At 45.5% G+C, this 51,554-nt stretch carries 51 protein-coding genes, 3 tRNA genes and 1 pseudogene; 32 read left to right on the top strand and 23 right to left on the bottom strand.

Annotated features, from left to right (window positions below; all coding sequences use genetic code 11):
- Positions 1-146: 146 nt before the first annotated feature.
- Entirely contained in the window at positions 147-1,127 is a 981-nt protein-coding gene (locus BFC18_RS03165) for an IS5 family transposase (RefSeq protein ID WP_070123743.1), read from the bottom strand.
- A 179-nt stretch (positions 1,128-1,306) separates the two neighbouring features.
- Here BFC18_RS03165 and BFC18_RS03160 point away from each other — a divergent pair.
- The 3 genes and pseudogenes from BFC18_RS03160 to BFC18_RS03150 all read left to right on the top strand — a co-directional run.
- Positions 1,307-1,774 (top strand): annotated as a pseudogene (locus tag BFC18_RS03160) (recombinase family protein); the annotation flags it as partial.
- 147 nt (positions 1,775-1,921) lie between these two features.
- Positions 1,922-2,710: a 3-keto-disaccharide hydrolase gene (locus tag BFC18_RS03155; RefSeq protein WP_070123742.1), complete on the top strand. Its 789-nt coding sequence runs from the start codon at positions 1,922-1,924 to the stop codon at positions 2,708-2,710.
- Positions 2,711-2,853: 143 nt separating this feature from the next.
- Positions 2,854-3,744: a LysR family transcriptional regulator gene (locus BFC18_RS03150; RefSeq protein ID WP_070123741.1), complete on the top strand. Its 891-nt coding sequence runs from the start codon at positions 2,854-2,856 to the stop codon at positions 3,742-3,744.
- Between the two features lie 11 nt (positions 3,745-3,755).
- Here BFC18_RS03150 and BFC18_RS03145 read toward each other — a convergent pair whose 3' ends face one another.
- Positions 3,756-4,673, bottom strand: coding sequence for an AraC family transcriptional regulator (locus BFC18_RS03145; RefSeq protein ID WP_070123740.1), 918 nt, complete (start codon positions 4,671-4,673; stop codon positions 3,756-3,758).
- 380 nt (positions 4,674-5,053) lie between these two features.
- Between BFC18_RS03145 and BFC18_RS03140 the strand changes: the two genes are divergently transcribed.
- From BFC18_RS03140 to BFC18_RS03130, 3 genes are all read left to right on the top strand, one after another.
- Positions 5,054-5,506 carry a nuclear transport factor 2 family protein gene (locus tag BFC18_RS03140; protein ID WP_070123739.1) on the top strand — a complete coding sequence of 151 codons (453 nt, stop codon included), beginning with the start codon at positions 5,054-5,056 and terminating at the stop codon, positions 5,504-5,506.
- Positions 5,507-5,525: 19 nt separating this feature from the next.
- Positions 5,526-6,377, top strand: coding sequence for an aldo/keto reductase (locus BFC18_RS03135; protein WP_070123738.1), 852 nt, complete (start codon positions 5,526-5,528; stop codon positions 6,375-6,377).
- 361 nt (positions 6,378-6,738) lie between these two features.
- Positions 6,739-7,707: an aldo/keto reductase gene (locus BFC18_RS03130; protein WP_070123737.1), complete on the top strand. Its 969-nt coding sequence runs from the start codon at positions 6,739-6,741 to the stop codon at positions 7,705-7,707.
- Between the two features lie 12 nt (positions 7,708-7,719).
- On the opposite strand, the gene BFC18_RS03125 is transcribed toward BFC18_RS03130, so the two are convergent.
- Together BFC18_RS03125 and BFC18_RS03120 are read right to left on the bottom strand one after the other, a co-directional pair.
- The gene (locus BFC18_RS03125; RefSeq protein ID WP_070123736.1) at positions 7,720-9,105 is read right to left on the bottom strand and encodes a heavy metal sensor histidine kinase; all 1,386 of its coding nucleotides are present in this window, start codon (positions 9,103-9,105) and stop codon (positions 7,720-7,722) included.
- Positions 9,098-9,787, bottom strand: a complete 690-nt coding sequence (locus BFC18_RS03120; protein ID WP_070123748.1) for a heavy metal response regulator transcription factor — start codon at positions 9,785-9,787, stop codon at positions 9,098-9,100. The genes BFC18_RS03125 and BFC18_RS03120 overlap by 8 nt, the downstream gene beginning before the upstream one ends.
- Positions 9,788-10,097: 310 nt before the next feature.
- Between BFC18_RS03120 and BFC18_RS03115 the strand changes: the two genes are divergently transcribed.
- From BFC18_RS03115 to BFC18_RS03100, 4 genes are all read left to right on the top strand, one after another.
- Positions 10,098-10,430 (top strand): alpha/beta hydrolase family protein, encoded by a 333-nt coding sequence (locus tag BFC18_RS03115; RefSeq protein WP_070123735.1) that lies wholly within the window; start codon positions 10,098-10,100, stop codon positions 10,428-10,430.
- A gap of 28 nt (positions 10,431-10,458) precedes the next feature.
- Positions 10,459-11,568, top strand: coding sequence for a carboxymuconolactone decarboxylase family protein (locus BFC18_RS03110; RefSeq protein ID WP_070123734.1), 1,110 nt, complete (start codon positions 10,459-10,461; stop codon positions 11,566-11,568).
- A 74-nt stretch (positions 11,569-11,642) separates the two neighbouring features.
- Complete coding sequence (locus BFC18_RS03105) at positions 11,643-13,238, top strand: carboxylesterase/lipase family protein (protein ID WP_070123733.1); 1,596 nt, start codon at positions 11,643-11,645, stop codon at positions 13,236-13,238.
- Between the two features lie 127 nt (positions 13,239-13,365).
- Positions 13,366-14,418 (top strand): alpha/beta hydrolase, encoded by a 1,053-nt coding sequence (locus BFC18_RS03100; protein ID WP_139138935.1) that lies wholly within the window; start codon positions 13,366-13,368, stop codon positions 14,416-14,418.
- Positions 14,419-14,551: 133 nt separating this feature from the next.
- On the opposite strand, the gene BFC18_RS03095 is transcribed toward BFC18_RS03100, so the two are convergent.
- Both BFC18_RS03095 and BFC18_RS03090 read right to left on the bottom strand, forming a co-directional pair.
- The gene (locus tag BFC18_RS03095) at positions 14,552-15,745 is read right to left on the bottom strand and encodes an MFS transporter (RefSeq protein ID WP_070123732.1); all 1,194 of its coding nucleotides are present in this window, start codon (positions 15,743-15,745) and stop codon (positions 14,552-14,554) included.
- Positions 15,746-17,045: 1,300 nt separating this feature from the next.
- Positions 17,046-18,038 carry an alpha/beta hydrolase gene (locus BFC18_RS03090; protein WP_070123731.1) on the bottom strand — a complete coding sequence of 331 codons (993 nt, stop codon included), beginning with the start codon at positions 18,036-18,038 and terminating at the stop codon, positions 17,046-17,048.
- A gap of 372 nt (positions 18,039-18,410) precedes the next feature.
- Between BFC18_RS03090 and BFC18_RS03085 the strand changes: the two genes are divergently transcribed.
- The 6 genes from BFC18_RS03085 to BFC18_RS03060 all read left to right on the top strand — a co-directional run bounded on the left by BFC18_RS03085 (position 18,411) and on the right by BFC18_RS03060 (position 23,849).
- Positions 18,411-19,541 carry a ThuA domain-containing protein gene (locus tag BFC18_RS03085; protein WP_083272890.1) on the top strand — a complete coding sequence of 377 codons (1,131 nt, stop codon included), beginning with the start codon at positions 18,411-18,413 and terminating at the stop codon, positions 19,539-19,541.
- Positions 19,542-19,789: 248 nt separating this feature from the next.
- Positions 19,790-20,854: a tyrosine-type recombinase/integrase gene (locus BFC18_RS03080; protein WP_070123730.1), complete on the top strand. Its 1,065-nt coding sequence runs from the start codon at positions 19,790-19,792 to the stop codon at positions 20,852-20,854.
- Between the two features lie 74 nt (positions 20,855-20,928).
- Complete coding sequence (locus tag BFC18_RS03075; RefSeq protein ID WP_070123729.1) at positions 20,929-21,552, top strand: flavin reductase family protein; 624 nt, start codon at positions 20,929-20,931, stop codon at positions 21,550-21,552.
- Positions 21,553-21,638: 86 nt separating this feature from the next.
- Positions 21,639-21,992, top strand: a complete 354-nt coding sequence (locus BFC18_RS03070) for a hypothetical protein (protein WP_070123728.1) — start codon at positions 21,639-21,641, stop codon at positions 21,990-21,992.
- Between the two features lie 91 nt (positions 21,993-22,083).
- Positions 22,084-23,337 (top strand): DUF945 family protein, encoded by a 1,254-nt coding sequence (locus BFC18_RS03065; protein ID WP_070123727.1) that lies wholly within the window; start codon positions 22,084-22,086, stop codon positions 23,335-23,337.
- 155 nt (positions 23,338-23,492) lie between these two features.
- A complete protein-coding gene (locus tag BFC18_RS03060) occupies positions 23,493-23,849 on the top strand; it encodes a hypothetical protein (protein ID WP_070123726.1) in 357 nt (118 codons plus the stop codon).
- Between the two features lie 32 nt (positions 23,850-23,881).
- On the opposite strand, the gene BFC18_RS03055 is transcribed toward BFC18_RS03060, so the two are convergent.
- The gene (locus BFC18_RS03055; protein ID WP_070123725.1) at positions 23,882-24,304 is read right to left on the bottom strand and encodes a universal stress protein; all 423 of its coding nucleotides are present in this window, start codon (positions 24,302-24,304) and stop codon (positions 23,882-23,884) included.
- Positions 24,305-24,373: 69 nt separating this feature from the next.
- On the bottom strand, positions 24,374-26,002 hold the full coding sequence (locus tag BFC18_RS03050; RefSeq protein WP_070123724.1) for an FMN-binding glutamate synthase family protein: 1,629 nt from the start codon (positions 26,000-26,002) through the stop codon (positions 24,374-24,376).
- A 164-nt stretch (positions 26,003-26,166) separates the two neighbouring features.
- Here BFC18_RS03050 and BFC18_RS03045 point away from each other — a divergent pair, with 164 nt between their 5' ends.
- From BFC18_RS03045 to bfr (BFC18_RS03030), 4 genes are all read left to right on the top strand, one after another.
- Complete coding sequence (locus tag BFC18_RS03045) at positions 26,167-27,150, top strand: alpha/beta fold hydrolase (protein WP_070123723.1); 984 nt, start codon at positions 26,167-26,169, stop codon at positions 27,148-27,150.
- A gap of 91 nt (positions 27,151-27,241) precedes the next feature.
- Positions 27,242-28,822: a cation:proton antiporter family protein gene (locus BFC18_RS03040; protein ID WP_070123722.1), complete on the top strand. Its 1,581-nt coding sequence runs from the start codon at positions 27,242-27,244 to the stop codon at positions 28,820-28,822.
- A 125-nt stretch (positions 28,823-28,947) separates the two neighbouring features.
- Positions 28,948-29,424 carry a bacterioferritin gene (gene bfr, locus BFC18_RS03035; protein ID WP_070123721.1) on the top strand — a complete coding sequence of 159 codons (477 nt, stop codon included), beginning with the start codon at positions 28,948-28,950 and terminating at the stop codon, positions 29,422-29,424.
- Positions 29,424-29,891 carry a bacterioferritin gene (gene bfr / locus BFC18_RS03030; RefSeq protein WP_070123720.1) on the top strand — a complete coding sequence of 156 codons (468 nt, stop codon included), beginning with the start codon at positions 29,424-29,426 and terminating at the stop codon, positions 29,889-29,891. The genes bfr (BFC18_RS03035) and bfr (BFC18_RS03030) overlap by 1 nt, the downstream gene beginning before the upstream one ends.
- 45 nt (positions 29,892-29,936) lie before the next feature.
- Here the strand turns inward: bfr (BFC18_RS03030) and BFC18_RS21570 are convergent, their stop codons facing one another.
- Positions 29,937-30,230: a hypothetical protein gene (locus BFC18_RS21570; RefSeq protein ID WP_139138934.1), complete on the bottom strand. Its 294-nt coding sequence runs from the start codon at positions 30,228-30,230 to the stop codon at positions 29,937-29,939.
- Between the two features lie 390 nt (positions 30,231-30,620).
- Here BFC18_RS21570 and ccoN point away from each other — a divergent pair, with 390 nt between their 5' ends.
- The 12 genes from ccoN (at position 30,621) to rssA (ending at position 41,435) form a co-directional block, all read left to right on the top strand.
- The gene (gene ccoN, locus BFC18_RS03020) at positions 30,621-32,054 is read left to right on the top strand and encodes a cytochrome-c oxidase, cbb3-type subunit I (RefSeq protein ID WP_070123718.1); all 1,434 of its coding nucleotides are present in this window, start codon (positions 30,621-30,623) and stop codon (positions 32,052-32,054) included.
- Between the two features lie 12 nt (positions 32,055-32,066).
- Positions 32,067-32,672 carry a cytochrome-c oxidase, cbb3-type subunit II gene (gene ccoO, locus BFC18_RS03015; protein ID WP_070123717.1) on the top strand — a complete coding sequence of 202 codons (606 nt, stop codon included), beginning with the start codon at positions 32,067-32,069 and terminating at the stop codon, positions 32,670-32,672.
- A 2-nt stretch (positions 32,673-32,674) separates the two neighbouring features.
- Positions 32,675-32,848: a CcoQ/FixQ family Cbb3-type cytochrome c oxidase assembly chaperone gene (locus tag BFC18_RS03010; RefSeq protein WP_070123716.1), complete on the top strand. Its 174-nt coding sequence runs from the start codon at positions 32,675-32,677 to the stop codon at positions 32,846-32,848.
- A 4-nt stretch (positions 32,849-32,852) separates the two neighbouring features.
- Entirely contained in the window at positions 32,853-33,812 is a 960-nt protein-coding gene (ccoP, locus tag BFC18_RS03005; RefSeq protein WP_070123715.1) for a cytochrome-c oxidase, cbb3-type subunit III, read from the top strand.
- A 145-nt stretch (positions 33,813-33,957) separates the two neighbouring features.
- Entirely contained in the window at positions 33,958-34,437 is a 480-nt protein-coding gene (locus BFC18_RS03000; RefSeq protein WP_070123714.1) for a FixH family protein, read from the top strand.
- Positions 34,434-36,806 carry a heavy metal translocating P-type ATPase gene (locus BFC18_RS02995; RefSeq protein WP_070123713.1) on the top strand — a complete coding sequence of 791 codons (2,373 nt, stop codon included), beginning with the start codon at positions 34,434-34,436 and terminating at the stop codon, positions 36,804-36,806. The genes BFC18_RS03000 and BFC18_RS02995 overlap by 4 nt, the downstream gene beginning before the upstream one ends.
- 5 nt (positions 36,807-36,811) lie before the next feature.
- Positions 36,812-37,003, top strand: a complete 192-nt coding sequence (ccoS, locus tag BFC18_RS02990; protein WP_070123712.1) for a cbb3-type cytochrome oxidase assembly protein CcoS — start codon at positions 36,812-36,814, stop codon at positions 37,001-37,003.
- The gene (locus BFC18_RS02985) at positions 36,996-37,661 is read left to right on the top strand and encodes a sulfite exporter TauE/SafE family protein (RefSeq protein WP_070123711.1); all 666 of its coding nucleotides are present in this window, start codon (positions 36,996-36,998) and stop codon (positions 37,659-37,661) included. Before ccoS ends, BFC18_RS02985 begins: the two co-directional genes overlap by 8 nt.
- A 29-nt stretch (positions 37,662-37,690) precedes the next feature.
- Positions 37,691-38,428 carry a fumarate/nitrate reduction transcriptional regulator Fnr gene (fnr, locus tag BFC18_RS02980; protein WP_070123710.1) on the top strand — a complete coding sequence of 246 codons (738 nt, stop codon included), beginning with the start codon at positions 37,691-37,693 and terminating at the stop codon, positions 38,426-38,428.
- A gap of 101 nt (positions 38,429-38,529) precedes the next feature.
- Positions 38,530-39,450 carry a universal stress protein UspE gene (gene uspE, locus BFC18_RS02975; RefSeq protein WP_070123709.1) on the top strand — a complete coding sequence of 307 codons (921 nt, stop codon included), beginning with the start codon at positions 38,530-38,532 and terminating at the stop codon, positions 39,448-39,450.
- Between the two features lie 95 nt (positions 39,451-39,545).
- The gene (ttcA, locus tag BFC18_RS02970) at positions 39,546-40,484 is read left to right on the top strand and encodes a tRNA 2-thiocytidine(32) synthetase TtcA (protein WP_070123708.1); all 939 of its coding nucleotides are present in this window, start codon (positions 39,546-39,548) and stop codon (positions 40,482-40,484) included.
- Positions 40,485-40,487: 3 nt separating this feature from the next.
- On the top strand, positions 40,488-41,435 hold the full coding sequence (gene rssA / locus BFC18_RS02965) for a patatin-like phospholipase RssA (protein ID WP_070123707.1): 948 nt from the start codon (positions 40,488-40,490) through the stop codon (positions 41,433-41,435).
- 22 nt (positions 41,436-41,457) lie between these two features.
- Here rssA and BFC18_RS02960 read toward each other — a convergent pair whose 3' ends face one another.
- The 14 genes from BFC18_RS02960 to BFC18_RS02895 form a co-directional block, all read right to left on the bottom strand.
- A complete protein-coding gene (locus BFC18_RS02960; protein ID WP_083272892.1) occupies positions 41,458-42,084 on the bottom strand; it encodes a DUF2987 domain-containing protein in 627 nt (208 codons plus the stop codon).
- Positions 42,085-42,092: 8 nt separating this feature from the next.
- Positions 42,093-42,878: a glucosaminidase domain-containing protein gene (locus tag BFC18_RS02955; protein ID WP_070123706.1), complete on the bottom strand. Its 786-nt coding sequence runs from the start codon at positions 42,876-42,878 to the stop codon at positions 42,093-42,095.
- A complete protein-coding gene (locus BFC18_RS02950; RefSeq protein WP_070123705.1) occupies positions 42,871-43,620 on the bottom strand; it encodes a DUF2189 domain-containing protein in 750 nt (249 codons plus the stop codon). The genes BFC18_RS02955 and BFC18_RS02950 overlap by 8 nt, the downstream gene beginning before the upstream one ends.
- A 57-nt stretch (positions 43,621-43,677) precedes the next feature.
- On the bottom strand, positions 43,678-44,316 hold the full coding sequence (locus BFC18_RS02945) for a LysE family translocator (protein WP_070123704.1): 639 nt from the start codon (positions 44,314-44,316) through the stop codon (positions 43,678-43,680).
- A gap of 3 nt (positions 44,317-44,319) precedes the next feature.
- Positions 44,320-45,051: a Sir2 family NAD+-dependent deacetylase gene (cobB, locus tag BFC18_RS02940; protein WP_070123703.1), complete on the bottom strand. Its 732-nt coding sequence runs from the start codon at positions 45,049-45,051 to the stop codon at positions 44,320-44,322.
- Between the two features lie 2 nt (positions 45,052-45,053).
- Positions 45,054-45,887: a sulfurtransferase gene (locus BFC18_RS02935; protein WP_070123702.1), complete on the bottom strand. Its 834-nt coding sequence runs from the start codon at positions 45,885-45,887 to the stop codon at positions 45,054-45,056.
- A gap of 208 nt (positions 45,888-46,095) precedes the next feature.
- Positions 46,096-46,182, bottom strand: a tRNA-Leu gene (locus BFC18_RS02930).
- 60 nt (positions 46,183-46,242) lie between these two features.
- Positions 46,243-46,316 (bottom strand) — tRNA-Cys (locus BFC18_RS02925).
- 4 nt (positions 46,317-46,320) lie between these two features.
- A tRNA-Gly gene (locus BFC18_RS02920) sits at positions 46,321-46,396 on the bottom strand.
- A 189-nt stretch (positions 46,397-46,585) separates the two neighbouring features.
- A complete protein-coding gene (pgsA, locus tag BFC18_RS02915) occupies positions 46,586-47,155 on the bottom strand; it encodes a CDP-diacylglycerol--glycerol-3-phosphate 3-phosphatidyltransferase (RefSeq protein WP_070123701.1) in 570 nt (189 codons plus the stop codon).
- A 74-nt stretch (positions 47,156-47,229) separates the two neighbouring features.
- The gene (gene uvrC / locus BFC18_RS02910) at positions 47,230-49,047 is read right to left on the bottom strand and encodes an excinuclease ABC subunit UvrC (protein ID WP_070123700.1); all 1,818 of its coding nucleotides are present in this window, start codon (positions 49,045-49,047) and stop codon (positions 47,230-47,232) included.
- Positions 49,048-49,055: 8 nt separating this feature from the next.
- On the bottom strand, positions 49,056-49,700 hold the full coding sequence (gene uvrY, locus BFC18_RS02905) for a UvrY/SirA/GacA family response regulator transcription factor (protein WP_070123744.1): 645 nt from the start codon (positions 49,698-49,700) through the stop codon (positions 49,056-49,058).
- A 113-nt stretch (positions 49,701-49,813) separates the two neighbouring features.
- Entirely contained in the window at positions 49,814-50,506 is a 693-nt protein-coding gene (locus tag BFC18_RS02900) for a pirin family protein (RefSeq protein WP_070123699.1), read from the bottom strand.
- 241 nt (positions 50,507-50,747) lie between these two features.
- Positions 50,748-51,554 (bottom strand): reverse transcriptase domain-containing protein (locus tag BFC18_RS02895; RefSeq protein WP_245680317.1); only part of this gene is annotated, 807 nt, incomplete at its 5' end.

The following is a 51,554-nucleotide window of genomic DNA, read 5'->3' as shown; positions in this document are numbered from 1 at the left end:
GGAAACTGCGAATAAGTCCCGCAGTTTAACGCTGAGTTAAGCCGCAGCATCAGCTGCCTAATTTTTAAACTCTAATTTTGCAGTTTAGGCCAATATACTGCCGTTTTAGGCCGGATTTCGACCTACTTCCGGGCCATTTCCGGATTTCAGACAGATCTTGGCTGTCTTCGTAACATCTGGTCTACTTTAAACAGGTTCGCCAAGGTGAATAGCATGGCTAACTGTGAGTCATTTTCCATCAGCCCTTTATAGCGTGCTTTTATAAAACCAAACTGACATTTGATGATCCGAAACGGGTGTTCTACTTTCGCCCGAATGCTGGCTTTTAAATATTCGATGTTGATGGCGGTTTTATTCTTGCGGGGATGCTTCTTCAGCGCCCGAACTTTGCCGGGACGCTCTGCTATCAGCCATTCCACGTTAGTGTCTTTCAGCTCTTCGCGTTTTTCTGCACCTCGATAACCAGCATCGCCAGAGATGAACTCCTCGTCGCCATGCAACAGGTTTTTCAACTGATTCAGGTCATGCTCATTGGCGGCGGTGGTCACCAGCGTATGAGTCAGGCCGCTCTTTGCATCCACGCCAATATGGGCTTTCATACCGAAGTGCCATTCATTGCCTTTCTTGGCCTGATGCATGTCCGGGTCGCGTTCATTCTTTTTGTTCTTAGTGGAACTTGGCGCTTCAATAATCGTTGCATCCACTAACGTGCCTTGTGTCATCATCACACCGCAATCCGACAGCCATTGATTGACCGTTTTCAATAATTGGCGAGTCAACTTGTGCTTTTCCAGCAAGTGCCGGAAGTTCATAATGGTGGTGCGGTCTGGAATCGCTTTATCCAGTGACAGTTGAGCAAACTGACGCATCGAAGCAATTTCATATAATGCATCTTCCATTGCTTCATCACCAAGGCTATACCATTGCTGCATACAATGAATGCGAAACATCGTTTCCAGCGGATATGGACGACGACCATTGCCTGTTTTAGGATAAAAGGGTTCAATCACTTTCAGCAGTTGGGGCCACGGCAACAAGTTGTCCATCCGGGATAAGAAAATCTCTTTACGGGTTTGACGGCGCTTACTGGAGAACTCACTATCGGCGAAGGTAAACTGTTGGTTCATGGGGTTAGTGGCTATGATTTGCTGTGCTGCTATGATCTCACATTAGAGACTTATTCGCATCTTCCCTAGTAATCTTGCCCATGGGCTTCTCCTAATTTGAAACTGGTAACTCATCATCACCATATTGACCAAAAAAAGGTCTTCGATTCAAGTTGAGGGGGAGTACATCCCATTGCTTACGTTTAATAGATGATTCTCATCAAAATGATATTTTGCTTATCGAAAAGGTTGATAGGTTATCAAGATTGCCATATGAACAATGGAAGCTGCTCAAACATCAATTAGTTGATGCGGGACTTCATATTGTTGTTCTTGACCAGCCAATGACTCATGCAGCCCTCAGTGGTAACCCCGAAAGTTCTATGATTTCAAAAGTGCTCACTGAGTTTATGATTGATTTCGCTGCGGCAATGGGTAGGGATGATTATGAGACTCGACGTAAAAGACAGGCACAGGGAATACAGAAAGCAAAAGCCTTGGGTAAATACCAAGGAAGAAAACCAGATCTCAAGCTGAGAGAAAACGTAGCACTTTTACTTAGTGAGGGGAAAAGTTGGTCTCAGATTCAACATCTTTTAGGCTGTAGTCGATCAACTATTGCAAAGGTCAAAAAGCAAGGTAACTCTGATAAAGACTCCACTTTGTAAGAAGGAATAAATCTAAGCAAATTTTTCCCTTAGAAATATAAGGTTATGCTCTTAGCGTACAATATTTTCCGAATCGTCGTGTGACCCCTGGTAGCGCAGTACGCAAAGTGGTACACAAAGCATTCACTTACAGATTGTGGAACGAAGATGAGCAAAAGCAAAACGGTTTGTTGTGCGTTATCACTGGCAATATTATTGCTACAAGGGTGTACAGAAGCGACACAAAATAACAACGCGCAACGTATATTTAATGGTGAAAATCTCGACGGTTGGGTAGTGAAAATTCATCATCATGAGACGGGAGAAGATCCCCTTAACACGTTCCGTGTAGAAGACGGCATGCTTTCAGTAGGCTATGAGCAATACGATGAATTCAACGAACAGTTTGCTCATCTTTTTTATGATAAGCCGCTAAAGAATTTCCGCCTTACCTTTGATTATCGGTTTAAAGGCGAATTTCTGGATTCAGCCCCTTCATATGCCTTTGCCAACAGCGGCGTGATGTTCTTAAGCCAGCCGCCTAATACCATCAATAAAGAACAAAACTGGCCAATTTCTATTGAATTTCAATTGCTGGCAGAAAAGGAGCCGGGTAAATCCAGACCAACTGGCAATATGTGTTCGCCAGGTACCGAAATCTATTATCAGGATTCACTTTATCCTGAACATTGCCTCAACTCTGCATCAAAAACCTACCCAAAAGATGTTTGGGTGAACGCTGAATTGATTGTTAACAACGGCGAAGTTATTCAAAAAATTAATGGCGAAACTGTCCTGGAATATAAGGTCGCTTTTGCTCAACCCGATGGCCTAGTGACTGGCGAATCTGCTGGTATTTGGGAGCAAGTAAAAAGTTTGCAGGAAGGCTATATTGCTTTTCAAAGTGAAGGGCAGCCAATTGATTTCAAAAATATCGTATTAGAGGAGTTGAAATAACTTTAAGCAATGTGTGCCAATAGTCGCTTCTATTTATTAACTGAACTAATTGATAAGCTTTCACCTATTAGATTGAATCAGAAATTCTGATAGGCTAAATGCTTTTAAATATTTAGAGTCAATCAGTACAGGCGGAAATGTATATGCGTGAAAATTATAGCGACATATTGGCATTCATTGCGGTAGCCCGGGAGAAAAGTTTTACGCGTGCTGCAGCGAAATTGGGCGTGTCTCAATCCGCACTGAGTCACAGTATGCGCGCGTTGGAATCTCGTTTGGGTATTCGTTTACTCACAAGAACAACACGTAATGTCTCTACTACCGAAGCCGGTGAGCGAATTTTAAATCGCATTGCCCCGCGATTTGAAGACATTGATACTGAACTTGAATGTTTATCTGAACTACGGGACAAGCCGGCCGGTCTTGTGCGTATTAATTGCAGCGACCATGCAGCGAAAACCATCATATGGCCCAAACTCGCCCCCATGCTTGATAAATTCCCTGATATTCGTCTGGAAGTCAGTATGGATAACGGTTTTACCAATATTGTGTCTGGTCGCTTTGATGCCGGAGTGAGACTAGGGGAAGCGGTAGAAAAAGACATGATTGCGGTAAAAATTGGCCCTGAGTGGCGTATGGCCGTTGTTGCAACCCCCGAGTACCTCGATAAATTTGGTCGTCCTGAAACGCCAGAAGATTTGCTAAAGCATAAATGCATAGGCATGCGCATGATAAGCGCTGGCGGCGTTTACGAGTGGGAACTCGATAACGGCGACAGAGAAATCACCGTTAAACCCCGGGGGCAGGTTATTTTCAATAACCCGTATTTGATTCATCAAGCTGCCCTGGATGGTTTTGGCCTCGCTTTTCTTCCTGAGGATATCTTTCTAGCCGACTTTGAAAGCGGCAAACTAGAGCAGGTATTGACGGATTGGTGCTTACCGTTTCCTGGCTACCACCTGTACTACCCGAATCGCAATAATCATTCCCCCGCATTCAGTACCGTGGTTGATGCGCTAAGGCATTATTCATAATGCGTGGGATTTTAAGACACGGCGAATCTCTCTCGCAGTTGCTCTACATCCTTAATAGGAGAATTACCGAACATTCGTTTATATTCCCGGCCAAACTGAGACGGACTTTCATAGCCTACATTAAATGCCGCAGTGGCTGAATCCAGGTGCTCGGTGAGCATCATCCTTCGCGCTTCCTGTAGCCGTAATGCTTTCATGTACTGCAGTGGCGTCATGGCGGTGATGTTGCGGAAATGATGATGAAACGTCGATACGCTCATATTGGCCAAATCTGCGAGTGTTTCTACTCGAATGTTGTCAAATAAATTTGCTTTCAACCAGGTAATCGCTTTTGTCATCTGATTGGAAGGGGTGCCCAGGGAAGCCAGATTTCTGAGGGTTTCGCCTTGCTCTGCAACGAGCAAACGATAAAAGATCTCACGCCGGATCATGGGGGCTAACGTAGGAATATGCGCTTCTTCTTCGCTATTCAGGTCAATCATTCTCTGGAAGGCACTTATCATTTGACTGGTCAGTTTTCCGGTTTGCATACCTCTGTTTGATTGTTTAGTTTGTGGTGCTGGGATCTGATTTTCCAGCATCAATTGGGTTATTTCCTGGTAGTCAAACGTGAGTTTTAGCCCAAGATAAGGTTTATCTTCTGTGGCATTTACGACGCGAGCAAAAACGGGCAGGTGCAAACCTGAAAACAGATAATGCTCAGTATCATACATAAAGGTTTCTTCATTTAGTTGAACCTGTTTTTCTCCTTGTGCAATCAGGCACACACTAGGTTCATATAATCCTGAGAGCGGTTCGGAGGTCTCCGATATCCGAAATACCGTGAGTCCCGGAATAGCGGTTTTCACAAATGGGGTGTGCTGCGTTAACTTTGCAATGCCTTCTGCAAGTAGGGCCATCTGTTGTGTTAGCTCAGCATTCATCGTCATTAATCAATCCGGTCTGTTTCATGTCATTGTAATCAGTATAACGTCAGTCTCGCTGACGGATCTCACAGAATTTCTGTGGCTCAGAGGATCAGGCTATCTTCAGGCAGAATCGAGATATAGCAAAGCGCCAAACATCTCTTAGTCTGTATTTAGTGAATTGACGCAAAGACAACGTTCATCCACTCATCACATTCATACACATGAAAAGGTTAAAGATGCTAGACAGAAGGGGTTTTCTTATTGCCGGTGTCGGCATTACCGCAACAGGATTTATGCACGCGGCAAACGCTGGTAGTGCAGGGCAGCCTGCAACGATGGCCGTTTAACTAGGCGATACTTGAGTTTGACGCCGACAACCTTTCATAAATAGAGGAAAGAAAATGACGAAAATTAAATTACTTATAATTTTTTTGGTTTCATATAGCTTTACCCAGTTAGCATTTGCAGATGACACTGCAGAACAACTGGAAGCCTTATCAGACAGTAAGTGGGAATGGATGGCAGCAAAAGAAATTGCCCCACTGCAACAACTCTTTCACCCCAACGCCAAGTTCGTCCATATGAGTGGTTCCTGGAAGACGGATCGTGAGCTGGAAATCATTAAAAGCGGTTCTATCTGGTACAAAAAGGCCGCAATTCACGACCGTGCCACAGAAGTTGTGGGTGATACAGGCGTTGTCTGGAGTCGCATTACACTAACTGCACATGTTCGTGGTAATGATGTAGAGAATGAATTTACCGTAACTGAAGTATTCAGCAAGGTTGATGGTGACTGGAAAATTCTTGGGCTCACCTTCAGCAAAGTGCGTGACACGCATGAGATAGAACATTAAAACAGAGAGAACTTTCTCAATGAAAACAGTTAAATTGAATAACGGTGTAGAAATGCCAATTCTAGGTTATGGCGTTTTTCAGATTACCGACCCAGCCCAATGTGAAAAAGTGATTATCGAGGCCATCGAAACCGGTTATCGACACATCGATACGGCGGCGTCTTATGGCAATGAGGAGCAAGTTGGTAATGCGATTAAACGCTGTGGCGTTAAACGCGAAGACCTCTTCGTTACCACTAAACTCTGGTTACAAGGTGCATCTTACGACGGAGCGCTGGCACAATTTGAGCGCTCGATAAACCGGCTTCAGATGGACTACGTTGATTTGTACTTAATTCATCAGCCTTTCGGTGACGTACACGGAGCCTGGCGCGCCATGGAAAAACTGGTTTCAGATGGCAAAGTGCGGGCTATAGGGGTCAGTAATTTTTCGCCAGACAGAGTGGCAGACCTCATTGCATTTAATGATATCGTACCGGCCGTGAATCAAATTGAAGTTAACCCCTTCAATCAGCAACTACAAGCTGCGCCCTGGCTTTCATCTCGAAGTATTCAGGTAGAGGCCTGGGCTCCCTTTGCTGAAGGGCGAAACAACCTTTTCCATCACCCTGTGCTTCAGCAAATAGCAGATGAATACAATAAGTCCATCGGGCAGGTAATACTCCGCTGGCTGGTTCAACGTCAAATTGTCGCGTTGGCGAAAACGGTGAGTGTTGAGCGAATGAAAGAAAACCTGGCGGTATTTGATTTTGCCTTGTCCGAGGAAGACATGACAATGATCACGGCATTAGATACTGCGACCAGTGCGTTTTTCTCTCATCGTGACCCCGCCATGGTTGAGTGGCTCACATCCTGCAAACTTGACGTGTAAAGGGCTATAGCGTTGCTGGATTCTTACCGGCATTAACAACTGTTTTTTCTTTCACATTTTATGGACCGGCTTTTTGCCGGTCCTTTGTTTTTGGAGATTAACAATGAAAAGAAAGCATGTTTTTCAAGTCGTCGCCCAGAGCTATTTCTTCATTGCAGTGCCGTTGTTGATACTGATATCGATAGCCTGCTGCACATCCGGTGCGAGTTACCCACATGTATTGGTAAAACCTCAGGCCGACCATAAGCAATACAATACGTTTCATTAGAAAAATTGCTAACCGTAAGCTCGTTTATCTGATTATCCAATAAATTGATTATTGATACGCTGTACACTCAATTCAACCAATGAGACATCGACTTTGAAAAAACGAATTTTGGGTAAAAGTGGCCTGGAAGTAACCGCTATGGGTCTTGGTTGTATGCGAATGAGCTTCGCAGACAAACCCGCAGATAAAAGCGAAATGATAAAGTTACTGCATCAAGCTGTTGATGCAGGTGTGACATTTTTTGATACTGCTGAGGTATATGGTCCGTTTACTAATGAAACTTTGCTCGGAGAAGCCTTTGCTGACGTTAACAAAGATAACCTGGTTATTGCCACCAAGTTTGGCTTTAAACATCAGGAAGGTGTTGGGCCTTTACCTTCACACGGCTTTGATAGCCGGCCAGAGCAAATCAGACAAGTAGCAGAAGCCTCGCTGAAAAGATTGAATGTAGAAGCCATCGATCTCTTTTACCAGCACAGAGTTGATCCCAATGTGCCCATTGAGGATGTTGCCGGGGCGGTGCAGGATTTAATCAAAGAAGGTAAGGTAAAACACTTTGGCTTATCAGAGGCAAATGCTGAGACAATACGTCGGGCTCACAATGTACAGAACGTGACTGCCTTGCAAAGCGAGTATTCCATCTGGTGGCGTGATATAGAGGCTGAAATTTTACCAACTTGCGAAGAATTGGGGATTGGTATTGTGCCATACAGCCCGTTAGGTCGGGGGTTCTTAACCGGAACAATTACTAAAAATACCACCTATGATGCAAGCGACCTTCGCAGCAACAATCCCCGTTTCACCGCGCAAGCAATTGATGCAAATCAGGCAGTTGTGGACCTGTTAATCGACATTGGTAAACAACACGACGCGACCCCAGCTCAAATTGCGCTTGCCTGGTTATTAGCGCAGAAACCTTACATTGTGCCAATCCCGGGCTGTCGTTCGCTATCCCGGTTAAATGAAAATATGGCGGCTGCCGATATCACGCTTTCTGCACCGGATTTATCACAAATCGAGAATGCAATGGCGGACATAGAGGTAGTAGGCGACAGATACTGACGTCTACTGCCATCAGCAATTTACAAAAAAGCCGAAGGTGTTCTGCTGTTCACTCGTAGACACGAAAGCATTTCCCCCGTGTAAAGTCGCTATCGCTTTTACGATAGATAAGCCTAATCCGTGCCTTGCTGAACTACCGTTGCGGCTGGGATCTGCACGAAAAAAGCGGTCAAACAGGTTGGCTTTCACCGTGTCTTCTATGGCCTCGCCGGTATTGGTAACGGAAATAGATGCCTGACCAGCATTGACTTCTACGTGTATTAAAATGGTGGTGTCGGGCTCGGCGTATTGAATTGCATTTTCAATAAGATTGCCAAGGGCACGGTGGAACAGGCCTCTGTCAACCTGTGCCTTTCCACTCCCTGTGCAACTTACGCGCAATGCCTTCTCGTGAAAATTCGGCTCTAAATATTCGATGATTTTGTTTGCTTCGACAGCAAGGTCAACAGGCTCTTTCAGAAGTGGGGTTTGTCCAGACTGTGAACGGGATAAGAACAACATGTCATTGACAATACGAGTTAGTCTGTCTAATTCTTCAAGGTTTGAGTAAAGCAGTTCTTCCAGCTCTTCCCGACATCTTCTTTTGGAAATAGCCAACTGTGTTTGCCCAATCAGATTGGTAAGCGGGGTTTTAAGCTCATGAGCCACGTTCGCGTTAAAGCTTTCAAGTTGCTGCCAGGCCACTTCCTGGCGCTCAAGCACACCGTTAAAACTTGCGCCAAGTGGTTGTAACTCTAGAGGTAGCACCTGGGTATCCAAACGCTGGCCATTCACACCGGGTTCTATCTTACCTGACTGAATGCTCAATGCATTGACAGGTTTCATGCCTGCCCGCGATATGACATAGCCCAGTAATGCGACTAAACATGCACCGAATAGAGTAAGGAAGAACATCTTCTGGTTGAATGAATCAAATGTTCCCATGTAAGGGGTTGAATCAATCGCCACCAGAAGTGCTAACCTGCTATTGCCCGACGACAGGGTAAGTTCGGTATTCAATAAATACAGTGAGCAAATTTCTTCACTCACAGAAACTTTTGAATATCCTATGGGCAGATTTTCCCAAACGACATTGTCTGGCAGTTCAGGCGCTTCACTAAACGTCTGTATGGCGGGCTTTACCCAGTATTGAACACGGTGACCTTCGATGGCGGATATCCGCTCGAGTTCATCGTTTAAAGCATCCCAACGGCCTTCATCTGCATAGTTCTGAATGGTCGGTAACACCAGTTTTTCTCTGAAGGTCAACTCCTGATGCATTTGAGTTCGGATAGCATCGTGAAGGGTATATCGCAGCGTGAGCGCGTACATGGAGACAATCAATATGGCTGCGGAAGCGAAAATGACGGCCTGACGAGCAGAGATAGAGTAATGATTGCTTTTCCACCACTTAAACATCTTGATTGCCTCGTTCTTCAAGTACATAACCCATGCCTCTCACTGTATGCAGTAATTTAGTCGCAAACGGGGTATCTATCTTGGCTCGCAAACGTTTCACTGCGACTTCAACCACATTGGCATCACTGTCAAAATTCATATCCCAAACCTGCTCTGCAATCATCAGTTTAGATAATATCTCGCCCTCGTGACGGGCAAGCAAGCTTAGCAGGCTATATTCTTTTGCTGTAAGTTCAATTCGGTGATGACTTCTGAATACTTTGCGGGACAGCAGGTTAATGTTCAGATCAGCAATGTTCAATTCACTGATATCACGGGTATCGTTATGGCGTCGCCTTACCAATGCCTGAATTCGGGCGATTAGTTCAACCAGGCTGAATGGTTTAGGCAGATAATCATCGGCGCCTTTCTGAAGCCCTTTGACCCGTTCTTCGACATTACCTCTGGCTGAAAGCATTAACACCGGCGTCTGCTTTCTCTTTCTTAACCGCTCTAAAACCTGATAACCATCAATGCCCGGCAACATCACGTCAAGAATAATGGCTTCGTAATCTTGTTCTAACGCCATATGAAGGCCGTCGATGCCATCATCAACACCATCAATAACAAAACCGTTTTCTTCCAGGGCTTTCGTGAGGTATCTCAGCGTTTTCTGTTCATCTTCTACAATGAGTATTTTCATAAATGATTTTAAGGGGCGATAGGCAGTTTTATCAGCGGCTAATGCTGTTTTGTAACCAACACTGTAATTGCACTGGCTTTGAAAATCCATTTTTTATATTTTGCTCATAATTCATTGGATTACGCTTATTTTTCGAATTTCAGCCGATTTTATTCCTGCCTGAAAACTGACAAAAATGTCAGCTTGAGGACATCATGGAGACAAGTTAAATACACATACTGTTTACATTGTTGTTTCTTGAGCACCGACGCTTCTTTGAAATAGAGCTGGTGGGCAAAATTCGTGCGATGAACTAAAACGGAGAGGTTGGTTGAAAGCTGATAAATTAAGTAATGTTGCAAACGAATATGTTCCAGTTACCGATGAGCAAAACTTGTTCAACATTTTTCGTGTAGGAAAATGGCCTGAATATTTTCCCGATGTGCAATTCCCGTCAGATCGCGCGTCCCTGAATCAATATTTACGACAAATGACACCGAATATAGGCCCTATCGATATCAATGTGAATGAGGCCACGGTTATTCACCTACCGTCCGTGGGCATTTATGGGAACACCCTTTTTACGTTCTCCGATTTGAATAACCGTGAAATCGCCGAACGCATGTCTACGTGGCTAGACAGTAAATCACTGAATATTCGTTAAACAAGTCACTAATTTGGGAGAATTTCTAATGTTCAAATATCTAATCAGAAAAGCAGGAATACCGGTACTCATTTTCGGTTTTCTGTCTGCTACCGTTTTCGCTGATGACACAGATACATTAAGTGCACGGCAACAGGCGATCATTCCGATTGCAGCGCATACTGCATCTGGCGATATCGCTGCGTTAAATACAGCGCTCGCAGATGGCCTTGATGCCGGACTCACGGTAAATGAAATAAAAGAGATATTCATTCACGCATACGCCTATGTTGGTTTTCCGCGCGCACTGAATGGCATTAATGCATTTAATCGTGTTGTGGATAACAGAAAAAGCAACGGCATCAACGATAAACTTGGGAAAAGCGCGACGCCTGTTCCTGAAAACTTCGACAGAAACGCCTTTGGTCATGAAGTTCGGAATGGCTTAGTGGGACGTGATATTTCTAATCGCACAACCGGTTATGCGGCTTTTGTCCCCACCATCGATGTGTTTCTGGTCGAGCACCTGTTTGCCGATATCTTTTATCGGGATGTACTTTCAACAGCAGACCGTGAACTTGTCACCATTAGCATGCTGGCAGCTTTAACCGGTACCGATGCTCAACTTACCGGCCATATGAATATTTCCATGCGCGTGGGCTATAGCGCAAAGCAACTTCTGGCATTTACACAGGTGCTGGCGAATAACGTCGACGTAGCAGCCGCCAGCCGTGCGTTTAACATTCTTACGACAATATCTGATATCGATGCAAGTGAACAACCTACCAAGGTTACTGTCGATTCAGGCAAATCAACCATTACCGGTGCTGCAGATAAATTCTCTGGCAAAGCCATTGTAAGCTCTATATTTAAGGCGCCTGCATCGTCTCATTATCGTGGTGGCATCGTGAGCTTTGAAAAAGGGGCGAAAACGGCATGGCATACTCACCCTAATGGTCAGACACTGATCGTCATTTCCGGCAAAGGCTATGTTCAGCAAAAAGGTGAAGAAAAGTTGCTTATGGAAGAAGGCAGTGTAGTGACTATTCCACCTGACACCCTGCACTGGCACGGTGCTACTGATGAATCGCCTATGGCCCACGTAGCAATATCTACCCCGGAAGCAGGTTCAACAGTGAGCTGGCAGGGTTTTGATTAAGCTCCGCTGATTGACAAAATCACTCACAGCAACATTGCGCTTAGAACACACTAAATTTAAACGGAAAAAATAAAATGAGAGCGGTGTCATTACTGGCACTATCACTCGCACTTTTGTGCGCGGGTAGTGCTTTTTCAGCAACAAACGTAAAAGTAAAAACGCCATTAGGTACAGTAGTAGGAGTGCAACAAGGCGATGTGGATGTATTTAAAGGGCTTCCCTATGCCAAACCTCCGGTAGGTGAGCTTAGATGGCGGGAAACTGTCCCAGTAAAATCGTGGGAATCGGGTGGAGCTCGCATCGCCGATGCCTTTTCAGATATTTGCCCACAGGTGAGATTTGGCGATCCTGAAAGCTGGAAAGAGGGGATGTCGGAAGATTGCCTGTATCTCAATATATGGCGCCCTCATAAGGCGGAAACGAAAGCCAAATTACCGGTAATGGTATGGATCCACGGCGGTGCTTTTGTTTTCGGTTCGGGCTCGGTTGATGAAAGTGTGGGTACCAGCTTTGCCGAAAGGGGCGTAATTTTAGTTACCATAAATTACAGGCTTGGACGTCTTGGGCATTTCGCTTTTCCGGCGCTAACTAAAATGCATGCTAATGAAAGCAAAGGCAGCTATGCCTATATGGATCAAATCGAAGCGCTGAGGTGGCTTAAGGCGAATATTGAATCATTCGGTGGCGATCAAAAGAATGTGACCATTTTTGGTGAATCCGCTGGTGGCGTGTCTGTGCATTCTCTATTGAGTATCTCAGATGCCGAAGGCTTGTTTCATAAGGCTATAGTGCAATCGGGTGGCGGCCGTGACGGAGTGTTAACAGCCCGTCCGTTATCAGAAAACAACGTAGATCCTCATTATCCTGAGTCAGCCGAACAAATAGGTATTAACTTTGCCGAATTTGCTGGCGTAAAAGGGACGGATGAAAAAGCCCTGGCACAACTCATGGCATTACCTTTTGAGGCAATCGTGGCAGGTGGTGCAGAAAGCGATCCTGACACGAGTAAGCCGATTTATTCCGGCCCTATTAAAGACGGTAAATTAGTTCAACAAACAGCTGAAACCGCCTATAAACAAAATATGTTCAACAAAGTACCATTGATGATCGGATCTAACACGGCAGAAGTGCCTGCGGGGTTTGTTAATGCGCCTTCGAAACAAGCGCTTTGGTCTACCTTCGGTGAGTTCGAAACAGACGCAGCAAACGCTTACGACCCGGTAGATGATCGAGAGCTGGATGAAGTGCTAACCTATGTGAACACTGACAAAGTGTGGGCAGAACCGGCACGCTTTACTGCGAGGATCTTTGCAGAGCATGATTTACCTGTCTACGTTTATCGATTTGGCTATGTACCCGAAGCACTCACAGGCAGTCTCCGCTATGGCGCGCCACATGCCTCAGAAATTCCGTACGTATTCAATAATCTCGATGCTCGTCGCGGTAACTTACCCATTACCGAAGCCGATAAGAAAGTAGCCAGTATGCTGAATGCCTATTGGGTCAACTTTGCCAAATCTGGTGATCCAAATAGCGAAACGTTGCCAGAATGGTCCCGTTTTACGGGTAAGTCATCAATGCTTCTGAAAGTGAATAAAGCCGGACACACCCGCTCTCTTCCTGATCCGACGACTGAACGACTCGACGCAGTTGAAAAGACGGTAGAGTAAAAAAAGCTCTAGAAAGCTAAAAATATTACCCATGGATAAAAGCTGACAAATCTGTCAGCTTTTCGTCACTAATACGACGGCGCATGACAGCAATAATAGGTTTTTAACGTTGATAAGGAACCTTATTTTGCTGATCAAATACCTCTCTGTTTTATTATTCAGTTCAACACTAGCCTTTTCTCAGACAGCATTTTCCGCATCTGCAGACGAAAACCCGTTTACGCTAGTTTATAAAGGCGCCATCACGGAAAACTTGCCAGACGAAGTCAACATACACCCGGTAACTTATGATTTACATGGGATTAAAATCGCAGCGAATATTTATACTCCGCCGGGTTATGACGTGAAAAAGCGCTACCCAACCGTGGTAGTTGCGCACCCTAATGGTGGTGTAAAGGAACAGGTAGCAGGGCTTTACGCACAGCGTTTAGCGAAGCAGGGTTTCATTACCATCGCCGCTGATGCAGCATATCAAGGAGGCTCCGGTGGTAAACCTCGCTATGTAGATATACCCGCGAACCGCATAAGTGATATTCACGGTATGGCCGATTTTATCAGTACTTTCAACGGTGTTGATGCAGGCAAAATAGGTGTACTAGGAATTTGTGGCGGTGGTGGTTATTCACTGGCCGCGGCACAAACGGATATACGTTTTCAGTCTGTTGCAACGTTATCCATGTTTAATTCTGGTCGAGTGCGTCGCAATGGCTACATTGACTCTCAAATCGACACCATCCAAAGCCGTTTAGCTGATGCCTCTGAGGCTAAAAAGCATGAAGTTGAAGACGGAACTGTCGAATACGTGGGTGGACAGAGCCTTACGAGAGAGCAAATCGCTAAGTTACCTTTTGAGCTCTACCGGGAAGGACTCGAATACTATGGTTTTACCCACAAACACCCAAACTCACAAAGTAAATACACCAAATCAAGCCTGCTTGAGTTAATGCGCTGGGATGCAACCGATCATATCGATTTAATCAATCAGCCATTACTAATGATCGCAGGCAGTGAAGCAGACTCACTTTATATGAGTGAGAACGCCTTTAATCTTGCTGTGAATGCAAAAGATAAAGATCTGTATTTGCTAAAAGGTGCCACCCACATAGACACATATTGGAAGACAGAATACGTCGATGATGCTGTGAGTAAATTGGATGCCTTCTTTAAAGATACTCTCTAAGTTAATGATGTTGTGAGCAAAGATGAAACGGCGACGATGATTGGCATCTAGTTGATTCGATAACTAAACGCCCCAATCTGCTAGGAATCGCCGTTTCCTCTTTTAGAAAAATATCGGTCGTCTGTTCACAACATTATCTTGAAAGCCGCGCGGTCCACCAGGTAAATGATGCCGCAATCAGTAGAACTATCGCACTAAAAATATAGGTTGTGACGTAACCCTCAAAATCATACAACACGCCACCTAGTGTAGAGCCAAGCCCAATGCACAGCTGCACGACGGCTACCATCAAACCACCACCGGCTTCGGCATCGTCAGGGAAGTTTTGTGGTATCCACGCCCACCAACCAACAGGTGCAGCAGTGGCGATAAAGCCCCACAGTCCAAGTAGAAATACAACAATCCACATAGAATGACCCAATACAGTTAAACTAACCGCGATAGCCGCAAGCATGAGAGGAATAGAAATTAGGGTAGGGTAGAAGGCATGCTTCAATGGTAAATTAATTAATGATGTGCCAATAAAACCCGTCACGCCTATTAGCATAAGAATTAGGGACAGCGTGCCTACATCTACCTTAGTAACATTTTCTAAAAACGGACGAATATAGGTGTAAAGACTAAACTGTCCAAGAAAGAACAAGCCGACAGCAAGCATACCGATGACAACCAATTTTCTTTTTAACAAGGCGAATACGGCAAAAATTCCAGCTGTTCCATTATCTTTAACTACTGGCGGCATCGAGGGCAAGCTGAGCCACTGCCATACGAAGGTGATTATCGAAACCGGTATCAGGCTAAGGAATGCGCCACGCCAACCAATCAGCGCGCCCAGATAGGCACCTAGAGGCGCAGCAATAACAATGGCCAATGCGTTTCCACTATTAAAAATCGCCAATGCTTTCGAAACCTGATCTTCCGGTACCAGCCGCATGGCAATGGCAGCAGACATAGACCAGAAACCACCAACAACAATACCAATCATGGCACGTCCAATCATGTAAACAATATAGTTATTGGCTAGACCAACAACCGCACCAGACAGACCCATGAGCACCGTTAGAAATAAAAGCAGCGTTTTACGATTCACGTTAGACGCAACCGATGAAATAAACAGGCTTGTTACTACTGCAAACGCGCCTGAAATGGCAATACCTTGACCAGCCATGCCGTTAGTCACATTAAGTGCATCGGCGATAGGTGTAAGCAAACTTACGGGCATAAATTCAGAGGCAACCAGAGTAAAAACGCAAACGGTCATGGCAAAAACGCCACTCCAATAAGCTTGTGGCTCGTCGTTAACGATAGTGTTTTGTTGAATTGTCATGAATGGTTTTCTACAGCAATAGTTGGTAACAAACAGTGCGCTGAAAGTTCTGCACGGTTGTCTGAGATAAAATAAGGAGGGTGCTATATTCTTACACAGGGTGATTTTTGAATTAACATGGAAAGCATAAATACACTTATGAATGGTATTCATTGAAGAGCCTGGAAAAATAATAATCGATGTAGTGCAACAACAAGGCTGTAGAAAGGATTTCGCAAGGGATTGATAACCAATGAGATTTTAATACTTAATTTAACATAATATACATTATGCGCAATTAAGTATTAATGTGGATTGTGGAGTTGTAGTGCCTGTTTCCACTTAGGTTGAGATTTCACATCCGTTGATATCTACATTGTTGTGACTGTGAACCTGAGTTTTGTATCCAGCGACAACATTCTTCTGAAGCAACTTGCTCACGACATTATCAAATGATCGGAAACTCTGACCCGGTGCTAGTCTTTCCACACGCAGCGAGATTAGCTGGTACTGCAATGATGTTAATACCGTTAATGACCAAAACGTCATTTACCTCGCACCGCAATTCGCGACCGCTCGATACACCCAGAACTTCAACTACACTTAATCCTGCCATTTCCTTTCAAGTTGAGCTTGGCAGTTAGAGCCAACTAGGAATTTTCAGTAACTAACGATTGTCCGGTTCCTCATCGATCAACAACTTCTGGTGCTTTGGTTGCCGAAAATTGTCAAAACTGCATCGTGCGCTACGTAAAATCTGCTGTGTGACACCTCGCAAAATTACTCAGATTTCACGTAGCGCGCGGATAGATTTTCGGAATTCTGAGTGCAATTTGCCATGCGCGTTCAGACAGACAATCAAGATTTAGCTTCTAACCAGAGCATCTATTTATTAGAGTCAGATATGTAGAAACGCCAGACATGCATTTCACAGTTTCGAAATGAAATAAGTGTATGAATATTCAAAGCTAGGCTGATAAGACTTTCTGATGTAAATCTTGGTGTAAGACCTGATATAAAACCCGAAGCCAAATTCGATAGAAAGGCTGATGCTAAACCCGTTGTAATATAACGACGTTCGCTCTAATGCATTCACCAGAACACGGGCACTACATCAAGAGAATTCTGATATCTGCCGTGCCCAGAACATTCACAATACGAAAAGCTAGAAATCAAATAAACTGTATTTACATACAGTTTCCACCAGTATCCGTGATGTGCAACTTAACTAGATATAAACCCAGATCCATCACGCATGATAATTCCAGTTATCATGCGTGATTATCTACATTTTGAACAATTATCAATGACTTAAGAAATGCTAACTCTCAATAAAAGTTATGACGTGATGTTTTTCATTTGGTGTTACTCTTCCTCCGTCCATTGCCGAAAGCATATGGAGAAGCGCCGGGCTAGTGAAATCTCCTTTATTTAAAAAGTATGAATGCCCTTTAGGACTATCGAATCTATTGTTGAAATCTGCACAATCAACTTCATAAATATTTTTCGGTACTTTATTGATGTCTTCTACGCCCGTCATGCCCAATCGTCTTGATAACGTGCGGTTTTTTACATTTGCTACCTTACTGGCTGGCATTGCCAGATCATCGCCAGCGTAATATACAACCAGGTTTCGTGTTGTTGAAGGCAATAACGCAGCGCTCCTACCTGGTTCAAAGCAATGGTTTACAACATCAGCGGCAAGCATAAATACATTACGGAATAACAGTGGCACCATTCCGTAATGATCATTTCTTCCCCAATAGCTAATTGCGTTTCTTAAAACGCGATTTCCCATTGAGTGCGCGAGTATGTTGATACGACGGGTGCACGGGTTCTCAGATTTTGCCTCTTCAATACGCCATGCATCAAACTTGGCCAGCATTCTCGAAAAGGCAGCACCACTGAAGTCTGCGGCTTTCTGATCATCCCAGTAATCATCGAGAAATCGACTTGCTCTATCATCATCGCACGGCCACATTAATGGAACCACTAAAGCAAAGTTCTCACCTCTTTCTTTATTGATTAATTTCTGTAAGTCCTCTGCTCTACCAAATACGTCTGGCTCCGGATTGTTATTAAATCCATGTATATAAAGTAGAATTTGTGTATTGTCTTCTAGTTCTTTGAGTGCTTTAAAAAAATTCCGCCCGCCTATTTCGGTATAGTCACCAGGACCTTTTCTTTTGCAAAAATACATCTCGTTAGCCGGCTTAGTATTTTGATTATCAAATTGGATCTTGCGGTCGACTTTGGAAATGGGCGAAATAGTGCTGGATTTCTTGGTGGGGGTTCTGTTTGTTGCGAATAGCATTAGACGTTCCTTCGTGTAGTTAATGAAAAGGTACGTCGTGATATTACAATTCTCAATCACATCCTTGTTTTTTTAAATTACTCTTTAAAAAAATCTAATGCAACTATGTTCTTCTGAAGAATTTAAGCTCCCCGGTAGCCTTTCAGTATCATATTTTAATCGTTTGGCCGAGTTTTGGAGTCAATGGGGATTTTGATAACTTACTAATGACATCGATGACATAAATACATTATAGTGTTACCAAATTTACTTTTTGTTAACCACATTGGTTACAAATATCTTTGTTCGCGTTAAGGTAAATTTTATCGTCGCCCTGCTCTATCACGAGCTTTAAGGCCCCTTAACCGAATGTGGTCGCTGTAAGGAATAAAAATGATAAATAAGAATATGCTTAATACGATCATCGCAGGCAGCCTGGCGTTAGGCACAATGGTGAGTACAAGCAGTGCTTTCGCCGCAGAAGAATTAACCGATTGTTCATTACGTGATGTGCCATTTTCAAGCTCGATGCCAGCTTACGATGTTGTGATGCGTCCAAAAGCCAGAGCCATCGTTGAGAAGTACTATCCTGGTGTATTAGAAAAAGTGCCGGCTTGGATCTTAAGTGAATCCATGCCCTCTTTCAGTACACTGATTACTCTGGATCAACTACTGACCCGCATGGAGATAAAAGACGACGCTAACGCGCAAGCTATGCGTAAGGAACTTGCAGCGCTGCCTGTTACGCGTGAAGACAAAATTTCTCGTTGTGCCCGATTCGATGCAGAACCAGTAAACTTCGATTTAGGTGATGAGCCGGTTCAGGTTTTGATTTATCAGAAAATCAATGGTTACGACCATGGTGAGTCTGTGACTGCTGCCACAGAAAACCTGACTAAACTTGCCACAGAAATGGGATATGGCGTGTCGGTTAGTGCTAAAGGAAGTGCGTTTACGCCTGAAAACCTCGCTGTATTCGATGTGGTAATCTGGAACAATGTCAGTGGGGATACCCTCACTTTGTCGCAGCGCAAAGCATTTGAAGACTACATGAATAATGGTGGTGGTTTCCTCGGCATTCATGCTTCAGCTGGTGACTCAGTCTATTTTTGGGACTGGTATCGTGATGTATTGATTGGTGCCCAGTTTATTGGTCATCCAGGTGATGATAATTGGTTCCAGGATGCCTATTTAGACGTTACTCATCATGACTCTGGCGTTGCTGAAGGCATTCCTACTCGTTGGGAACTTAATGATGAGTGGTATTCATTCTCAGACAGCGTGTCGTCGAAAGGTTACGACATCGTTATGGCTATTGATGAAGCGACTTATGAGCCAGGTAAAGAGTTGGAAATGGGTGAAGACCATCCACTTGTTTGGACACACTGCATAGGTGAAGGTCGTGCGATGTACAGTGCCATTGGGCACCGAAAAGAAGTGTACAACGCTGAATACAATATAAAATTGCTGAAAAATGGTATGAAATGGACAGCAGGCCAAGGAAACGACACCTGTAAAAACTAAGCCTACCAAAAGAACTTAATCATGAAGCCCGGTCAGTCCGGGCTTTTTTATGCTCACAGTTTTAAACCGTAACTAATACGACCACAGTGCCATTCTCTGTCTGCGTTATCTTGTAGTCATTCACGATTACTGTATACATATACATATTTATTCGTATGTGTATAATGCAATTAGACTCAATGTGGTTACGCATAACCCTCCTTCCCCGTTTGAACGCACATACTTTACACAAGCAATCAGAGGCTTAAATGAAACTTCCCGCAGCACAGCAACTACAGTTTACTGAATGCTACCGCGATGCGGTAAATCAGTATTTCAATGATATTTTCTCTCGGCTTCCTAAAAATACGCAGCGGGCCTATATCAGTGATTTCAACGAGTTTGCTATTTTTTGCCAGCAAGCTGCGCTGCCTGGATTCAATTCTTCTTTCGAGAACAATGAGCAGTGTGTGAAGGAATATGTAGAAATGCTGTGTCAGTCACCACTGGCATATCGAACGATTAAACGCAGATTAAGTGCATTGAGTAAATTTCTGGGTATTGCAAAATTACCGAACCCCATTGTGCAATCGGTGTATTTGAAAGACTTTATTCGCCTTGCTCTGGCCGAGAATGAAAAGTACCAGTTTAGTCAGCATCAAGCTGTGCCACTAACCGTGGATTTATTAGAGCTTATCAACGAGCGCGTCATACCTGATTCTTTGTTAGAATTGCGCGACCTGGCGCTAATCAACCTCATGTTTGACGGGCTGTTACGGGCTGATGAAGTTATCAGGGTATGTTGTGAGCATATTGATAGACGAAGTAATGCCCTACTCGTTCTCACCTCCAAAAGTGATCAGGCAGGTAAAGGGCAATATCGCTATGTATCGCCGAGTACGCTGGATATGCTTGATGAATATATGGCGGAAGCGAATTTCGATCCCAGCCATCAATGCGAACGGGACAGCGCTGATCCCAGGCGAATTAATAAAGGTATTGTATTTCGTCGCGTATCTAACAGAGGCCATGCACTGCTTCCTTATGATGAATCAGCAAGCCTGAAGCAGTCATTGAAACTTGAGTATTCAAGCATTTATCGGATCTGGAAACGCATTGCTAAACTGGCGGGTATAAAAGAGAATATAACACCACACAGTGGCCGAGTTGGTGCGGCAGTTTCGCTTGCCGAAGATGGTGCGACACTACCAGAAATGCAACTAGCGGGAGGCTGGCGTTCTCCAGAGATGCCTGGACATTATGGCCAGCAAGCCGCGGTAAGAAAAGGTGGGATGGCAAAGCTTGCGAAAAGAAAGGGCCGTTCAGGCACTTAAGTGTGTTTGGTAACGGAAATTCATCTCGGCAACCCATTCAGATTCATTCTTTTTTCCAATAATTTTGAGGTGTTATGACAGCACGTTTTCACTCTTACTCGGTTTCTGCAGGTCACGGACTTCCCCACGACCCGTTTAAAGCCATTATTGCCCCGCGTCCTATAGGCTGGATTGCCTCGCAGAGTAAACAAGGCACAACTAATCTGGCGCCATACAGTTTTTTCAATGCGTTTAGTAACGCGCCGCCATTGATTGGATTTGCCAGTATTGGGTTCAAAGACAGCGTGCGTAATATTCAGGAAACTGGGGAATTTTGCTGGAGTCTCGCGACCTATGAACTTGCTTCTGCTATGAATAAAACCAGTGCATCGGTAGACAGCAATATTGATGAATTTGAATTGGCAGGCCTAAAAAAACGTCAATCCGATATTATCGATGTGCCTCACGTTGAAGCCAGTCCCGCCTCGATGGAATGTAAATTAACGCAGCTTATTCCTTTAACCGATCTCGACGGTAAAGAAACCGACGCCTGGCTTGTGATTGGTCAAGTGGTTGCTGTACATATCAATGAAGCCTATCTCACCGAAACAGGTTTGTTCGACACGGTAAAGGCCGATTCAATAACCCGAGCCGGTGGCCCTGCTGATTATTTTCGCGTTATAGAAGCAGCAAAATTCCAGTTAAAGCGACCAAGATAACTTTTACGAGGGAGAATCGCGGATAACATTGACTCAGTTACCTGTAACTCGAATAATACGCCTCCCACCAGCAATGAGCTAAAAACATGAAAAAACACCTGATACCTGCTGTCGCTTTGCTGCTTACTGCTTGCCAGCCAGAGAACAACATGGCAGGACTAGATCGCGTTTATGTGAAGCCGGTCACCACACAGTGCCTCACTGATGTGATCACCGCACAACCCTTTGTTGCAGACTTCTCTACCGATAAAGATGTGTTTCATTTCACACTAGACGGGTATGAAACGCGTATGTTGAATAAAAAACTCGATGGTAAAATTTCAGGGTATGCAATGACCATCGATGGCATGCGCCGGGGTGACGATCCAAACGCTTTCTATAAGAAAGTTCGTGAAATGGAAACCACCATCTTTACCACCATTACTGAAACTTGCTACTAACCCTGAAAAACGCACTTCTCTGGGGTATTGCACTTGTATTCAACGCTTTATCCTGTAGGGTTAGGCGCTTTGTAGTGTAAAGGATGAATGAATGAAAACAGGTATTGTCCTTGGTGCTAGCGTTGTAATTGGCGTAAGCCTTGCCGGTATCTCAATGACCAAAAGTGGTTACGAAACGTTTATTAACGAGCAGTCACAGCGACTGTTGGCCGACGTTGCACCGGGTACAACGATCTCGCGCACCATTTTAAATGATGGTTTTTTCACCGTTGAAGACGAGTTCGTCTTTGCATTCGACCCCACCGAAACAGGGTTAAGCAGTGATGCGAAAATGCAATTAACGGTGCAAAACAGCTGCACAATATTCCCATTTTATCTTTCTTGTAACGATACTTTTAGCTATAAGGCTTCCGCTGAGCTTGAAGCATTGAAACAACAATTCCTGGACTACAATTATGAAGCAGGCTGGAATGCTAGCCCCTTAACCCAGAATATTACTGGCTGGCTTAAAGGTGAATCGTATACATCGAGTTCAGAAAGTGCCCTAACCTTAGGCAAGCTTAATCTTACATTAGACACTGACTTTGCTTTCTCTGCGGTTGGCGTCGACTTTACGCTGGATACAGTCAGCATGAATGCTGATAGCGCAAACCTGCGCTTATCCGATGTGGTGATGACGGCAGATCTTACCGACATTCAGCAAAACTCCTGGATTGGTACGAATACCCTTACCTTTGAGGGCTTCACTGCAAATTCCGGGGATGGTAGCGAAATATCACTCGAGGATGTGTTAGTAAGCAGCATCACCACTGAATATGAAGAAGGTAAATACGACCTCAATTACATCGTGCGTGCGCAAAGTCTTTCAGTTAATCAACCGGGTTTAGCGTCGCAAGCGGATGACATCAATTTTGACATTAGGATGTATGGCATTTCTGCCGAAGCGTTGGATTTAATACAAGAGTTTGAACAAGCGAATTTAACGGATGCAGCCATTCAGAAACAGCTTATTGATCAGCTTGGAAAGAGCGAACCTGGCCTGACGCTAAACACTTTATCGCTGACGCTAAACGAAGCGCCCATTAATGCGACTGGCGAATTAAGCTTTGAGCCGTTTACGTTCCAGGACTATGAAAATATGGCTGTCGCGGGTAAAGCTCACGGCAAGGTGCATGCCATGTTCAGCGGCGATCTCGAAACTGCGGCGCCAGCACTATTACCGGTTCTCCAACAAAGTGTACAAACCGGTATGCTAACCCAAGATGAAAACGGTGATTTTGTCACCGATATCCTTCTCGAAGGTGGTGCAATTACTGTCAATGGCACTGTTATCGGCCAGTTCTAACACTTCATTTGGGAGATTGCTATCTATTAGCATCTCCCTAATTTCAATGAGTTAACTGCCCACCCAAGTTACGCATAACCCTGCAGGCTCATTGGCAGCAAACCAATTCATCATTGTTGTCGTAAAGAACCTCATAAACAATGAGGAGCAAATTTATGAGTTCAACAATCGATGCTAAACATGCAAAACTGCTCGCGGAAGTTATCGATCAGTCAACAAAATGGCAACTGCAGCCTGAGAAAAAAACACCTTTTAAATCTACCGATGAAGCATTTGCTTATATCGAAGCGCATAACGAACCGCTGTACATTCTTGTTCCAGTGAATGACTCAGAGGAAGAAGTGATGGTAAAAGCGTCTACCGAAGGTGACGACGTTTTACTGCAAACGGTGTCGATGCAAAATATGCAAGAAGCAAAAGTACACCATTCACATTTGAAACTGGTGGAAAGTACTGTTACCGAACTGGTTAATGCTCAGTTGTCTGATGGGAAAAAAGCAGCGTCTTTTTAACAGGCTTATTTGCGTTTACTGGCAGTGCGGGTCTACACCTTCACTGCCAGCACATCAACCTGAACCCCATGTAAAACGGCATTGGCGGTAGACCCCAACAATAAGCGCATACCACTGCGACCATGGGTACCAATAACAATTAAGTCACTGCCCAGTTTTTTTGCTGCCTCGTGTATTTCATCGGCCGCTCCACCAACCACGACGTGAGTGTGCGAAATAGGAATGTTATGACGATGCGCAATACCTTCAAGCTTGTCTTTTGCCTGCTGGCAAATCTCGTCTGAGAAATCACTTTCAAGAAATAAACCGTAGGGCTCAATGCTTGTCTGCGGATACACCACATAGAGCAGATTTAATTTTACATTATTTCCCGCCAGCTGCATTGCCCGATGGACCACAGCTTCATAGTCAGAATAAATATCAATTGCGACAAGAATGGATTCATAAGCGGCCATGTCAAACTCCTACTTGGTTTTATATCACTATAGTTGAAAAGCGCGCTGTCGGGTTGACGAGAATCAAGCTTAAACCGCTTTTGTGTCTTCTTCTATCTTTGCAAGGTGACTCGTTGGCATAAAGCTGCGGGCACTGCCTTCTTTCACATGTAATTTAAACGCGTCAGCAATGTTGTCAGTGAGAAAGCTGCCACGTTTCACTAACGGAAAAATATCGTCGTAGCGTTTTACTTCGAGTTGGCTCACCCGACGGAATATATGGGTACGATTTAATGATGATGGTGAACCGTGACCTGTTGAAGACAAAATGTCCATGAAGGCCTTAATAGTTTTTCGATGAAAACGGGCCACACGTTGGTACTTATCTTCAACAACTAAGCCTTTTGCCAAAGATGGATCTTGCGTGGCCACGCCGGTTGGGCAGCGATTGGTATGACACGACAATGATTGCACACATCCGAGCGCTAACATCATGCCCCTGGCACTATTACACAAGTCAGCGCCCAGGCTCAGATTTTTGACAATATCAAACGCGGTAATGACTTTTCCTGACGCAATCAGACGAATATCTTCACGTAAATCAAAACCGATAAGGCAATCATCAATGAATGCCAACGCTTCACGCAGTGGAAATCCGATTGAATTTGCATATTCCAATGGTGCGGCGCCTGTGCCCCCTTCTCCACCATCAACGGTAATGAAATCTGGCTTGATGCCCGTTTTTATCATCGCTTTACAAATCGCCACAAATTCACTTTTACGACCTAACGACAGTTTGAAGCCGATAGGTTTACCGTTAGAGAGTTTACGCAGCTCATTGATGTATTCCATCATTTCAATTGGCGTTGAAAACGCCGAATGACGAGGCGGCGAATCGACTTGTGTGCCAGGCTCTACACCCCGCACAGCGGCAATTTCCGGGGTGTTTTTGTGGGCAGGGAGAATACCGCCATGCCCGGGTTTAGCGCCCTGACTGAGTTTTATTTCAATCATTTTCACATTTGGATGCGAGGCTTTTTTGGCAAATTTTTCGGCGCTGAATGAGCCGTCACTGTTACGGCAACCAAAGTAGCCCGTTCCGATTTGCCACACAACGTCACCGCCATTATTTAAATGATACGGTGTAAGACCCCCCTCGCCGGTGTTGTGGTAGAAGTCACCTTTTGCCGCCCCTTTGTTCAATGCTTCTACTGCATTGGCACTCAGGGCACCAAAGCTCATGGCAGAAATATTAAGTAGGCTGGCGCTATAGGGTTGCTTGCATTCTTTCGAGCCAATGACGACGCGAGGATTACGGTTCATTTCCTTGATGCCCATTGCAGAAAGTGAATGACCAATCCACTCGTATCCATTTTCGTAGGTATCTAACTGCGTGCCATAAGGTGAACTGTCGATATCGTCTTTTGCCCGCTGATAGACGATAGAACGGTGCATTCGGCTAATAGGCCGGCCATCGGTTTCTGATTCAAGTAAGTACTGTTGTAAGAACGGCCGCAAACCTTCGACAATCCAACGCCCTCTTCCTATAAATGGGTAATTAATAAGAATAGAGTGATGTGTTTGCTTGGCATCGTATAACCCGATTGCTAAACAAAGGCCGCTGACGGGCAGCAACCAGAGCATGTCGTGCCACACGAGCCCGATGAGCAAATTAATGAAAACGATGATGACTAAGCCCGTTATGATGGGTTTTTGCATGGAAAATACCAGTCCTTGTAGATATGGGTAACACTATGTGCGCGACCATAACAAAGATCATCTTAGTAGCGGAATTATTCTAACGATGATCCGGTCAGAATATGAGACGTTTAAAATTCATCACCTGAATTTGCTGTCCGGTAACGGTTGCAGCAGGGAATAATATGTTTCTACTCCTGCTTTTTCTTTTTGCATTGTTAATCATAACGGTGTGGCGCACTTACCCAGATATCGGTCGTGTGGTATTGTCTTTGCGCGAATTCTGGCTTTGCCGTCGTCATGGCTTTACTAAGCTGACCTATCATATCAATGGGGTCCCGTTGAGCTGTGAAGACAACTACAATCGCGAGAAACCTCTACTCATTCTGATCCACGGTATGAGTGCCGACAAATCGGTTTGGTATCCGCTGTTAAAATCGTTAAATAGCGATTTTCGTGTTGTGGTGCCCGATTTATTAGGGCACGGAGAATCGCGCTACTCGCCGAGCTTTCGCTACGACGTACAATCTCAGGCACAAATTATAAACGCGCTTATCTGGCAGATTGGAACAACGCGGGCTCATGTCATCGGAAGCAGCATGGGCGGACATATCGCGGCTTATCTCGCGAGTACCTATCCAGAAACGATTAAAAGCTGTACGTTAATTAATCCAGCCGGTTTGCCAGCGTCGAAACAGAGTGAATTTGAGCGCTTGCTTGCACGGGATATTAATCCTTTTCTAATTACAGGTTCACGTACGTACCGAAAACTGCTTAATCTGACCATGGCACGCCCACCGGTGATTCCCTTTATGGTAAGAGATGCCTTATGCCAGCAGCATATTGATAAGAATGAACACTACCGACATATTTTCCATGATTATCTGCAAAGTGGTTGGCTGTCGATGGTGCAATTAGAAAGTATATGTTGCCCGACACTGGTGGTTTGGGGCGCAAAAGATGCCGTTATCGATGTATCTGCACTCGACAACTGGCAGCGAAGCCTCAAAACACTAAAGAGTAGCCAAATCTACCCCGAGCTCGGGCATCTGCCCATGGTTGAGTCGCCCAAACGCGTGTATTACAGCTTCATGCATTTTTATCAGCACCACTGTGTCAGCAAGCCAGTTGCACAAGAAACGGTAGAAAATCGAAAAAATACGGGTTAAATCAAAGGTTCAGCCGGTCTTTAATTTACAAACTGCGTTGTGTACCGCATGCTATTGGTAAGCTAAACGAAAACTCACACAACGCACTTTCATGGAATACACCTTTCTTCTTTTTGCATTCATCTGTGGTTTGTCAGTTAAAATGATTGGCATCCCTCCCCTTGTTGGCTATCTCATTGCTGGTTTTGTTTTGAATGCTTTTGGGCATCAAATGACACAAGATCTTCAGCATATCGCTGATCTGGGTATCACTATCATGCTCTTTACCATTGGGTTAAAGCTCAACGTTCGCGATTTAAGTAAACGTGAAGTCTGGTTTGGCAGTATCGCCCATACTCTGATATGGGTTGGCGTGGTTTCTCTCGCACTCTATGTGCTTGCGGCTGTAGCTGCTTTCATGTTCGGCGAGCTAAGCTTCCAAAGTGCCATGCTTATTGCCTTTGCTCTGAGTTTTAGCAGTACTGTGTGTGTAATCAAAGTGCTGGAAGAAAGTGGCGAAAGTAAAACCCGTCACGGCAAACTGGCCATTGGTATTCTGGTTATGCAAGATGTGTTTGCTGTCGTTTTTCTGGTCGCGGCCACCGGAAAACTCCCCTCTGTTTGGGCCCTTGGGTTATTAGCCATATTCCCATTAATGCCGTTGATAAATCGTATTATCGATAAATCCGGTCACGGTGAATTGCTTCCATTAACGGGCTTTGTGCTGGCGCTGGGCGGTTATCAACTGTTTGATCTCGTCAACATCAAAGGTGACCTTGGTGCGTTGCTGGTGGGTATCATCTTAGCGAAACACCCTAAAGCCACTGAATTATCTAAATCACTGTTGGCGTTCAAAGATTTATTTCTCATCGGCTTCTTTTTATCCATTGGCCTCACCGCATTACCTGATATGAAAATGATGGTTGCAGCATTGATCATCTGTCTCTTCCTGGCCATGAAAGCGGCGCTATTTTTCGGGCTGTTCACCTGGCTTAAACTGCGCGCCCGAACCAGCTACCTTACGTCATTGGTGCTCGGTAACTACAGTGAGTTTGGATTAATTGTCGCGGCGCTGGCAGTGAGCTTAGGCATGCTCAGTGAAGACTGGCTGGTGATCATCGCCCTTGCCGTATCGGTGTCGTTTGTTGTTACCAGTATTCTTTACCGCAATAGCCATGGCCGATACCTGAAAATCAAAGACTTCATCCAACGATTTGAAAATAATAATCGTCTTCGGGAAGATATTTATCCGGTGATCACTAACGCTGAGTTTCTTGTTATTGGCATGGGCCGGGTGGGCATCGGCGCATTTAATTCATTGCACAAGTTGGCCGAAACCCGAGTCTGGGGGATGGACGCTGACAGGGTTAAAATTCAGCGCTTGCAACAGGATGGCCTCAATGTCATTTGCGGAGATGGTGAAGACGTTGATTTATGGGAAAATCTTGATATTCGCAGTGTAAAACTGGTTTTGCTTGCCCTGCCGTCTATCGAAGATGCCATTAACATCACTCGTCAGTTAAGATTTTCAGGTTATCAGGGCAAGGTTGCAGCTATTGCCCGCTATGAAGATGAGGTGGATAAGCTGCTAGACAAAGGTGTGGATAAAGTCTTCAACTTCTTTACCGAAGCAGGACTTGGTTTTGCTGAAGAATCATTGGCTTACGTAAAAGAAGAAAGCGTAATCGCTTAACTAATGCGAAATAAGGACGACATGGGAATTGTTATCATTAGCATCCGATTGATTTTTAAAGGTTTTTTTGATTTCACGCAAAATTTATCCTATACTGCTGGCAACTCAAATAAGGAATCGTTTTTATGAAAGGTGATAAAAAAGTCATCGCCAAGCTCAACGAGGTGCTGACCAGCGAGCTCACCTCCATCAACCAATACTTTTTGCATGCCCGCATGTATAAAAATTGGGGGTTCGGCGAACTTAATGAAAAGCTGTACAAGAAATCAATCAAAGACATGAAACAGGCAGATGCGATTATCGAGCGCGTATTGTTTCTTGAAGGGCTGCCTAACCTACAAGCGCTAGGCAAGCTTTACATTGGTGAAGACACGGTAGAAATGTTGAAGTGCGACAGTCGCTTCCAGCTTGAGCAAATCCCGTTAATTAAAGATGCAATCCAGTTATGTGAAGAGAAGCAGGATTACGTGAGCCGTGATTTGCTTGAAGATATTCTTGAATACGAAGAAGAGCATCTCGACTGGATTGAAACGCAAGAATACCAAATTGACGCCATGGGTATCGAGACCTACCTGCTGAAACAAATTGAGGGAGACGAATAATGAAAGGTAACGCGAAAATTAATGACGCGCTGAATGATCTGTTGTCTTACGAACTGGCGGCAATGGATCAGTATTTCATTCACTCTCAGATGTATCTGGACTGGGGCCTAAACAAGCTTTATGAACGCATCAACCATGAGTTTGATGACGAAAAAGGCCACGCAACCAAACTCATCGAACGTATGCTGTTTTTAGAAGGTACGCCAGACATGGTTACGCGCACCGGTTTCAAAGTGGGTCACGACGTGCCTTCTATGTTGGAAAGTGATCTTCGTGTTGAGTACGAAGTCGATGCAAAGCTAAAAGAAGTCATTGCTCTGTGTGAACAGGAAAGTGATTACGTTACCCGTGACATCTTGGTCGAACTTCTGGACGATACAGAAGTTGACCACGCGCACTGGTTAGAGCAACAGCTTGGCCTTATCAAGCGTTTAGGTCTTCAGCTTTATATGCATTCTCAAATGTAACCAGCTTACGAAGTTTATCTTTGTATTTAAAAATGCCCTGCGATGTCAGGGCATTTTTGTTTCAAAAAACATCACATAGGGTGTCTCTTCATTTTCTACATGGATGAGCATCTTCCAGCGCATAGTGGGCTCTGAACAACTCCCCAGCATAAACCAACCTGACCAATCCCCATTGTCCTGTTGTTCGGCTAGCACGGGAATCTTACCCATATACATGTTTACCCCTTCAATCCAGATACTTTGCACTTGTTTTGAAAGTGGTAACGACAAGTTAACGGTTATCGATTCTTCGACAACCGGTAATTGAGCAAATTCCGCTTCAATATTGTCGTTTTTCATTACGATACTGCAATGCAAATTGACAAACTCACACTGATTGCCTAAACCCTTTGATGGGGGTGGCGTTATGCGAAAGTACTGGGTGCAATAAACGAGAATAGCTATTGCTATTATTAGTGTAGGAACCAGAAGTTTCTTCGCTTTATTTGTTGTAATCATGTGAAAAAAACATCCTATTCTTTCGTGGTTCAATGATACTTTTGACGGAGATCAACCACGACTAGTTTATGGTATCTTTTTGTTAATAAAAATCTTATTATCCGCCTACCAGCTGACCTGTACAAAAACACCACACTTAATAAAAGGTTCAGTGTTTAGCCTGCAACTTGCATTAAAGCCTAAAAGTGGCAGTTGGAAACCCATTTACCATTGAAGTGGAATATCAATCAAATGAGTGAAATAAGCCAAGCACAACCTGACTACAACTATAAAGTTGTCAGGCAATTTACCATCATGACTATTGTCTGGGGTATTATCGGCATGGGTCTGGGAGCTTTTATTGCAGCACAATTGTTTGCACCCGCCCTCAACTTCGATACACCCTGGTTAACCTTCTCGCGCTTAAGACCGTTACACACGAACGCGGTAATCTTCGCTTTCGGCGGTTGTGCGCTGTTTGCCACGTCTTACTACATCGTGCAGCGTACGTCTCAAGTGCGTTTATTCAGCGACAAGCTCGCCGCCTTTACGTTCTGGGGCTGGCAGGCGGTTATCGTTGCCGCAGTGGTTACTTTACCGTTCGGTATCACCGCCAGTAAAGAGTATGCTGAATTAGAGTGGCCAATTGATATTTTAATCACCTTGGTATGGCTCGCGTATATCATCAACTTTTTCGGTACCATCATTATTCGAAAAGTGTCGCACATATACGTAGCTAACTGGTTCCTTGGCGCATTCATGCTAACGGTTGCAGTTCTGCATATTGGTAACAGCATGGCGATTCCGGTGTCGTTCACCAAATCTTACTCACTGTATGCAGGTGCAGTGGATGCAATGATGCAATGGTGGTACGGCCACAATGCGGTAGGTTTCTTCCTGACAGCGGGCTTCCTGGGTATGATGTACTACTTCGTGCCAAAACAAGCAGGTCGTCCGGTTTATTCTTACCGACTTTCCATTATTCACTTTTGGGCACTCATTTCACTGTATATCTGGGCGGGTCCGCACCATTTGCATTACACCGCACTGCCAGATTGGACGCAGTCTTTGGGTATGGTGATGTCAGTTATCCTGTTTGTTCCCTCCTGGGGCGGCATGATCAACGGTATCATGACCCTATCTGGTGCATGGCACAAACTTCGCACCGACCCCGTTCTGCGTTTCCTCATTGTTTCACTGTCGTTCTACGGTATGTCTACCTTCGAAGGTCCAATGATGGCAATCAAAACCGTAAACGCCCTGTCACACTACACAGACTGGACCATAGGTCACGTACACTCCGGAGCACTGGGCTGGGTTGCCATGGTATCGATTGGTTCGATTTACCACCTCATCCCCGTACTGTTTGGGCAACGGGCCATGTACTCGACCAAGCTGGTTAACGTGCACTTCTGGTTAGCCACCATCGGCGTGGTGCTGTACATCGTGGCCATGTGGATGTCGGGTGTTCTGCAAGGTCTGATGTGGCGTGCAGTTAACGCTGACGGCACGCTAACCTACAGTTTTGTTGAGTCGCTTGAAGCATCCTATCCTTTCTATGTGGTTCGTTTCATCGGTGGGGTGTTCGTGGTAGCCGGTATGCTGGTGATGGCTTATAACACCTGGAAAACAGTACGTGCGCCGAAAGGCAGCATTGCACCTGAGCCAGCAGCGCAAGCAGCATAAGGAGACGTTGTTGTGAAAAATCCACATGAGTTAATTGAAAAGAACGTCGGCCTGTTAACCGTTCTAATTCTTATTGCAATCAGCTTCGGTGCCTTGGTGCAAATCATGCCGCTGATGTTTCAGCAGCAAGTGCTTGAGCCGGTAAAGGGCCTTAAGCCTTATACCGCGCTTCAACTGGAAGGCCGTGATATTTACATTCGTGAAGGATGTGTAGGTTGTCACAGCCAGATGATTCGTCCGTTTCGTGCTGAAACCGAACGTTATGGCCATTACTCAGTAGCCGGTGAATCTGTGTGGGAGCATCCGTTCCTGTGGGGTTCTAAGCGCACAGGGCCAGATCTGGCTCGCGTAGGCGGTCGATACAGTGATGAGTGGCATCGCGTTCACCTGCTTAATCCTCGTAACGTGGTTCCTGAATCTAATATGCCGGGCTTCCCCTGGCTGGCGGAAAACACCCTGACGGGTGAAGACACGGCCAAGAAAATGGAAGTGTTCCGCGGATTCGGTGTGCCTTATACCGATGAAGATATTGCTGGTGCACAAGACGCAGTTAAGGGTAAAACAGAAATGCAGGCTCTTATTGCATACCTTCAATCCCTCGGCACATATCTTAATTGATTATGGATCAGGGAATTGCAGGCAGCATATTTACTGTCGTCGTGTTTGTATCCTTTGTTGGCGTAGTTTGGTGGGCATTTAACGGTCGAAATAAACAAAGATTCGACGAAGCCGCCAACCTACCGTTTGCTGACGAAGAAAAAGAAGAATCGCAAAAAAATAAGCAGGAGTCTTGAACTCATGACCACGTTTTGGACAATATGGATTTCAGTGATAACACTGGGTCTCATCATCGGATGCTTCTTCCTGTTGCGTTGGGCGCTGGCCAACAAAACAGGCGTGCCTGAAGGTGAGTCTATGGGCCACGCTTTCGATGGAATTGAAGAGATTAACAATCAACTCCCTCGCTGGTGGACCATCCTTTTTTACATCACAATCGTATGGGGTTTTATTTATCTGGCGCTTTACCCGGGCCTGGGTGCGTATCAGGGCCTCTTGGGTTGGAAAAGCTCCAACCAAGGTGTACTTTCTTTAGAAGAATCGGCGCAAGCGCGCGCAGATGCCAAAGAAGAAGGGTTGCTGGTTGAGTACGATCGTGAACTGGACAAAGCCGCTGACGTTTACGACCCAATTTTTGAAGAGTATGCCAAAGTACCGGTTGAAGAACTGGTCAACGATCCGGAAGCGGTGAAAATCGGTCAGCGTCTGTTTTTACAAAACTGTGCGCAGTGTCACGGCTCCGACGCCCGTGGTGCGAACGTTGGCTTCCCTAACCTCACCGATGACGACTGGTTATATGGTGGCAGTGGTGCGAAGATCAAAGAAACACTGATGCTTGGCCGTCGCCCTATCATGCCCGCCTGGATTGACGCCATGGGCGAACAAGGTATCAAGGAAACGGTTGCGTATGTGCTTAGTTTAAGTGGCCGTGAACAAGAGCCTGAAATGACCGCACTTATCGATGCTGGTAAGGCACGTTTCATGGTGTGTGCAGCTTGTCACGGTATGGACGGTAAAGGTAACCAAATGCTGGGTGCCCCGAACCTGACAGACAATGTCTGGTTGTACGGTTCCACTGAGCAATCTGTTACTGACACCCTGACTTATGGTCGTAACGGCGTGATGCCTTCATTCAAGAAAACCTTGGGTGACGATAAAATTCACGTTGTAGCAACCTATGTATACAGCCTGTCTCATTAAACGCTGACAGCACAATAAAAAGCCCCGTGTTTGCGGGGCTTTTTTGTGGGAGAATGGGAAAAATATTGATAGAAATCATAAAACAACCGTGGTTAATCCTTTAGTCTTGGCGCTCATTCCGGGCATTAATTGAATGTGAAGTGTTATGCATACTCCCTGGTACAAACAGTTCTGGCCGTGGTTCCTTATCGCCGTGCCGGTTATCACCGTCATCATGAGTGGTTTTCTCATCCATTTTGCTACGTCGACACAAGATACGCTGGTCGTCGATGATTACTACAAAGAGGGTAAAGCCATCAATGCAAGGCTCGATAAAGTCGAAGCAGCGCGTAGGCTAAATATCACCACCGATTTAATGGTAGATGACAACCGGGTTTCAGTGAAATTTCATTCAGGTATACCGCAGGATGGTACGGCGCTAAAAATTGCATTTTATCACGTTACCCTGGCTGAACGGGATACCGAACTCCTCTTAACCCGGGATGCGTCGGGTGTGTATCGGGGAACCACTGAAGCCGAACTCGACGGAAAGTGGCGAATCAGCCTTACTCCAATCGATGAAGCCTGGAAGATTCAAAATACCGTTTTATTGCCTCAATCTCAGAAAATCGCCTTTAATCCGTGAGTACTGAATCTTGCTATCACTGTGGGGAACCGAACGACCACCGTCAGCTTTTCTCCGCAATTGTCCTTGGTGAGTCCAGACAATTTTGCTGTCCGGGTTGCTTAGCGGTCGCCGAAGCCATTGTTGATAACGGCCTGGAAGATTACTATCAGTTTCGTACCGAGCCCGCCGCGAAAGGCGCCACTACGCCTGAAAGTTCACTGGATAAATTAGCACTTTATGACGAACCGGCACTCCAGGAAGAGTTTGTCTACGACGAAGGTAAGCACAAGCAAATAGAATTTACCCTCGAAGGAATTACCTGTGCAGCCTGCGGCTGGTTAATTGAAAAGCAGTTATCAAAGGTAAGCGGTATAAAAAAAATCGCGGTGAATGTTGCGCAACGGCGGGCCGTAGTGACCTGGGAGCCCGATACTTTATCGCTAAGCCAAATCATGGCATCGCTTCAACGTATTGGTTACCCGGCATTACCTTTTCAGCCCGACCAACATGAAGCCACTTACAAAGCTGAAGATAAGCAATTCCTGAAAAAGCTGGGGTTAGCTGGCCTGATGACCATGCAGGTTATGATGCTTGCCGCCGCGCTGTATTTTGATCTTCTGGATGCGATGGATGCACAAACGGTGTCTTACTTTCACTGGATTGCGTTAGTGCTTACCACTCCCGTCGTATTTTATTCAGGCAGTACGTTTTATCTGGGGGCACTGAAAGCGCTCGCGGCCCGCAGCGTGAATATGGATGTGCCCGTCACCATTGCGGTGTTCGCTACTTATTTTTCTGGCACCTGGGCAACCATTTCCAATGGCGGCGATGTATTCTTCGAAAGCATCTGTATGTTCATTTTTTTGCTTTTGCTCAGCCGGTTCCTTGAACACCGAAGCCGTCATCGAGCTGCGCAAATCTCTGCCAATATGCTGCAATACATACCAGTTACGGCGAATAAACTAAATGCCGACGGCACATTGGTGCAAAGCCTCGCCAAAGCGTTAAAGATTAACGATACCGTGGTGGTAAAAGCCGGAGAGACGGTGCCTGTCGATGGCATCATTGTTGATGGCAGCAGCGAATTTGATGAATCTATGCTTACGGGTGAGTTCAACCCGAGCAGAAAAACCGTCGGCGACACGATTTTTGGTGGTACCAATAATCTCAGTAACAGCGTAACAATACACGTTACACAAACGCTCAAACACGCGCTGGTCAACCAAATTATTCGCCTGCAAAGTGTTGCTATGGCTTCAAAACCCAAGGTCGCGCAGTTAGCGGATAGATTTTCCAGCTTGTTTGTATCATTGGTACTTTTCATTGCAGCGCTGACCTTCGTTTACTGGTACTGGCAGGACGATCCGCGTGCATTCTGGATCACGATTTCCGTATTGGTTGCAACCTGCCCTTGCGCGCTTGGATTAGCGACACCCACAGCCCTTACTTGCGCCATGGCGACGCTGAACAAAAAGGGAATTTTACTGAAGCGGGCCGATGCCCTTGAACAACTCGCCAGTATTACAACTATTGTGATGGACAAAACCGGAACACTAACAGAAGGTCGTTTTGCCATCACCGAATCCTGGTTTGCTGATAACGAACAAAAAGACACCATCATGCACGTGATGGCGTCGTTGGAATCCCGTTCAGAGCACCCTATCGCCGCCGCATTTAGCGCAGACGATCTTGCTCCGGTAACGAATGTGACGATAACGGCGGGTAAAGGAATCGAAGGCGATATACATGGCCAATGTTACAAAGCGGGCTCAGCACGTTTTACAGCCTGCGATAAGTTAGAAATTCCGATAATCGCTAATGTATACCTTGTGTCGAATGATAAATGCCTTGCCGCATTCAGAGTGACTGATCAAATAAAATCGGATGCTGAAGACGTACTAAGCGCGTTCTCGAACTTCAAAAAAGTGTTGTTGAGCGGTGATATTCAGCAAAACGTAGACGACATTGCCGCGCAATTACACATCGATGAAGCCATAGGTGGAAACAGTCCAGAAGATAAACTCAATGTTGTACATGCGCGCCAGGCAGCTAATGAGCATATTTTGATGATGGGAGATGGCATCAATGATGCGCCAGTACTGGCTGCCGCGGATGTTTCGGTGGCGGTTGGCAATGCAACAGACATTGCCAGAAGCGCCGCTGATGTGATTTTCCTCAATGAGAAGCTTACGTTGATGCGTCATTTGTTGAGCATGGCGAGCCGGGTGAAACGTGTAATCCGCCAGAATATGGCGTGGGCCATCGGCTATAACCTGATGGTATTACCCTTTGCAGTCAGTGGCATTTTAACGCCGTGGATGGCCGTTATTGGCATGAGCCTCAGCAGCATTATTGTGGTGACTAATTCTACCAAACTGTTAAAGTAATTCTTATGAGTATAATTTATGTACTAATTCCGCTGGCCATTATCATTGTGGCTATAGCTATCGGGGTATTCTTTTGGGCTGTGAAATCTAATCAGTTCGAAGATCTCGATCGTCAGGGGTACAGCATACTCTTTGACGATGACCTGTCGCCCGAAGAGAAAAAACTCGCTGAAGAACGTAAGAAACTGAATGAGTGAGTTTTCTTTTCTATCGGCCTTTCTGGTTGGTATTGCCGGAGGGGTGCATTGCATTGGTATGTGTGGTGGCGTTTCAATTGCGCTTTCTGGTGCAATTCCCAAAAATGCCAATGGTTTTCCTTATGCACTGGCCTACAACTTTGGTCGCATTACCAGTTATATTCTTGCTGGTGCGATTACGGGTGCAGTTGCACAAATCGCCAAAAAGTACCTGCCATTATCGGGGCCGATCCTCGCCATTCTAAGTGGAATCATGCTGTTATCTATGGCGTGTTATCTTGGCAACTGGTGGAGAGGCATTGCTCGTATTGAGAAGCTGGGTGGCCATTTATGGAAATCTATACAGCCAGTTGCTAAACGTTTTTTACCTTTCAGGTCTCCTCTCTCCGCTATTCCTTATGGTATGATTTGGGGGTGGTTACCGTGTGGGCTGGTTTATTCCACTCTCACCTGGGCATTAGCGTCTGGTACAGCCTTTTCTGGCGCGGTGATCATGGCGGGGTTTGGATTAGGTACACTTCCCGCGTTACTTGCCACCTGGGCAGGAGCGAACTGGGTTCTTAAAGGGTTCAGACAGCCGATGGTACGGCAACTAATCGCATTGAGTCTGCTGATATACGCGCTTTATATTTTATGGCGGGCAGTCAGTAGTTTTTAAAAGCAGTTACGTAAAAATGGTAAGTAAGCATGCAAAAGCGTTCGGATTTCTCAATCCACTGTCAAAACTGCAGTTTTAGTCACTTATGTCTTCCAGTTGCTTTAAACAAAACTGAAATTGAATCGCTGGACGATATCGTTGAACGAAAAAAGCCGCTTCACAAACATGACACCTTGGTTGAAGCGGGTGACAAATTCACGTCCTTGTACGCTGTACGTGCTGGCTCTTTTAAATCATTTGTGACCGATAGAGAAGGTGAAGAGCAAATTATTAGCTTCCACTTTCCGGGTGACATCATCGGTTTCGACGGATTACGTGACGATACGCACCAAAGTTATACTCAGGCGCTGGAAACCGCCATGGTGTGTGAACTTCCCTATGCCACGCTGGAAAAGATGTCAGAACAGTTTCCTAAGTTGCGAAACCAGGTCATGCGCTTTATGAGTGCCGAAATAAAGCAAGATCATCAAATGATGATGTTATTGAATAAACGCACCGCCGAAGAGCGTTTAATTTACTTTATTGCTCACCTTTCTGGTCGTTTTGAAGAGCGCGGTTTCTCACATCGCCAGTTTAATCTGAGTATGACGCGCAACGAAATTGGTAATTATCTCGGCCTGACGGTAGAAACCATTAGCCGATTGCTAACCCGTTTCCAGAAAGAAGGGATCATAAAAGTCGACGGCAAGCTGATCACCATTTTGGATTTTGAGGGCATGGATAAGCGTTTACACTCTATGGATATCCCCACTACCTGCGTTGACTGATATCCGCACAGTCTATTGATCTGAAACAACGTCTCTCCTGGACGGTTTACTATACTAAAGATGTAAGCCGTATCGCTGTCCATAGACTAAGGAGGGACGTCATGATCACTTACAACCGCATTCTCGCTGTTGTCCAACCGGACAAATCCGAACAGCCCGCCCTTTCAAGAGCCATTGAAATTGCTAAAAAAACCGGTGCTGAAGTCCATGCATTGCTGGTTGTTTATGACTTTTCTTACGACATGACCACCATGCTCACGCGTGCTGAGCGAGAGGCAATGCGAAAAGCGGTAACTAACGATCGCAAGCAATGGGCTGAAAATACGTTTAGTCACTATGACGGATGCCCGGTAAAAGTGTCTGTCGTCTGGAATGACAAAAGATACGAAGCCATTATTCGCTATGCAGTAGAACAAAATATTGATCTTGTTGTTAAGTCAACCCGGCAACATCACGAACTCAGCACCATCATTTTCACCCCCACAGATTGGAATTTACTCCGTAAGTGCCCCACCCCGGTGCTGCTGGTAAAAGACCATGTGTGGCCGGAAAATGGCACTGTGGTTGCAGCAGTCAATGTGGGCACCGAAGATAAAGAGCATGCCGAACTGAATAACAAGATTACCGTTGTCGCCACCGACTATGCCAATATGCTAAGTGGTCAGGTTCATTTGGCAAATGCTTACCCGTCTACACCGCTGAATATTGCCATTGAAATCCCGGACTTTAACGCCCAATCCTATCAAAACTCCGTTAGAGACCATCACCTGAAAGAGATGGAAGTCCACAGTGCCAAATACGGCATTGGTATTGCCAACTGTCACGTTGTTGAAGGTCTGCCAGAAAAAGCGGTGTCACGCATTAGTGAACAGTTAAATGCTGAGTTGGTGGTTATCGGCACGGTTGGCCGCACCGGATTGTCTGCAGCGTTCATTGGCAACACCGCTGAACACGTACTCGACAGCTTAAATTGTGATGTCCTGGCCATTAAACCTGACGGATTTGTCTCTCCTATCAGTTAAGGTATTTACGCTGCCGCACGACTCTCTATGGCGGCAGCGCACTTCGTTTTGTATAATGACACTTTTATTTTTCCCATCGTCAATTCTGAAGTGTCATGAATCAATTAACATCAGCCGAATCCAGTACATCGAGCCACAGCGCCGAAAACAAACAGAAGTACAATTTCAATAAGTTGCAGAAGCGCTTGCGTCGTAACGTGGGTAAAGCCATTGATGACTTCAAGATGATTGAAGACGGAGATAAGGTCATGGTGTGCCTGTCTGGGGGTAAAGACAGTTACACCATGTTAGACATTTTACTTTTCTTACGAAAAATTGCGCCGATCCACTTTGATATCGTGGCGGTGAATCTTGACCAAAAGCAACCCGGGTTTCCTGAGCACGTTTTACCGGAATACTTAGCATCACTGGGCATCGATTATAAAATCGTAGAAGAAGACACCTACTCCATCGTGAAAGATAAGATCCCTGAGGGCAAAACGACCTGTTCTCTGTGTTCGCGACTGCGCCGTGGCATTCTATATCGCACTGCCAAAGAATTAGGTGCAACCAAAATCGCATTGGGGCATCATCGTGATGACATGTTGGAAACTTTGTTTTTAAACATGTTCCATGGCGGAAAACTCAAAGCCATGCCACCTAAGCTTGTTAGCGATAATGGCGAACATATTGTTATTCGTCCTCTTGCCTATTGCAGTGAAAAAGACATTCAGAAATACTCAGACGCGGCATCATTCCCAATCATTCCCTGTAATCTCTGTGGTTCACAAGAAAACCTGCAAAGACAAAACATTAAGATGATGCTTCAAGACTGGAATAAGCGTTTTCCTGGCAGAATTGAATCCATGTTCAGGGCAATTCAAAACGTTGCGCCGTCTCACCTGGCCGATAAAAACCTGTATGATTTCGCGGCTATTCAGACAACAGGTGCGCCTGTGGCCGACGGTGATACCGCATTTGATGCGCCTGAATTTAAAGACGAGCTGGCAGAAGAAAATCGTTCAGACGTGCAAATTGTCAACCTGGCGGATTAACACATGAAAATAGGACTCGCCCTTGGTGCTGGCGCTGCCAGAGGATGGACACACATTGGCATCATTCAAGCGCTGGAAAAGCTGGGTGTAAAAATTGATGTGGTTGCAGGATGCTCCATCGGTGCTTATGTGGGCGCGGCCTATGCCAGTGGTAAGCTGGAGCCACTCAAGGAATGGGCTTGCTCGCTGACTGAATGGCAGATTTTAGCCTTAATGGGAGTTGGCATTCGAAAAGGTGGTATTGCCAGCGGTGAAAAGGTATTTACCAAACTCGCTGACGAATTTTGTGCCCCGACCTTTGAAGAAATGCAAAAACCGTTCGCGTGTGTGGCGACAGACTTATATTCCGGTCGTGAGGTTATGTTCTCGCAAGGGCCGTTAGATAAATGCGTACAGGCGTCATGTGCCATCCCGGCTTTATTCAGTCCGGTGTCTTATCAGGATCGCTGGCTGGTGGATGGTGCTGTGGTGAATCCGGTACCCGTAAATCTTTGTCGGCAGTTGGGCGCAGATTTTGTTATCGCGGTTAATCTGAACGCAGACTTTAAACCGCAACGCCTCGACAAGCCTGCTGAAGAACACGAGAAAATGCAGAAGAAAAATGATGATTTCTTCTCTAAAAGTACCAACATGGTAAAGCAGTGGTTTTCTCATGATGAGAAAGAGACTGCGCCTCAGCCGCCAAGTATTTTGGGTGTGATGACCAGTTCACTAGAGATCTTACAGGCAAGAGTGACCCGCTCACGCCTCGCTGGCGATCCACCCGATGTTCTCATCGAACCTTATCTTTCCGATGTGGGATTGATGGAATTTCATCGTGCAGAAGAGTTGTGTCAGGAAGGCGAACGCACTGTTGCCCGGCTTGCAGAGCAGATAAAATATCAGCTTGTTATTGAAAGCAAAGAAATCGAAGCAGAAGATCTTGATAACATTGAGAACGCCGAACAATAAGGTTTGGCGTTATTAATGCTGCTTATTTTGTTGCTTTTGCCGTAATTCGAAACGGCTTCTCGGGCAGTACTAATCCTTTACTGCTCTCAATCCATTCGGCTGACAGCATTTGTGTTCCCATATTGATGTTCGGTGCATCTTTCACCGGCATACTGATATTTTCATCAGCGAACTGGATATTTAGTCCGTCTACCGTTGGCATTATGAAAGATAGGAAGCTGCCCATTTCATTGAAAAAAGAACGGTATTGTTCAAGCAAATACGTCAACTCTTCTTTGCTATAGCGCGTCTTCAAATATGCGGTCTTTGTTTCAAGCTGTACAGACATATCACATAAATTGGCGGCCTCAGCCAAATCGATTTCGACAAAGGCTTCAGCCATCTTTAACACTTTTTCCGATGGTACCGTGAAACGATATTCCTCAGAAACCTCAAGTGGCAATGTCTGTTTATCAGTGACAATCTTCGCGTTATTTATTTCGCATAAGCGCCCTTCACCCACACGCTGAAAACCAAATGCAAACTGCAATGCTTGCGTGTCTTCGCCGTCGAGCTTTTTCACGTGACTATAAAACCGGCTATATTCAACCTGAATGACTTCGGCGTTAACACTACCTGCAAAGAGCAGCATCAATGCTGCAGACAACACCTTTTTCACTACATGTAATCCCTGTTGTAACGAATCATAGCCTGTAGTTCCTCTACGTAAGCTATGCCCCGCTCTGAGTAATTCATCAGCCCTTCGGCTAAGGCGACACCTGTCACTGGTAATTGATTCGATCTAAGTGTACTTCGAATAGTACGTAGCTCTTTATAGGCATTGTGACGATTAATATTGCGCATGTAGGTATAAGTAGCCTTTGATAAGTTAGGGAACTTAGCGACCTCGTGATCAGCCCCTTCGGTACGGCGTGCGGGGACAAATCCACAGCCCTTACGAAAACACCAGAGACCAAAAAAATTATAACCTTTGCGTGCAAATCGACTGGTTCCCCATGCCGATTCATTCGCTGCCTGAGCCAGTACCAGCGACACCGGTAGTATATCAACCCGACGCAAGAGCGTCTGTAATTGATCATCAATTTCAGCATCTTCATCAACTTTATACTCATTAACCAACCAGACAACCCGTTCCTGATCATCTTCAGTTAACGTTTCGCCCAATGAAATTTGACGCTGGAGAGTTTGAATGTAGTGACGTAATGAAAGTAGGTACTCGTTTTGCTTTTCTACTTCAGGACGAAGGTAATTGAAAAAGGCTTCCTTCTTTTCCTGTACGTTTTCGATATCGATAAAGTCAGGTACAGGCTCGTCGGCCTGCTCGGTGATAGGAATATCAAGAATATCAGGCTCCCTGGATGACATGATCCAGGCGTTAATCACGATAACCAGTAAAATGGCAACGGTAATTAACACAATATTCATGGTTTCTCTTTTATGCATCGAAAGTCGACTCCTGTCTATCACCCGTCAATGCCTGTTGGTCTTCTGCTGTATCAAAAATGGTTGTATAAAGCAGTCCGGTTACCACGAAGTACAGTGGCATGATCAGCAAAAAACCCAGGCCAAAAGTAAAGATACTCAGCAGAAACAATACGAGAAAAATCACAAAAAGAACAATAAATGATAACAAATATTGGTTAACGGCCCGGCAGGAAGCCATTACAGCCTGAAGTACGCCCATCTTTTTATCGGCAATAAGAGGCAGCGTGAACGTAGAGGCAACAAAAACGTAAAGCCCGGGAATGATTAATACGGCCAAACCGAGCTGCACCAGTACAGAAATAAGCAGTTGAGCGAGTGCCAACGGCAATACCCAGGACACAAATTTGAAGATATCTGTCATGGTGACTTTTTGCCGTCTGGCGATATTAATCCCCATTACCGATAGTCCCGCTGATAGCGGCGCAACAATAATGATCATCGCAATATCAAGAATACCTTGCTGCTGTGCCGGCATACCCGTGAGTTCTTCCAGGGGGAAACTATTGGCAATGAGTAAGGCAAACGCGAGCACAGTAAAAACGATCACCGAACTGGCAGAGATGAGCGGCCAGATATTCGCCTTTAACAAAGCAATGGCAACCCGGGCAATCTGTTTGAAATCGAACTGCCCTTTTTCTTTAATGATTTTATAGCGATCGTTTAAAGCAGTATTAAACGGAGGTTTGTTTGATGCAGACACGAGACACTTCTTAATATTTTGATGGGCGGATTATACCGCAAGAGGCCGGTTTGCCTACTAAAGCAGGACAAGTTTCATGGCCAGGCCGACGAGCAGTACGCCCATGGTACGGTCGAGCCAATAGCCCTTTTCCCCGATAATTTTGGCAACACGACTGGTACTTAATAACCATGACAGCATACAAAACCACGCAGCCGTTGCAGCAGACAAATAAATGCCATATCCCAGTTTTATCATAACGGGGGTATGAGGATTAATAATGACGGTGAAGAGCGAAAGAAAAAACAAGGTCGCTTTCGGATTCAGCCCGTTGGTCAAAAACCCGATTCGAAACGCTTTTGCTGCGGAAATATCTGGCGATGAGGCTTTATTCCTAGGATCACCCGTTGGCGACGTTTTATCAGGCGGGCCGCTACGAAGAGCGCCTATAGCCAAATACAACAAATACGCTGCAGCTAAATAAGTAAAGGCACGATACAGCCAGGGTGTTGTGGTTAATAATACGCTTACGCCAATTAGGGAATAGGCAACATGAACAAGAATGGCAAGCCCTATTCCCACACTAGTAACCATGGCAATACGGCGACCATAAGCAACACTATGCCGGACAACAATCGCAAAATCAGGACCCGGACTTGCTACCGCGACTAAGTGTACCAGCGCGATAGTGATAAATTCTTCTAGATAGGGAAACATAAACTACAGGGTGGCGGCTAGAGATAACTCTTCAAGCAAACTCTCAACAAAATTCGGAACCACTTTAGACGCAGGACCATGATAGGACTCGTCGAACATATCGAAGCCGTCGCTCGGTTCAAGGTTTAACTCTACCGTGCGTGCACCGCTGTCTTTTGCTACCTGAACGAACCCCGCTGCCGGATAAACCTGCCCCGATGTGCCAATAGAAATAAACAAATCGGCTTTTGTGAGAGCGAGGATAATGTCGTCCATTTTAAGCGGCATTTCGCCAAACCAAACGATATCGGGCCGTAATACGCCAGAGGGCTTGCAGCATGGGCACGGTGTCGTTTCGTCAAAGGATGCTTCCCAACGGTGACTTTCACCAGAGCTAATACACCTGGCTGACAATAATTTCCCATGCATGTGGATCATGCGCTGACTACCCGCCCGTTCATGTAAGTCATCAACGTTCTGGGTTACCAACAGAAAATCTTTGCCAATTTGCTTTTCCAACCGTGCAAGTGCTTCATGAGCTGCATTGGGAACAACGGAAGGCTCCTGAAGTTGTGCTCTGCGTGCATTGTAAAACTTGTAAACCAGTTCCGAATTCGCTGCGTAAGCTTCAGGCGTGGCAACATCTTCAACCTTATGGTTTTCCCAAAGGCCATTGCTGTCACGGAAGGTTCGTAATCCTGACTCAGCAGAGATACCTGCACCGGTTAACACTACAACCCGTGGCTTATTACCCATCCTTATACCTCCACAGGAAAGTGTGAATTTGCGCCCCATTCAGACCAGGCGCCATCGTAAACACGAACATCAGTGGCACCGCATAGTAATGCAGCCACACCAATAATGCATGCGGTTACACCTGAACCGCAGCTACAAATAATTGGTTTATCAAGGCTAATCTGAGTTTCAGCAAACAGTGCTTCTAACGCCGACACCTCTTTAAATTTGCCATTCTCAAGTACGGTCTGGAATGGCAGATTGTATGAACCGGGAATATGCCCACGTCGAACGCCAGCTCTGGGTTCGTCGACGTTGCCATGAAAACGTGCTGCACTGCGCGCATCAACAATTTGTGTTTCAGTGTTCATTGCCGCTAACACGTGTTCTGCATTAGCAAACCAGGCTTTGGCTGGCACAACGGCTTGATAATTACTCGTGTTGTGCTGGGACGAAACATGCTTTGATTCTGAGAACCCGGAGGCTTCCCAGGCAGGCCAGCCGCCATTGAGTAGTCTCACGTTCTGATGGCCCAGCGCTTTCATCATCCACCACAATCTTGGCGCGCTAAATATACCCCGGTTGTCATAAATGACTATGTCGGAATTAATGTTTAACCCCAACTGGCTCAACAAACTCGAAAAAGCGTCTGCCGATAAATTTGTATGTGGTAGTCCGCTGCTGTGGTCGCTCCCTTCGGCATCGATATCGACATCAATGGTGCCGGGAAGAAGTTGGGAGTCTCTGATATCTGCCGTTCCGTTAATCGGATCAGACATCAACGCGCGAAGTATAGTAATTGGTTGTTCAGATAACTGCTGCTGTAAATTTGCTGCCGACACCAATATTTGATTCATTCAGACCCTTCTCAGAACGGCTGTACACGAAACTGCACGATTTCCACACTATACGAAGATTCATCCTAAAAATACAGCCAATTATCGTCAAAAAAGCGAAAAATATAGCGGATGTTGCTTGTAAGACACTGAAAGTAAGATTATTCCCATGACTTAATGCGTGCAAAATATGTACAGCAATATCAAGATTAGATTTAGATAAGATAAATGGTGCCCGGGGCCGGACTTGAACCGGCACGCTGTTACCAGCGAGGGATTTTAAATCCCTTGTGTCTACCAATTTCACCACCCGGGCATTGGGTTGTCGCTAGGACAGGTACAGGTTGGACCCTGCTGTTGCGTGAGCAACAAATAATGGAGGCGGAACCCGGAGTCGAACCGAGATCCACGGATTTGCAATCCGCTGCATAGCCATTCTGCCATTCCGCCATTTTGGAGCGGGAAACGAGATTCGAACTCGCGACCCCGACCTTGGCAAGGTCGTGCTCTACCAACTGAGCTATTCCCGCTAAGTCTGCATGATGCTATTTCTAGCTTCATCAGCGTTTTACTGAGGTGCTCCGTAAAACGTGGGGTGCATTCTACCTACCCGGATAAAACTGTCAACAGCAAAAACCATCAAAATGCACCTAAATACCTAATTTTCTGTCTGTTTGCTTTTTTTTTGCCCGCATTGTGCAAGAGACAAACAAACGTAATCAGCCCTGACGTCCAGCAAGGTGCTTCCAGGCCGCTGAGGTGTATACCAGCATAGACCAAATTGACAGCACTGCGGCAATATAAAGCAAGATATAACCTAACGTAACCCAATAAATTGGAAAGCCCATGAAAGTTTCAAGGCCAGATAATAGCCCTATCAGTGCTAACATCTGCGCCATGGTCTTTGCTTTTCCAATAAAACTGACTTTTACCGTATCACTATAACCACGCTGGGCCATCCACTCGCGCAAGGCTGAAATATAGATTTCACGTACCATCAGTACAATCGCCGGAATCGTGATCCATAACGTCCCATATGTATGGGTAATCATGATCAGCGCCGTAGCGACGATAAGTTTGTCAGCCACCGGGTCTAAAAACGCACCAAATGGCGTACTCTGTTTCAGTTTACGGGCCAGATAACCATCGAACCAATCGGTTATGGCCGCTAGCCAGAAAACAAATGCGCCGGCCTCTTTTGCCCACTTCCAGTCAAGAAAATACACCGCGACAAACACTGGAATAAGCACAACACGAAAAATCGTGATGATATTAGGTACCGTCCACATAAATTACTTCTCGTTTAAAAATAATGACATCACGTAATGGAGGCATGTTACCACGCCTGCGATTTTACACATCCTCAAAGATGCAGGTGATCGTATATTGTTTCAGCCAGCTCCTGGCTAATGCCAGGCACATTGGCAATTTCATCTTTGCTGGCTTTTTTAAGCCCTTGCAAGCCGCCCATGTATTTGAGCAAACTCTGACGACGCTTGGCGCCTATTCCTGGAATATCTTCCAGGCTAGAGGTGTTTTTCACCTTTTGACGGCGATTCCTGTGGCCAGTAATGGCGAAACGGTGTGATTCGTCACGTATGTGCTGAATCAAATGCAGGGCCGGCGAATGACTTTCCATAGGCAAGGTTTCATGGGAACCAGCAAGAATGAGCGTTTCAAGACCCGGTTTTCGCGTTGTTCCTTTCGCTACCCCTACCAGTAACGGCTTTTTATCGACAGGCCAGTCTTCAAAAAATGCCTCTGCCTGTCCCAACTGTCCCTTCCCCCCGTCGATAAACAGAATGTCTGGGATCTTACTCACTTCCTGTACGTTCTTATATCGGCGTTTTAGGGCCTGAGCCATGGCAGCATAATCATCGCCAGGGGTGATCCCTTCGATATTGTATCGACGGTAATCACTTTTCAGCGGGCCTTCGCGATTGAACACCACGCAAGAAGCCACGGTTTGCTGCCCCGACGTGTGACTAATATCAAAGCATTCCATGCGCTGAATGGGTTCATCCCGATCAAGTATGTCTTCTAGGGCCAGGTATCGAGCATGCACTGATTTCTGCTGGCTGTATTGGGCATCTAACGCATTTTCAGCATTAGTTTGCGCCAAACTCAGGTAGCGACGTTTTTCTTCCCTCGCCCCTTTGAACAACTTAACCTTGCGTTTGGCTTCTTCACTCAACACTTCGAGTATGCTGTGTTCTTCCGATAACGTTCGAGGGGTAACAATCTGCTTGGGAATGATCTTATTGCCAGACAAATAAAACTGGAGGAAGAAAGACTCAAAGATCTCATCTTCGGTTGCCGCGGCAGGCACTTTGGGAAAATACGATTTACTTCCCAATAATTGGCTGTCTCGGATAAACATCACTTGAATACAGGCCATATTGCCACGTACCGCAAAACCAAATACGTCCATTTCGTCCTGGGTTCCCGCCACCCATTGTCGCTCTTGCACTTTGCGTAATACGTTTATTTGGTCTCGATAGCGAGCTGCAGCTTCAAAATTCAACTGCTCACTGGCCTTTTCCATTTTATTAACCAGTGTGCCAATGACCTGTTGGTTTTTACCATTCAGAAAGAGCCGGGCAAGCTGCACCTGCTCTTGATATTCCTCATCACTCACATAGCCTTGCACGCACGGGGCGCTACAGCGTTGCATCTGATATTGCAGGCACGGGCGACTTCGTGCGCGGTAATAACTGTCTTCACACTGACGAACGGGGAAAATCTTCTGCATGGTTCGCAGACTCTCCCGCACTGCCCAGGCGCTAGGATAAGGACCAAAATATTCGCCCTTTTTCTTCTGCGGACCACGATGAAACGATAAACGTGGGTGTTTGTGATCAGACAAAAATATAAACGGGTATGATTTATCATCCCGCATCACCACGTTATATCGCGGCTTATATTTCTTAATAAAGTTGTTTTCTAGCAGGAATGCTTCGGTTTCACTATTCACCACCGTTACATCCATGCTGGCAATGTTCGCTACCAGCGACCGGGTCTTCGAATTATCGACATTTTTTCGAAAGTAACTGGAGACCCGATTTTTAAGGTTTTTCGCCTTTCCAACGTATATCACCTCACCTTCGGCGTTGTACATGCGGTACACGCCAGGCTGGCTAGTAAGGTTTTTCAGGAAATCATTGTGGTCGAATTGTGACATTCAGCAAATTAAAGCATATTGGGATCGATGAGTTTGTGCCTGAGTGCCAAGTGCGTCAGCTCAACGTCGGTTTTTACGTCGAGTTTTTCGAACATACGGTAGCGATAAGTATTGACTGTTTTGGCGTTGATACTGAGCTCGTTAGCGATTTCAGGCACCTTCTGCCCTTTTGTAAGGCGCATAGCGATATTTAGTTCACGACTGGACAAATTATCGAAAGGGTTATCAGCATCTGGCGCTAACTTACTTATAGCAATACTTTGCGCAATTTCAGGCGGGAGGAACTTTTGACCTGAATGCACTTTGTAAATCGCACGGATCATTTCATCGGGATCGGCATCTTTAGTCAGAAAACCAAAGGCACCAATTTGCATAACCTGCGAAGGAATAGGGTGTTCTTTATGCATGGATAAACAAATAACACGCGTGTTTTCGGACATGCGAACGATTTTTTTTGTGGCTTCCAATCCGCCCATGCCGGGCATATTGACGTCCATTAAAACGATATCCGGGGCATTTTGTCTGCAATATTTAACTGCATCTTCCCCGTTTTTTGCTTCCGCTACGACTGAAAAGTCGGAGACATCGTCCAGGATGCGTCGAATCCCTGTTCTGACCAACTCATGGTCATCTGCCAGGATAATCTTTATCACGTTTGTGCTCACTGAATAATCGTTATTATAAGTATTGAACGCAGCCACTACACTGCGAAGCTCATAATACCATTTATTCAGTGAGAGTGAAGACAGTCTTACTACAAACACTTTTAAAGCTGTGGCAAATCAAACCAGAGCGCTTCGGTATCGTCGTGTGCATGTATTTGCAGGGTGTCGTCCTGGTAAACACCAAGTCCATCACCAGCTTCAAACGATTCGCTGTCGATACTAATCTCGCCCTTTATTACATGCAAATAACCCATGCGTTTTTCAGTCGCGATAGAAATCGATTCATTTTCTGACAAGCGCAGGCGCGATAGGGTCATATCCTGATGCACTTTTACAGTGCCTGCTCGTCCGTCTGGTGTAACCATTGGCGTAAGCGCCCCACTCTGTTGAATCGTTTTTTGCTCATAACCTGGCGTTAACGCGTTTTGGGCCGGTAGTACCCATATTTGTAGAAAATGGACTTCATCTTTATCAGAACCGTTAAACTCGCTGTGCATGATACCGCGCCCTGCCGTCATGCGCTGAATATCACCCGCCGGGATCACATCGCTGTTTCCCGTACTGTCTTTGTGTGCCAATTGACCTTCTATTACATATGACAAGATTTCCATATCTTTATGGCCATGAGTTTCAAACCCTCTTCCAGGCGCGACGCGGTCATCGTTAATAACCCGAAGTACAGAAATTCCCATATGTTCAGGGTCATAATAGCGACCGAACGAAAACGAATGATGGGAATTGAGCCAGCCAAAATTGGCGTGCCCGCGCTCACTGGCCTTTCTGATATAACGCATGTATTTCTCCTGCAAAGGTAATGAGCGTATTTTAATACTGTAGAGACGGATTAATACTTCAGAAACTAGCGTTAACTGTTCTATTTCTTAGAATCTATTAATAGTGTAACGCGCGCCATCCTGGTGGCGTCGCAGTACGATGAAGAGAATAATTAGAGAACATCGAGTAGGGTGAGGCATCACCGCCTCATCCCTCTCACAGAACCGTACGTACGGGCCTCGTATACGGCTCCTGTACAGTTTATCCAGCGTAATTGCTGGGCACATTTCCCGTTCTAACGTCTTCCAGATTCACCAGTCCAAGTTCGTTAAACCAGCTGTTTGGCATCGCGTAGCTTGCCAGTGGGCTTCTTGCGCTGCGCCAACTCGTCATGCTCATGGACGCGAACTTGCCTTTGTAGCCCCGCTGTCGTAGCCAGCGATGCAGGCGGCTCGCCTTTTTCCATAACTTCAGTTGAACACTGCGCAGTCTGCGTCTCAGCCAACTCGCGATTTGCTTGAATGCCCTGCTGGCATTGGCAATCCTGAAGTACTGGCTGAACCCTCTTAGCAGTGGATTCAGTCTGTTGATGACATGTGACAACGGTTTTCCCCCGTTGCGTTTTGTCATCTCCTTTAGCTTCATTTTGAACAATGCCAGTTTCTTCGCTTGGATTCGGGTATATTTCGTCCCGATTTCCACACCAAGGAACCTGACACCCGCATCACTGTGTGTGATGTGGGTTTTCTCTGTGTTCACGGTCAGCTTCAGTTTACCTTCAAGGATTTGGGTCGCTTGTCGTTGCGCATTCTCTGCCGCTGAACGACTGCGACACAAGATAAGAATATCATCAGCGTAGCGCACTATGCGGTGGCCACGTTGCATCATCTCCTTATCAAACGCATCCAGATAGATGTTCGCTATCAAGGGGCTGATTACCCCACCTTGCGGACTCCCTGTGTCTGTCTGCTGCCAATGGCCTTCAACCATCACCCCACTTGTTAAGAACTGGCTGATTAAGCGCAGCACGCTACCATCACGCACCCGCCGTTTAATGCTTTCTATGAT

The sequence above is a fragment of the Alteromonas confluentis genome (assembly GCF_001757105.1).
GTDB lineage: Bacteria > Pseudomonadota > Gammaproteobacteria > Enterobacterales > Alteromonadaceae > Alteromonas > Alteromonas confluentis.
This window is presented reverse-complemented; position numbering and strand designations above follow the sequence as displayed.

Bases quoted from the DNA above. Each gene is read 5' to 3' on its own strand.
- BFC18_RS03165 (WP_070123743.1), bottom strand. From the start codon at position 1,127: ATGAACCAACAGTTTACCTTCGCCGATAGTGAGTTCTCCAGTAAGCGC.
- BFC18_RS03155 (WP_070123742.1), top strand. From the start codon at position 1,922: ATGAGCAAAAGCAAAACGGTTTGTTGTGCGTTATCACTGGCAATATTA.
- BFC18_RS03150 (WP_070123741.1), top strand. From the start codon at position 2,854: ATGCGTGAAAATTATAGCGACATATTGGCATTCATTGCGGTAGCCCGG.
- BFC18_RS03145 (WP_070123740.1), bottom strand. From the start codon at position 4,673: ATGACGATGAATGCTGAGCTAACACAACAGATGGCCCTACTTGCAGAA.
- BFC18_RS03140 (WP_070123739.1), top strand. From the start codon at position 5,054: ATGACGAAAATTAAATTACTTATAATTTTTTTGGTTTCATATAGCTTT.
- BFC18_RS03135 (WP_070123738.1), top strand. From the start codon at position 5,526: ATGAAAACAGTTAAATTGAATAACGGTGTAGAAATGCCAATTCTAGGT.
- BFC18_RS03125 (WP_070123736.1), bottom strand. From the start codon at position 9,105: ATGTTTAAGTGGTGGAAAAGCAATCATTACTCTATCTCTGCTCGTCAG.
- BFC18_RS03120 (WP_070123748.1), bottom strand. From the start codon at position 9,787: ATGAAAATACTCATTGTAGAAGATGAACAGAAAACGCTGAGATACCTC.
- BFC18_RS03110 (WP_070123734.1), top strand. From the start codon at position 10,459: ATGTTCAAATATCTAATCAGAAAAGCAGGAATACCGGTACTCATTTTC.
- BFC18_RS03105 (WP_070123733.1), top strand. From the start codon at position 11,643: ATGAGAGCGGTGTCATTACTGGCACTATCACTCGCACTTTTGTGCGCG.
- BFC18_RS03095 (WP_070123732.1), bottom strand. From the start codon at position 15,745: ATGACAATTCAACAAAACACTATCGTTAACGACGAGCCACAAGCTTAT.
- BFC18_RS03090 (WP_070123731.1), bottom strand. From the start codon at position 18,038: ATGCTATTCGCAACAAACAGAACCCCCACCAAGAAATCCAGCACTATT.
- BFC18_RS03085 (WP_083272890.1), top strand. From the start codon at position 18,411: ATGATAAATAAGAATATGCTTAATACGATCATCGCAGGCAGCCTGGCG.
- BFC18_RS03080 (WP_070123730.1), top strand. From the start codon at position 19,790: ATGAAACTTCCCGCAGCACAGCAACTACAGTTTACTGAATGCTACCGC.
- BFC18_RS03075 (WP_070123729.1), top strand. From the start codon at position 20,929: ATGACAGCACGTTTTCACTCTTACTCGGTTTCTGCAGGTCACGGACTT.
- BFC18_RS03070 (WP_070123728.1), top strand. From the start codon at position 21,639: ATGAAAAAACACCTGATACCTGCTGTCGCTTTGCTGCTTACTGCTTGC.
- BFC18_RS03065 (WP_070123727.1), top strand. From the start codon at position 22,084: ATGAAAACAGGTATTGTCCTTGGTGCTAGCGTTGTAATTGGCGTAAGC.
- BFC18_RS03060 (WP_070123726.1), top strand. From the start codon at position 23,493: ATGAGTTCAACAATCGATGCTAAACATGCAAAACTGCTCGCGGAAGTT.
- BFC18_RS03055 (WP_070123725.1), bottom strand. From the start codon at position 24,304: ATGGCCGCTTATGAATCCATTCTTGTCGCAATTGATATTTATTCTGAC.
- BFC18_RS03050 (WP_070123724.1), bottom strand. From the start codon at position 26,002: ATGCAAAAACCCATCATAACGGGCTTAGTCATCATCGTTTTCATTAAT.
- BFC18_RS03045 (WP_070123723.1), top strand. From the start codon at position 26,167: ATGTTTCTACTCCTGCTTTTTCTTTTTGCATTGTTAATCATAACGGTG.
- BFC18_RS03040 (WP_070123722.1), top strand. From the start codon at position 27,242: ATGGAATACACCTTTCTTCTTTTTGCATTCATCTGTGGTTTGTCAGTT.
- bfr (WP_070123721.1), top strand. From the start codon at position 28,948: ATGAAAGGTGATAAAAAAGTCATCGCCAAGCTCAACGAGGTGCTGACC.
- bfr (WP_070123720.1), top strand. From the start codon at position 29,424: ATGAAAGGTAACGCGAAAATTAATGACGCGCTGAATGATCTGTTGTCT.
- BFC18_RS21570 (WP_139138934.1), bottom strand. From the start codon at position 30,230: ATGAAAAACGACAATATTGAAGCGGAATTTGCTCAATTACCGGTTGTC.
- ccoN (WP_070123718.1), top strand. From the start codon at position 30,621: ATGAGTGAAATAAGCCAAGCACAACCTGACTACAACTATAAAGTTGTC.
- BFC18_RS03010 (WP_070123716.1), top strand. From the start codon at position 32,675: ATGGATCAGGGAATTGCAGGCAGCATATTTACTGTCGTCGTGTTTGTA.
- ccoP (WP_070123715.1), top strand. From the start codon at position 32,853: ATGACCACGTTTTGGACAATATGGATTTCAGTGATAACACTGGGTCTC.
- BFC18_RS03000 (WP_070123714.1), top strand. From the start codon at position 33,958: ATGCATACTCCCTGGTACAAACAGTTCTGGCCGTGGTTCCTTATCGCC.
- ccoS (WP_070123712.1), top strand. From the start codon at position 36,812: ATGAGTATAATTTATGTACTAATTCCGCTGGCCATTATCATTGTGGCT.
- BFC18_RS02985 (WP_070123711.1), top strand. From the start codon at position 36,996: ATGAGTGAGTTTTCTTTTCTATCGGCCTTTCTGGTTGGTATTGCCGGA.
- fnr (WP_070123710.1), top strand. From the start codon at position 37,691: ATGCAAAAGCGTTCGGATTTCTCAATCCACTGTCAAAACTGCAGTTTT.
- uspE (WP_070123709.1), top strand. From the start codon at position 38,530: ATGATCACTTACAACCGCATTCTCGCTGTTGTCCAACCGGACAAATCC.
- ttcA (WP_070123708.1), top strand. From the start codon at position 39,546: ATGAATCAATTAACATCAGCCGAATCCAGTACATCGAGCCACAGCGCC.
- rssA (WP_070123707.1), top strand. From the start codon at position 40,488: ATGAAAATAGGACTCGCCCTTGGTGCTGGCGCTGCCAGAGGATGGACA.
- BFC18_RS02955 (WP_070123706.1), bottom strand. From the start codon at position 42,878: ATGCATAAAAGAGAAACCATGAATATTGTGTTAATTACCGTTGCCATT.
- BFC18_RS02945 (WP_070123704.1), bottom strand. From the start codon at position 44,316: ATGTTTCCCTATCTAGAAGAATTTATCACTATCGCGCTGGTACACTTA.
- cobB (WP_070123703.1), bottom strand. From the start codon at position 45,051: ATGGGTAATAAGCCACGGGTTGTAGTGTTAACCGGTGCAGGTATCTCT.
- BFC18_RS02935 (WP_070123702.1), bottom strand. From the start codon at position 45,887: ATGAATCAAATATTGGTGTCGGCAGCAAATTTACAGCAGCAGTTATCT.
- pgsA (WP_070123701.1), bottom strand. From the start codon at position 47,155: ATGTGGACGGTACCTAATATCATCACGATTTTTCGTGTTGTGCTTATT.
- uvrC (WP_070123700.1), bottom strand. From the start codon at position 49,047: ATGTCACAATTCGACCACAATGATTTCCTGAAAAACCTTACTAGCCAG.
- BFC18_RS02900 (WP_070123699.1), bottom strand. From the start codon at position 50,506: ATGCGTTATATCAGAAAGGCCAGTGAGCGCGGGCACGCCAATTTTGGC.